62 protein-coding genes, 4 tRNA genes, 3 pseudogenes and 1 riboswitch (1 of these 70 only partly in view) are annotated in these 55,230 nt (G+C 51.5%); of the genes and pseudogenes, 28 read left to right on the forward strand and 41 right to left on the reverse strand.

All coding sequences use genetic code 11. From position 1 onward, the window contains the following. Positions 1–176 precede the first annotated feature (176 nt). Together NLX71_RS14475 and NLX71_RS14480 are read right to left on the reverse strand one after the other, a co-directional pair. On the reverse strand, positions 177–602 hold the full coding sequence (locus NLX71_RS14475) for a DUF2262 domain-containing protein (protein WP_254364398.1): 426 nt from the start codon (positions 600–602) through the stop codon (positions 177–179). Between the two features lie 211 nt (positions 603–813). Next, positions 814–1,173: an RDD family protein gene (locus NLX71_RS14480; protein ID WP_254364399.1), complete on the reverse strand. Its 360-nt coding sequence runs from the start codon at positions 1,171–1,173 to the stop codon at positions 814–816. A gap of 307 nt (positions 1,174–1,480) precedes the next feature. Here NLX71_RS14480 and NLX71_RS14485 point away from each other — a divergent pair, with 307 nt between their 5' ends. The 5 genes from NLX71_RS14485 (at position 1,481) to NLX71_RS14505 (ending at position 5,386) form a co-directional block, all read left to right on the forward strand. Then, positions 1,481–1,762 (forward strand): hypothetical protein, encoded by a 282-nt coding sequence (locus NLX71_RS14485; protein ID WP_254364400.1) that lies wholly within the window; start codon positions 1,481–1,483, stop codon positions 1,760–1,762. A 118-nt stretch (positions 1,763–1,880) separates the two neighbouring features. Further along, the gene (locus NLX71_RS14490; RefSeq protein WP_254364401.1) at positions 1,881–2,435 is read left to right on the forward strand and encodes an RNA polymerase sigma factor; all 555 of its coding nucleotides are present in this window, start codon (positions 1,881–1,883) and stop codon (positions 2,433–2,435) included. After that, the gene (locus NLX71_RS14495) at positions 2,428–3,186 is read left to right on the forward strand and encodes a hypothetical protein (RefSeq protein ID WP_254364403.1); all 759 of its coding nucleotides are present in this window, start codon (positions 2,428–2,430) and stop codon (positions 3,184–3,186) included. Before NLX71_RS14490 ends, NLX71_RS14495 begins: the two co-directional genes overlap by 8 nt. Position 3,187: 1 nt before the next feature. Beyond that, positions 3,188–4,063 (forward strand): ABC transporter ATP-binding protein, encoded by an 876-nt coding sequence (locus NLX71_RS14500; protein ID WP_254364404.1) that lies wholly within the window; start codon positions 3,188–3,190, stop codon positions 4,061–4,063. Between the two features lie 183 nt (positions 4,064–4,246). Beyond that, on the forward strand, positions 4,247–5,386 hold the full coding sequence (locus NLX71_RS14505; protein ID WP_254364405.1) for a hypothetical protein: 1,140 nt from the start codon (positions 4,247–4,249) through the stop codon (positions 5,384–5,386). Between the two features lie 350 nt (positions 5,387–5,736). Here the strand turns inward: NLX71_RS14505 and NLX71_RS14510 are convergent, their stop codons facing one another. From NLX71_RS14510 to NLX71_RS14525, 4 genes are all read right to left on the reverse strand, one after another. Then, positions 5,737–6,204, reverse strand: coding sequence for a hypothetical protein (locus NLX71_RS14510; protein WP_254364407.1), 468 nt, complete (start codon positions 6,202–6,204; stop codon positions 5,737–5,739). A 52-nt stretch (positions 6,205–6,256) separates the two neighbouring features. Next, positions 6,257–6,952 (reverse strand): peptidase E, encoded by a 696-nt coding sequence (locus NLX71_RS14515; protein WP_254364495.1) that lies wholly within the window; start codon positions 6,950–6,952, stop codon positions 6,257–6,259. A gap of 144 nt (positions 6,953–7,096) precedes the next feature. Beyond that, the gene (locus tag NLX71_RS14520; RefSeq protein ID WP_254364410.1) at positions 7,097–7,480 is read right to left on the reverse strand and encodes a VOC family protein; all 384 of its coding nucleotides are present in this window, start codon (positions 7,478–7,480) and stop codon (positions 7,097–7,099) included. 54 nt (positions 7,481–7,534) lie between these two features. Further along, positions 7,535–7,987 (reverse strand): macro domain-containing protein, encoded by a 453-nt coding sequence (locus tag NLX71_RS14525; protein ID WP_254364413.1) that lies wholly within the window; start codon positions 7,985–7,987, stop codon positions 7,535–7,537. 122 nt (positions 7,988–8,109) lie between these two features. Between NLX71_RS14525 and NLX71_RS14530 the strand changes: the two genes are divergently transcribed. Both NLX71_RS14530 and NLX71_RS14535 read left to right on the forward strand, forming a co-directional pair. Then, on the forward strand, positions 8,110–8,589 hold the full coding sequence (locus tag NLX71_RS14530; protein WP_254364415.1) for a hypothetical protein: 480 nt from the start codon (positions 8,110–8,112) through the stop codon (positions 8,587–8,589). A gap of 115 nt (positions 8,590–8,704) precedes the next feature. Then, positions 8,705–9,520: a GNAT family N-acetyltransferase gene (locus NLX71_RS14535; RefSeq protein ID WP_254364416.1), complete on the forward strand. Its 816-nt coding sequence runs from the start codon at positions 8,705–8,707 to the stop codon at positions 9,518–9,520. Positions 9,521–9,537: 17 nt separating this feature from the next. Here the strand turns inward: NLX71_RS14535 and NLX71_RS14540 are convergent, their stop codons facing one another. Next, entirely contained in the window at positions 9,538–10,056 is a 519-nt protein-coding gene (locus tag NLX71_RS14540; protein ID WP_309248954.1) for a LysR substrate-binding domain-containing protein, read from the reverse strand. Between NLX71_RS14540 and NLX71_RS14545 the strand changes: the two are divergent. Continuing rightward, positions 10,019–10,222 (forward strand): annotated as a pseudogene (locus NLX71_RS14545) (DMT family transporter); the annotation flags it as partial. The gene NLX71_RS14540 and the pseudogene NLX71_RS14545 sit on opposite strands and share 38 nt — an antisense overlap. Before the next feature lie 66 nt (positions 10,223–10,288). Here NLX71_RS14545 and NLX71_RS14550 read toward each other — a convergent pair. From NLX71_RS14550 to NLX71_RS14560, 3 genes are all read right to left on the reverse strand, one after another. Continuing rightward, positions 10,289–10,525 carry a DUF6953 family protein gene (locus NLX71_RS14550; protein WP_090674874.1) on the reverse strand — a complete coding sequence of 79 codons (237 nt, stop codon included), beginning with the start codon at positions 10,523–10,525 and terminating at the stop codon, positions 10,289–10,291. Then, a complete protein-coding gene (locus NLX71_RS14555) occupies positions 10,522–11,310 on the reverse strand; it encodes a HEAT repeat domain-containing protein (RefSeq protein ID WP_254364418.1) in 789 nt (262 codons plus the stop codon). The genes NLX71_RS14550 and NLX71_RS14555 overlap by 4 nt, the downstream gene beginning before the upstream one ends. A 194-nt stretch (positions 11,311–11,504) precedes the next feature. Further along, positions 11,505–11,933 carry a universal stress protein gene (locus NLX71_RS14560; RefSeq protein ID WP_254364419.1) on the reverse strand — a complete coding sequence of 143 codons (429 nt, stop codon included), beginning with the start codon at positions 11,931–11,933 and terminating at the stop codon, positions 11,505–11,507. 336 nt (positions 11,934–12,269) lie between these two features. Here NLX71_RS14560 and imm48 point away from each other — a divergent pair, with 336 nt between their 5' ends. From imm48 to NLX71_RS14590, 6 genes are all read left to right on the forward strand, one after another. Continuing rightward, positions 12,270–12,656 (forward strand): Imm48 family immunity protein, encoded by a 387-nt coding sequence (imm48, locus tag NLX71_RS14565; protein ID WP_254364421.1) that lies wholly within the window; start codon positions 12,270–12,272, stop codon positions 12,654–12,656. Between the two features lie 14 nt (positions 12,657–12,670). Beyond that, positions 12,671–13,312, forward strand: coding sequence for a metalloprotease family protein (locus NLX71_RS14570; RefSeq protein ID WP_254364422.1), 642 nt, complete (start codon positions 12,671–12,673; stop codon positions 13,310–13,312). 5 nt (positions 13,313–13,317) lie between these two features. Next, the gene (locus tag NLX71_RS14575) at positions 13,318–13,734 is read left to right on the forward strand and encodes an e9imm peptide (RefSeq protein WP_254364425.1); all 417 of its coding nucleotides are present in this window, start codon (positions 13,318–13,320) and stop codon (positions 13,732–13,734) included. A gap of 224 nt (positions 13,735–13,958) precedes the next feature. Then, positions 13,959–14,558, forward strand: coding sequence for a TetR/AcrR family transcriptional regulator (locus NLX71_RS14580; protein ID WP_254364426.1), 600 nt, complete (start codon positions 13,959–13,961; stop codon positions 14,556–14,558). Between the two features lie 65 nt (positions 14,559–14,623). After that, the gene (locus NLX71_RS14585; RefSeq protein ID WP_254364428.1) at positions 14,624–15,832 is read left to right on the forward strand and encodes an MFS transporter; all 1,209 of its coding nucleotides are present in this window, start codon (positions 14,624–14,626) and stop codon (positions 15,830–15,832) included. A 263-nt stretch (positions 15,833–16,095) separates the two neighbouring features. Then, the gene (locus tag NLX71_RS14590) at positions 16,096–16,701 is read left to right on the forward strand and encodes a DUF2087 domain-containing protein (RefSeq protein ID WP_254364430.1); all 606 of its coding nucleotides are present in this window, start codon (positions 16,096–16,098) and stop codon (positions 16,699–16,701) included. Positions 16,702–16,756: 55 nt separating this feature from the next. Here the strand turns inward: NLX71_RS14590 and NLX71_RS14595 are convergent, their stop codons facing one another. Then, on the reverse strand, positions 16,757–17,050 hold the full coding sequence (locus NLX71_RS14595; RefSeq protein ID WP_254364431.1) for a DUF3817 domain-containing protein: 294 nt from the start codon (positions 17,048–17,050) through the stop codon (positions 16,757–16,759). Between the two features lie 304 nt (positions 17,051–17,354). Here NLX71_RS14595 and NLX71_RS14600 point away from each other — a divergent pair, with 304 nt between their 5' ends. Next, entirely contained in the window at positions 17,355–17,981 is a 627-nt protein-coding gene (locus tag NLX71_RS14600) for an HAD family hydrolase (RefSeq protein ID WP_254364433.1), read from the forward strand. 417 nt (positions 17,982–18,398) lie between these two features. On the opposite strand, the gene NLX71_RS27080 is transcribed toward NLX71_RS14600, so the two are convergent. The 3 genes and pseudogenes from NLX71_RS27080 to NLX71_RS14610 all read right to left on the reverse strand — a co-directional run. Next, complete coding sequence (locus tag NLX71_RS27080) at positions 18,399–18,521, reverse strand: zinc ribbon domain-containing protein (RefSeq protein WP_375377928.1); 123 nt, start codon at positions 18,519–18,521, stop codon at positions 18,399–18,401. Between the two features lie 29 nt (positions 18,522–18,550). Continuing rightward, a pseudogene (locus NLX71_RS14605) lies at positions 18,551–18,847 on the reverse strand (helix-turn-helix domain-containing protein); the annotation flags it as partial. A gap of 117 nt (positions 18,848–18,964) precedes the next feature. Further along, positions 18,965–19,347 (reverse strand): annotated as a pseudogene (locus tag NLX71_RS14610) (NUDIX hydrolase); the annotation flags it as partial. Between the two features lie 221 nt (positions 19,348–19,568). Between NLX71_RS14610 and NLX71_RS14615 the strand changes: the two are divergent. From NLX71_RS14615 to NLX71_RS14625, 3 genes are all read left to right on the forward strand, one after another. Continuing rightward, complete coding sequence (locus NLX71_RS14615; protein ID WP_254364435.1) at positions 19,569–20,237, forward strand: helix-turn-helix transcriptional regulator; 669 nt, start codon at positions 19,569–19,571, stop codon at positions 20,235–20,237. Positions 20,238–20,500: 263 nt separating this feature from the next. Further along, positions 20,501–20,596, forward strand: a riboswitch (cyclic di-GMP riboswitch). A gap of 115 nt (positions 20,597–20,711) precedes the next feature. After that, on the forward strand, positions 20,712–22,427 hold the full coding sequence (gene ggt / locus NLX71_RS14620) for a gamma-glutamyltransferase (RefSeq protein WP_254364436.1): 1,716 nt from the start codon (positions 20,712–20,714) through the stop codon (positions 22,425–22,427). Between the two features lie 89 nt (positions 22,428–22,516). After that, positions 22,517–24,568, forward strand: coding sequence for a methyl-accepting chemotaxis protein (locus NLX71_RS14625; RefSeq protein ID WP_254364437.1), 2,052 nt, complete (start codon positions 22,517–22,519; stop codon positions 24,566–24,568). A gap of 59 nt (positions 24,569–24,627) precedes the next feature. Here NLX71_RS14625 and NLX71_RS14630 read toward each other — a convergent pair whose 3' ends face one another. After that, on the reverse strand, positions 24,628–25,593 hold the full coding sequence (locus NLX71_RS14630) for a DMT family transporter (RefSeq protein ID WP_254364439.1): 966 nt from the start codon (positions 25,591–25,593) through the stop codon (positions 24,628–24,630). Positions 25,594–25,757: 164 nt separating this feature from the next. On the opposite strand from NLX71_RS14630, the gene NLX71_RS14635 reads away from it, so the two are divergent. The 4 genes from NLX71_RS14635 (at position 25,758) to NLX71_RS14650 (ending at position 30,068) form a co-directional block, all read left to right on the forward strand. Next, positions 25,758–26,957 carry a DUF418 domain-containing protein gene (locus tag NLX71_RS14635; RefSeq protein WP_254364440.1) on the forward strand — a complete coding sequence of 400 codons (1,200 nt, stop codon included), beginning with the start codon at positions 25,758–25,760 and terminating at the stop codon, positions 26,955–26,957. Positions 26,958–27,108: 151 nt separating this feature from the next. Next, on the forward strand, positions 27,109–28,410 hold the full coding sequence (gene rpoN / locus NLX71_RS14640) for an RNA polymerase factor sigma-54 (protein ID WP_254364441.1): 1,302 nt from the start codon (positions 27,109–27,111) through the stop codon (positions 28,408–28,410). A gap of 92 nt (positions 28,411–28,502) precedes the next feature. Beyond that, positions 28,503–29,474 (forward strand): peptide-methionine (S)-S-oxide reductase MsrA, encoded by a 972-nt coding sequence (msrA, locus tag NLX71_RS14645; protein ID WP_254364442.1) that lies wholly within the window; start codon positions 28,503–28,505, stop codon positions 29,472–29,474. 33 nt (positions 29,475–29,507) lie between these two features. Then, positions 29,508–30,068, forward strand: coding sequence for a GNAT family N-acetyltransferase (locus tag NLX71_RS14650; RefSeq protein ID WP_254364443.1), 561 nt, complete (start codon positions 29,508–29,510; stop codon positions 30,066–30,068). 308 nt (positions 30,069–30,376) lie between these two features. Here NLX71_RS14650 and NLX71_RS14655 read toward each other — a convergent pair whose 3' ends face one another. From NLX71_RS14655 to NLX71_RS14680, 6 genes are all read right to left on the reverse strand, one after another. Next, on the reverse strand, positions 30,377–30,661 hold the full coding sequence (locus tag NLX71_RS14655) for a hypothetical protein (RefSeq protein ID WP_254364444.1): 285 nt from the start codon (positions 30,659–30,661) through the stop codon (positions 30,377–30,379). A gap of 163 nt (positions 30,662–30,824) precedes the next feature. Further along, the gene (locus tag NLX71_RS14660; protein WP_025849503.1) at positions 30,825–31,049 is read right to left on the reverse strand and encodes a DUF1128 domain-containing protein; all 225 of its coding nucleotides are present in this window, start codon (positions 31,047–31,049) and stop codon (positions 30,825–30,827) included. Positions 31,050–31,161: 112 nt separating this feature from the next. Then, positions 31,162–31,362, reverse strand: a complete 201-nt coding sequence (locus NLX71_RS14665; protein ID WP_375377927.1) for a zinc ribbon domain-containing protein — start codon at positions 31,360–31,362, stop codon at positions 31,162–31,164. A gap of 32 nt (positions 31,363–31,394) precedes the next feature. Then, positions 31,395–32,000: a TetR/AcrR family transcriptional regulator gene (locus tag NLX71_RS14670; protein ID WP_254364445.1), complete on the reverse strand. Its 606-nt coding sequence runs from the start codon at positions 31,998–32,000 to the stop codon at positions 31,395–31,397. Positions 32,001–32,053: 53 nt separating this feature from the next. Then, positions 32,054–32,692, reverse strand: coding sequence for a YigZ family protein (locus NLX71_RS14675; RefSeq protein ID WP_254364498.1), 639 nt, complete (start codon positions 32,690–32,692; stop codon positions 32,054–32,056). A gap of 117 nt (positions 32,693–32,809) precedes the next feature. Further along, positions 32,810–34,165, reverse strand: coding sequence for a glucose-6-phosphate isomerase (locus NLX71_RS14680; RefSeq protein WP_254364446.1), 1,356 nt, complete (start codon positions 34,163–34,165; stop codon positions 32,810–32,812). Between the two features lie 203 nt (positions 34,166–34,368). Between NLX71_RS14680 and NLX71_RS14685 the strand changes: the two genes are divergently transcribed. Beyond that, positions 34,369–35,640 carry an NAD(P)-binding domain-containing protein gene (locus tag NLX71_RS14685; RefSeq protein WP_254364447.1) on the forward strand — a complete coding sequence of 424 codons (1,272 nt, stop codon included), beginning with the start codon at positions 34,369–34,371 and terminating at the stop codon, positions 35,638–35,640. A gap of 76 nt (positions 35,641–35,716) precedes the next feature. Here the strand turns inward: NLX71_RS14685 and ppnP are convergent, their stop codons facing one another. The 3 genes from ppnP to NLX71_RS14700 form a co-directional block, all read right to left on the reverse strand. Continuing rightward, positions 35,717–36,034 carry a pyrimidine/purine nucleoside phosphorylase gene (gene ppnP / locus NLX71_RS14690; RefSeq protein ID WP_025849509.1) on the reverse strand — a complete coding sequence of 106 codons (318 nt, stop codon included), beginning with the start codon at positions 36,032–36,034 and terminating at the stop codon, positions 35,717–35,719. Between the two features lie 99 nt (positions 36,035–36,133). Further along, on the reverse strand, positions 36,134–38,137 hold the full coding sequence (tkt, locus tag NLX71_RS14695) for a transketolase (protein ID WP_254364448.1): 2,004 nt from the start codon (positions 38,135–38,137) through the stop codon (positions 36,134–36,136). Positions 38,138–38,413: 276 nt separating this feature from the next. Further along, positions 38,414–39,040: a TetR/AcrR family transcriptional regulator gene (locus tag NLX71_RS14700; protein WP_254364449.1), complete on the reverse strand. Its 627-nt coding sequence runs from the start codon at positions 39,038–39,040 to the stop codon at positions 38,414–38,416. Between the two features lie 189 nt (positions 39,041–39,229). Here NLX71_RS14700 and NLX71_RS14705 point away from each other — a divergent pair, with 189 nt between their 5' ends. Continuing rightward, positions 39,230–39,892 carry a nitroreductase family protein gene (locus NLX71_RS14705; RefSeq protein ID WP_254364451.1) on the forward strand — a complete coding sequence of 221 codons (663 nt, stop codon included), beginning with the start codon at positions 39,230–39,232 and terminating at the stop codon, positions 39,890–39,892. Between the two features lie 262 nt (positions 39,893–40,154). Here the strand turns inward: NLX71_RS14705 and purU are convergent, their stop codons facing one another. Both purU and NLX71_RS14715 read right to left on the reverse strand, forming a co-directional pair. After that, positions 40,155–41,048 carry a formyltetrahydrofolate deformylase gene (purU, locus tag NLX71_RS14710; RefSeq protein WP_254364452.1) on the reverse strand — a complete coding sequence of 298 codons (894 nt, stop codon included), beginning with the start codon at positions 41,046–41,048 and terminating at the stop codon, positions 40,155–40,157. A 43-nt stretch (positions 41,049–41,091) separates the two neighbouring features. Then, positions 41,092–42,219, reverse strand: a complete 1,128-nt coding sequence (locus NLX71_RS14715; RefSeq protein WP_254364453.1) for a deoxyribonuclease IV — start codon at positions 42,217–42,219, stop codon at positions 41,092–41,094. Positions 42,220–42,364: 145 nt separating this feature from the next. On the opposite strand from NLX71_RS14715, the gene NLX71_RS14720 reads away from it, so the two are divergent. After that, positions 42,365–42,814, forward strand: coding sequence for a DUF2621 domain-containing protein (locus NLX71_RS14720; RefSeq protein WP_254364454.1), 450 nt, complete (start codon positions 42,365–42,367; stop codon positions 42,812–42,814). A gap of 93 nt (positions 42,815–42,907) precedes the next feature. Here NLX71_RS14720 and NLX71_RS14725 read toward each other — a convergent pair whose 3' ends face one another. The 5 genes from NLX71_RS14725 to NLX71_RS14745 all read right to left on the reverse strand — a co-directional run bounded on the left by NLX71_RS14725 (position 42,908) and on the right by NLX71_RS14745 (position 45,868). Further along, the gene (locus NLX71_RS14725; RefSeq protein WP_254364456.1) at positions 42,908–43,084 is read right to left on the reverse strand and encodes a hypothetical protein; all 177 of its coding nucleotides are present in this window, start codon (positions 43,082–43,084) and stop codon (positions 42,908–42,910) included. Positions 43,085–43,180: 96 nt separating this feature from the next. Further along, entirely contained in the window at positions 43,181–44,602 is a 1,422-nt protein-coding gene (locus NLX71_RS14730) for an S-layer homology domain-containing protein (RefSeq protein ID WP_254364457.1), read from the reverse strand. Between the two features lie 300 nt (positions 44,603–44,902). Then, on the reverse strand, positions 44,903–45,082 hold the full coding sequence (locus NLX71_RS14735; protein ID WP_090674814.1) for a YjfB family protein: 180 nt from the start codon (positions 45,080–45,082) through the stop codon (positions 44,903–44,905). A gap of 585 nt (positions 45,083–45,667) precedes the next feature. Further along, positions 45,668–45,750 (reverse strand) — tRNA-Leu (locus tag NLX71_RS14740). Between the two features lie 46 nt (positions 45,751–45,796). Further along, a tRNA-Glu gene (locus tag NLX71_RS14745) sits at positions 45,797–45,868 on the reverse strand. 170 nt (positions 45,869–46,038) lie between these two features. On the opposite strand from NLX71_RS14745, the gene corA reads away from it, so the two are divergent. Continuing rightward, positions 46,039–46,971 carry a magnesium/cobalt transporter CorA gene (corA, locus tag NLX71_RS14750; RefSeq protein WP_254364458.1) on the forward strand — a complete coding sequence of 311 codons (933 nt, stop codon included), beginning with the start codon at positions 46,039–46,041 and terminating at the stop codon, positions 46,969–46,971. A gap of 45 nt (positions 46,972–47,016) precedes the next feature. On the opposite strand, the gene NLX71_RS14755 is transcribed toward corA, so the two are convergent. From NLX71_RS14755 to NLX71_RS14765, 3 genes are all read right to left on the reverse strand, one after another. Beyond that, positions 47,017–47,104, reverse strand: a tRNA-Ser gene (locus tag NLX71_RS14755). A 9-nt stretch (positions 47,105–47,113) separates the two neighbouring features. Then, positions 47,114–47,189 (reverse strand) — tRNA-Asn (locus NLX71_RS14760). Between the two features lie 18 nt (positions 47,190–47,207). Then, positions 47,208–47,684, reverse strand: a complete 477-nt coding sequence (locus NLX71_RS14765) for a SprT family protein (RefSeq protein WP_254364459.1) — start codon at positions 47,682–47,684, stop codon at positions 47,208–47,210. Between the two features lie 140 nt (positions 47,685–47,824). On the opposite strand from NLX71_RS14765, the gene NLX71_RS14770 reads away from it, so the two are divergent. Both NLX71_RS14770 and cmpA read left to right on the forward strand, forming a co-directional pair. Beyond that, positions 47,825–48,187, forward strand: a complete 363-nt coding sequence (locus NLX71_RS14770) for a hydrolase/acyltransferase (RefSeq protein WP_254364460.1) — start codon at positions 47,825–47,827, stop codon at positions 48,185–48,187. Positions 48,188–48,259: 72 nt separating this feature from the next. Further along, a complete protein-coding gene (cmpA, locus tag NLX71_RS14775; RefSeq protein ID WP_010494556.1) occupies positions 48,260–48,406 on the forward strand; it encodes a cortex morphogenetic protein CmpA in 147 nt (48 codons plus the stop codon). 98 nt (positions 48,407–48,504) lie between these two features. Here the strand turns inward: cmpA and NLX71_RS14780 are convergent, their stop codons facing one another. From NLX71_RS14780 to NLX71_RS14810, 7 genes are all read right to left on the reverse strand, one after another. Continuing rightward, on the reverse strand, positions 48,505–50,730 hold the full coding sequence (locus tag NLX71_RS14780; protein ID WP_302058248.1) for a Tex family protein: 2,226 nt from the start codon (positions 50,728–50,730) through the stop codon (positions 48,505–48,507). A gap of 63 nt (positions 50,731–50,793) precedes the next feature. Then, positions 50,794–51,144, reverse strand: coding sequence for a type II toxin-antitoxin system PemK/MazF family toxin (locus tag NLX71_RS14785; protein WP_010494553.1), 351 nt, complete (start codon positions 51,142–51,144; stop codon positions 50,794–50,796). A gap of 3 nt (positions 51,145–51,147) precedes the next feature. Next, the gene (locus NLX71_RS14790) at positions 51,148–51,429 is read right to left on the reverse strand and encodes a CopG family ribbon-helix-helix protein (RefSeq protein ID WP_090674804.1); all 282 of its coding nucleotides are present in this window, start codon (positions 51,427–51,429) and stop codon (positions 51,148–51,150) included. A 290-nt stretch (positions 51,430–51,719) separates the two neighbouring features. Further along, positions 51,720–52,907, reverse strand: coding sequence for an alanine racemase (gene alr, locus NLX71_RS14795; protein WP_254364504.1), 1,188 nt, complete (start codon positions 52,905–52,907; stop codon positions 51,720–51,722). Positions 52,908–53,127: 220 nt separating this feature from the next. Continuing rightward, the gene (locus NLX71_RS14800; protein ID WP_254364461.1) at positions 53,128–54,471 is read right to left on the reverse strand and encodes a LolA family protein; all 1,344 of its coding nucleotides are present in this window, start codon (positions 54,469–54,471) and stop codon (positions 53,128–53,130) included. A 174-nt stretch (positions 54,472–54,645) separates the two neighbouring features. After that, positions 54,646–54,981, reverse strand: a complete 336-nt coding sequence (locus NLX71_RS14805; protein WP_309248955.1) for an EamA family transporter — start codon at positions 54,979–54,981, stop codon at positions 54,646–54,648. Then, a protein-coding gene (locus tag NLX71_RS14810; protein WP_254364463.1) for a DUF2304 domain-containing protein crosses the window boundary here: on the reverse strand, positions 54,974–55,230 show its 3' portion. 85 nt of this gene lie beyond the right edge of the window; only the last 257 of its 342 coding nucleotides appear in the window; the start codon falls outside the window, past its right edge — the gene reads right to left on this strand; its stop codon occupies positions 54,974–54,976. Before NLX71_RS14810 ends, NLX71_RS14805 begins: the two co-directional genes overlap by 8 nt.

Genomic DNA, 55,230 nt, shown 5'->3' on the forward strand with positions numbered 1-55,230 from the left:
TTAAGCTGTCTAAAGACAGCCCTTGTCCTAAGCCGATTCATCCCATGCCTAAAGGCAAGGGCTTTCTCGGCTAAGATGTAATCGGGTATTTCCATTGATTGAGCCCCTTTCCTTGAGAAAAGGGGCTATCTTTCGGGCTCACTATGGATCATCTCTCGTCATTCGTCATTCGTGGTTTATCCCGCTATATTTACACCGCAAGGTTCCCCATGCTCATCTACAAATACCATAATGATATGATCGCCGCAAATGCCATCGTCTTCATAGCTCAAGGTGAAGCCTTCTGAATCGACAACCAAAGACTCGATCTGCATTCGATTCACTATCTCTTCTTTCGTAATAGCTGCCCCTTTTACTATGTATTCACGATAATTACTTAGCACTTCGCCGGCGGCATACTCTCTAAACATCATATCGTTCTCTTCTATTCGAGAAAAAAATTCTTTTGCATGATCTATGATTTCGTGCAGATCGTCTTCAACCGGATCGAACGCAATTTCGATTTCTTTCCCCTTCAAAAGCTTCCAGCATGAATAAAAATCTATATCCCGGTCTTTAATAATATTTCCCCAGAACTCATCATGGATCTCCACATTAGTCATATTATCTCTTCTCCTGTTCTATTATTTTAAAGGAAATAACCATATACACTAAAAGCAAACGTCGATACAATAGCGGTTACGACAAACAGGCCTCTCCACCAGCTAACTTTGCCGTGGACGATCGTATTGCCCATATCCCGATCCCACGTTGTCATTCCTTCTCTTACTAGTCGAGAATGGCCAAGAATATATGCTATTAATTGGGCTATTCCTATACCGAGCCCGTCCCTCTCCACCAAACCAGTCTACTGCGTTGAAACGCTTGGGCCGGTGATAATTTCTGTCCTTGATGATTCAAAATAGTAATCTTCAACAGCCATTTCCCCAACGTCGTCCCAAAGATGGCTAAGCAGGCTCCTTCTACAAACAACCAACTAAAGGTTAACAGGATCGATAGCAATGTATTGTTTACATTATCCAGACTTTCAATATCAATAAGAGCCCATAGGATACCGACAGTGATGCTAAATGTATAAAAATCGAAGCTTCTTGCCCAGAACCGGACCCATGGTCTTGGAGCCGGAGGCGATCCGTTGGAAGCATTCTCCGCTAACGAATCTATGTTGATCAACAATCTTCCTCCTCATCAAACACCCGTAATTAACTATCCCTTCCAGTCGACCAATACAATCTCCTGTTTTTCCGAACAGCACCAATCGATTTTTTCCCTACCAACAATGGTGTGGCGGAAAAATCGTCCCAATAATTTTTCTTCTATTCTTTTTGCTTATGCCCACATTTCAACTCCCCCCTTCAGAATCTCGGCCTCCATTTTCACCTACAGACTCCTTTATTACAGATCTGACACATAGTAAAATTATACCACATCCTAGTGTTTCGGGACTTCAATAATCAACATACAACGGGGGGCCAATGCCGTGCAGGACCTAACTTACCTCAAGAAAAATAACTGCTTTTACATTCTGATGACTTCCGCTGAGGAGGAAGGAAAGAGCGAAGTGCTGGTTATCCCATGCGAAACATTCCCGTCTATGGATCGCGCCTGGGAAAAGTGCATGGTTTATGAGATCGGGAATAAAGAGAGCTTCGAATCTTTCAATCATTTGTACTCTCCAACGGAGGGTGTCTTGCTGAGCGAGCTGGGATATTTCTTGACGGAAAACTTCTACAATAGCGTCGTTAAGCTTGTCATGGAATAAGGTAATACTGCGAGAGGAGGCGGCGGCCCCTCTTTTTTCTTTGCTTGCAAACTATTTGCAGACTTATTACGAATATACCTATAAGCCGCAATGAACGTGGGGGAACATGAGGTGAACTATGGACAGCGAGCAGCACTGGATTACAAAGCTAAAAAGAAACGGCAAGGACCCGGCGGCGAATCGACTCGTTTCGAAATACTACAAAGAAATGTACGCCTTTATTTATAAGCAGACGCTCGATGCGGAGCTGTCGCTTGATCTCGCACAGGAAATTTTTATTAGCATGCTCAAGTCGATTAAAAGCTACGACAGCGGCAAAGCGTCGTTCCGGACTTGGATCTATAAGCTGGCCTCCCATCGGCTGGTCGATTATTACAGGTCGAAAAGTTACCGTTACATGCAAATCGTCGAATCCCTTGAGGATTATGAGCTTGAAGATGGGCATGATCCGGCCGTGTCGCTTGAATATAAAGAAGAGTTCGAACAAATCGTTTCGCTTGTCAATCGGTTGGATGCCGCTTCTCAACAAATCTTACGGCTGAAGCTATTCGGCGAGTATACATTGCAAGAAATCGCAGAAAGCGAACAGGTTCCGCTGTCTACGGTGAAAACGAGATATTATGCGGCATTGAAATGGATAAGAAAACAAATGGAGGGGGACCGTCATGGATAAACAGAAATTTTTCATCCCTATGCCCGACGATCGGACGATTGAATCCGAAATTAAGCAGATCGTTTCTGCCGCCGCTGAGCACAAGGATTCGTTCCTGTCCCACTTGAAAGCCATGTACCGGCAAGTTGGCCTCGGACCGTTATTCTCCGACCGCGCGGAACTGACCTTCCTTCTATTAGCGGGCATTGCCCTGATTAGCCTCGTGTTTTGGGGACCCCAGCCAGGCCAGTCGCAAGCGCACGAGATGTACTCCTTGGTCTTTACAACTTCACCGGTTTTATTTCTCGTTCTATCGGTGTACACGTATGTCAATAAAATTAGAAACGCTACCTACGAAGTTGAGATGGCCTGCAAATATAATGTATACCAAGTGATCGCTTTTCGGATGCTGGCGTTCAGCGTCGTCTCGATTCTGGTTAATGCCGTCATGATCTTCCTCATCGTCATGACCTACGAAGACATTCAATTTATCCGGGCGTTCATGATTTCCGTCACAGCTCTGTTCGCTTACTCTATCCTCTTCCTGTACGCCATGATCAAACGGCGCTCCGCCGTTGTCGCCGCGCTGCTGGTTGCGGGATGGATGGCGGGAAATCTGGCATTACGGTATACAGGCAGCCGCCTGTACATCGACATGCTCCTCCATCTGCCGACTTATGTATATGGCGTCGTCCTGCTGGGCACCTTGTATGGTTACCTTAAGCATCTGAATAAGCTGATCTATTATAAACCTGCGGAAAGGAGCTTTTAACATGATCGTCGTCAAAAATGTGAGCAAATACTATGGGGATTTCGCTGCTTTAACCGATATCAATTTGGAATTTTCAAATGGGATCTATGGGCTGCTTGCTCCGAACGGAGCCGGAAAAACGACATTGATCAAAATGATGGTCACCTTGATCGCGCCAAGCCAAGGGGAAATTTTATGCGACGGCAAAAATATTTCCGATATGGGGGAAGCTTACCGCGAGCGGCTTGGCTATTTGCCGCAGCAATTCGGCTTTTACAAAAACTACTCGCCTAAGCAATATTTATCGTACTTGGCGGCGTTGAAAGGCATCGGCAAAAAAGAAGCCGCCGAAATCATCACGGAGCTATTGGACAAAGTCGCGTTAAGCGAGGTGGCCGGGAAAAAAATGAAGAAATTTTCCGCCGGCATGATTCAGCGTGTCGGCATTGCCCAGTCGCTTTTGAACGATCCGCAAATTCTTATTCTCGATGAGCCGACGGCCGGTCTGGACCCGAAGGAACGCGCCCGATTCCGGCAGTTGCTCACAGAGCTTGCCCGGAACCGGCTCATCATTATTTCCACGCATATCGTTTCGGATATCGAATCGATCGCTAATGAAATTATCATGATCAAAAACCAGCGCGTTTTGTATAAAGATACGGTTAACAGCATCTGCCATACTCTCGACGGACAGATATACGAGGCGTCTATCCCTTACGAGCAAATGGAATCATTCCGCAGCCATGTTGTCGTCCTGTCCGAAAAACAGGATAAAGGCATCATGTACGTGCGCTTTGTCCATCCCGGTGAAGCGGAGAATTCGTGGCAGCCGGTTACGCCTCATCTGGAAGACGTCTTCCTGTATGAATATCGCGACGAAATCGAAGCGGAAGGATGAGGATGCGGCGGTGCGAATCTGTATCCATGAGTACAAAAAAGCCTTCAGCATAAAACGTGGTTTTTTGCCGGGAAAAAGCTACGAATGGTTCACGGTCGGCAGCTGGACGATAATAACAGGCGCCTTGTGTGTTTTTACGTTAAAACGGTTTAAAAAACAAGACATTTACTAAGGAGCAGCGTGATGCGGATATTATGGAATGAAATCAAGAAAATATGGAGCTGGAAAATCCTCCTTCTGCTTTTCGTTGTGAATATCGTTCTATTCTTTCTTGTGATTAAGTTTCATATCACTTATTTTCCGAACGGAAGGCCGGGCCTTGATTCGTATCGTATTAGTGTGGACATGGTTATGAAGTACGGAGCGGACATGGACGAAGCGGAATTGGCCGACTTTAAAAAGACGTACCAAGCACAGGTGCAGGAAGCAGACCGTTATTTGCAGTCGAGAAAAGAGTTTGCGGAGGCGGGCATTCGGTCTTACGAGGATTTCCTTAACATAGACAGGAATAACGAGAAGCAGGCAGCGCTTCGTAGCAAAGTGATGATCGAGGAAAAAGTAGATACGTTTTGGGAACTTCAGGAGCGAAAAAGGCTCATTGGTTTCCACGATCGTAAGGAAGCGGTGTTCGATGCCTATAAAAACCACACGGACGCGAAGCAACAGGCGCACTTGGAACAGTCCATAAAGGGCGGACATTATCAGGTGTATTCGGAAGTGGTGATGGCGAACTTCAAAGACTTTATCATCCCGGTTGCGATTGCGATTCTGATAAGCGTCGTGCTGGTTGTATCTCCGGTTTTTATCAAGGATCGCGCAGGAAAAATACTTGAATTGCAATATGCGGCGAAAAAGGGCCGGGAGCTGTACAAGACGAAAGCGGCGGCGGGACTGATCTCGACCTTCGTCGTGATAACCGTCCTGCTGACCGTCTATTTCGTACTCTACGCGCGAAATCATACCTCGATGTTTTTCAAGGTGCCGGTCCATGCGATGATTGGCGAATTCGCTTGGTACGATCCTACGTTTTTGCAATACATTGCGCTGACCGTTATAGCGATCTATCTTTTGGGCTTTGTTTTCGCCCTGCTTGCAATGGCATTCTCAAGCATCATGCCGAATTATATTTCCTTAATCGGCATTCAAATGTTCGTTTTCGGAATGATGATGTACGGGTTATCTTACTTGCTGACTAACATCATCAGCCTGTGGATGCCGCAATGGGTCGTACCGACCTCATACAGCGTGATGGCTGTTGTCGCTGTAATATTCATAATGCTGATGTGGAAGAGGGAGAAGAAGCGGGATATCCTTATGTCCTAACAACTTAGACAAAAGGGTTCGGTCGTTTGTACATCTGCACGATTTGCTCAGCAGTGACCTGCATTAGATCTGTGGCGACTCGGACCTATCATTGTTGATGAGCAGCCGTGCACCAATATTGTAACAAGTCGTATACCGTAAACTTACGGGCTTTGTCTTCATAACCTATCATTTGCACAATTGATTTGACTTCTTAGGACTCAGAAAGGATTGAAGAATGGATGGAATCGTAATACAATTTTTCATGAGATCGCCTCTTTCTCGAATCGGTTGGTGGTACAAACGATTCTACAGAAAAGGCGATCTTTTTTCTACCATTTAGCGGCTAATCAACAGGCCTGATAAAATAATTAAGTATCAATCTCTTTTACTTCACCTGTTCCAAGTTTTACAAATAAAACCTCCAATGCTTCCCATGGAAAAGGATGCTCATACACCAATATACTGATTTTTAAAGATTTATTTCCTATTAACTCTATATTCCATAAAAACCAAGTCCTATTCTCTGGTTCGAACCAATAGAGCCAATCACTAAGTGTCCAGTCGTCACTATCAGTGGAGTCAGCAAAAGATTTTACAAATTCTTTCGGTAAAATGGAACTCCATTCATCTAAGCTAGGCCATATTGTAAGGCTATTCTCAATAATTAATCGTAATATATTTTTTGATGTTTCTAAAACACTCTCTGCACTATTTTCATCACAGTCAGCAATAAAATCAACAATAAATCCTTCATCTTGTTTAGTAACAGAAAAAGATGATAATATTCTATCCTTTTCATCCTCTAATTTCCTTTTTATTGTTTCTGATACTGTCATAAGTATTTTCCCCGAACTCTCTATGTAATTCATCCCGGATTTCGAAAGTAGCCTATAACTTAGACAATGCGACAGTAAGGTTTCGCTTTAATAATGTTCCGTCTATACTTTCAAATTCCCAAGCCTTGGAAGGCTCTCCGATCACTTCACAAGCTTCTCCGGTTAAGTATAATGCACAATCGTCTTCTAAACCAATACCTATCTCGTTATCACTTCTATTTTGAATGAGTGAGTGAAAAGCCTCTGCCCTTTTTGGTTGGTTGTAATGGGGGCAAAAAATATGCTTCACCCTCCCCCACCCAGAGCTCTCTAAATAACCTTCTCCTCCATAGTTCGTACGGAGCCCGCTCTTAAACCAACATATAGCTCCTGCACTAATACCCGCAATTAATGTTTCGTTTTTTAGAGCTTCCAACAAAAGAGTGTCTATTTTGTATTTCATCCACTGTTCTATCATCTTGATATAATTTCCTCCGCCAAGGTAAATAAGATCAGCAGAGTTAATTCTATATTTAATTTCATCATCACTTGGATTATGATTTATGCAACGTAGGACTTCAACCCGACATCCCAGTCGACTTTCATAAGTTTCCACAAATTCGATTATATAGTTCTCATCGTCATTCATCGCTGTGGGTATGAATAACACCTTTGGAGAGGTTTTGCCGTCTATTTCAACAATTCTTTTATTGATTTGAAAATTATTAGAGTTGTTTACGAATCCCCCGCCAATTAAAACTAACCGCACCATAAACACCATCCTCTTCCGCATCTTCAAAACAGTATTCTTTAATTTCAATCGATGTAACAAACTCTTTCGGATTATCCGGGGGAGTTTGTTGCGTGGAAGGAGCGGTCGAAAAAAAGCCCGACTGAAGTGGCCGGGCATCAGCTACGAATTATACGAAGCGGCAAATTCTATGACATTATTATCTCTGTCCAATATATAAATCTGTGAAAAACCTGCCGCGCTGTCGGGCTCGGCCTCGTACTCGATGCCTGCCTCCTCCAGCCATTGCAGCGTTTTGCTGTAGCTCTTCACCCAAATCGAAAAGTGACCTTCTAACGAATTTATTCCGTTTGCCCGAAGCGTTTCGCTATGGGGATTCTCTACGACATGAAGCTGCTGTTCCCCCAAATCGTACCATACCCCTGTTGACTTAAATGGAGGGCGAGCGAGCTCCTTGAATTGAAGAACCTCAGAATAAAAACACTTCGCTTCCTCCAAGTTTCTTGTAGCAACGGTTACATGATGCAGTCGTTCTAATTCAATCATACCGATTTATTCACCACCCTAATTTTCCGAGGTTTCTCTTCTCCCCTCGAATGCTTATTGAATTTGATAAAGCGTCACTTCATAATCGTCGAACGTTTCTTCCAACGTGTTCCCCACAATCTCCCAAGATCCGTTGGCTAACCCGCAGCCGATCCCATAGGGAAGCGCCACCGTTAAACCGTTCTCTTTCGCATAATTTTTTAACGAGAGCAGGGCCTCTTTTAGCGCGGCATAATCCGTATACACTTTCGTTGATCGGCCATAGGTCAATTGACTGAATAGGTTCGCGACGAACTTCCTTTGCACAGCTACAAGCTGAAGGGTTCCGAGAAGCTCCTCCGGCGTCTTGTCTTTACAATAATCCAGGTAGGACGTATACAGGTTCGGATATTTCGTTTTTAACAATTTGGCTACTCCCGAGCCCATCACGGCTTGGCAATTGACTTGGTGACCAATGATGTCTTCCTTAGCCTCCAGCAAATCTCCTGCAATGATTGTTACTGCCACGCCAACCCTCTCCTTCGGTTAGAATACTTTGCAGCCTCATCGACTACATTCCAACGTTAACAATAATCTCCATCTGGACGATATAATACTAACACAACTTTTTTTGAAGTGGAGGAACTACCGTGGGATTTTTCGATTTGTTTAAAAAGAACCAGCAGTCGCAGGCGCAAGAGAACGACCTTATCCAATCCATCCGACACGCGATCGAGATCATGGAACATGCCGATTCGGAAAGCCACGAGGAAATCATCGAAAAAATCGCTCAATACACCAAGGACGAGCATTTGGCTTGGGAGCTGTACTGCTTAATCCCCTCGGCCTATTGCCGGATGATCGTCAAAGAGGTTCAATATACGAACGACATGATCATGGTTTTCCCTGACGACACGCAGCAGCAAACCTTACTCTCCAACAACCTGGTCTATAAGGTCATTCAAAGCGTAGTAGCGGACAAGCTCAGCGGGGAAATCGACAACAAGAAAATTCAAACCATCCTATTCCAAAGCTCGGAATTTAATGCCATTAACAATGCATTAAACGACGGCAGCGCCCTGGGAGATTTGATGACCGGACCGCTGGTCATGTTCGCACCCGAAAAGTAGCCAAACCATCTGCTTATGGCAACAAACCGAGTACCGTGAACCTGTATGCAAAAAATGGTACAATCATGATGGCTCTCACGGCCCCCGACAAATGCTTAACAAGGGAGGAATTCCAATGACAACAGATCTTAAACGGATGGCCCATCTCGTTCGGGCGAATTTTATAACCAAATCCACCTGCTTGGCGAAGGATTCCGGTGAGATGAATGTCCGCGAAACGGCGGATTTTATTCGCGTGGATAGCGGGCTGCCGTCCGATACGTTCAACAACTCGGTGTGGCTTAAGGAGCAGGTGAAACCGTCGGACACCGGTCTGATCGAAGAAACCGTTGAATATTTCAACAAGAAGCAATACCCTATCGCGCTGTGGTCATGGGAGGATCACAATAGCTGTACGTTTGAAACGTTAAGAAGCCTGGGGCTGAACGAAGCGGAGACGAATGTCGCCATGTATGCCGACTTGGATGCTTTGCGGCCGGATACGTCTTGCCCGGCGGAGCTGAGGCTGAAGGAAGTAACGTCTGCTCGGGAAATCGAACAATACGGGGACATGCTGGCTTCTTTATTCGGCGAATCGGCGGAAGCCGCTAACGTTCGGTTATATTATAAGAGGATGCCCGCCTCCCTTCTACTGAACCATTCCGCCATGAAGCTGTATATCGGGTCGGTTCAGGATGACGTCGTTTCTACGGGCTGTCTGATTTTCGCTCCCGATAGCGTCGGCATCTACGACATTGCCACGAGGCAGGAATGCCGCGGAAGAGGCTTCGGGTCCGCCATGTTTAACTTCCTGCTTGTGGAAGCCCGGAAGCACCGCACCGGATGGTGCGTACTCCAAGCTTCGCCGGACGGCATTAATATTTATAAGCGATCGGGCTTTGAGCCGGTCTGCGAAGTAACGGTTTATGAAAACCGGCACATGTTTGAATAAAAGCAGAGGAATGGCTGTTACAGCCCGCTAACCTTCACCATCTCCACAAAAGCGGCACAAGCTTTGCTCGAAAATCCATCGTTACGGCGGACAAAGCTTGTAGTCGTGTAGCGGAACGCTTCCGGAACCGGGTAGCTGCCCAACTCGAACTCCCCGGATAGTACGGATTGGGGCAGCAGCGTAGCGGCGAGTCCGGAACGTACGCAGCTCAGAAGCGTTTTCAGAGAGCTCACTTCCAGCATGTTGGCCAAAGGAATTCCTTCGCTGCGAAGCCACGCTTCCAGAACCGCCCGGAACGGACAACCCTTCGGCGAAACGGCCCATTTCGTATGGGCCAGATCCGGGTACGTCTCCCCGGTCGTGATCGAGAGAGAGACGCCGGGATACCGGGCTTGAAAATCCGCCAGAACATTCATTAAATTACGGCAATTTACGGTTTCCACCACCCCGATCGCCAGCGGGCCGCTCGGATACTCCGTCTCCCGCACCGCTCTCACCACGTTCGGAACAAGCTTCACGTTATTGTCGCTGGCCATGAATCACATCTCGATGGGCACCGCCTACGCCGTATGGACCGGCATCGGCACCGTAGGAAGCTCGCTGCTCGGGATGTTCGCCTTCGGCGAGCCGAAGGAATGGAGGCAGATCTTGTTCATCGGCCTGATCCTCGCGTCAGCCATCGGACTTAAACTGATTTCATAGAAAAAAGAGGGCTGCTTCCCTTAGCGAAAGCTGCCCTCCTTTCGGGGTTTCCGGCATGTGCTCCTCCTACGTCCAGCCCCAAAAGAAAGCGTCCCGGTCCCAAGCTACCCTTCCCTTGTGCAGCTTCTTGAACGCCTTCTTCACTTCCTTATCGATGGACGCGTTCCCGTTCTCGTTGACATAAATAAACGCTTCGCCAAAATGAGCGGAGATATGCCGCACGGCATCGCTTTGATACAGAATGCCCGCGGACTTCACTTCATTCAGCATCCACTCGGCAACCTCATCGGCGGTAAAGCTCATTCGTAGTCCCCCCTTCCTTTGATTCGAAGCCACTCCTCTGCGCTCGATGCTTGCACTTGAGGGTTAGGATGCTCCATCAGCTTCTGCAAAATCTCATCAATTTCGGGGCCTCGGAACCTGGAGATCACCGCAACGAACTCGATCAGGATGTCCGGATTGGACGAATCCTTCAGGAACAGCAGCGGCCGAAAGTCCTTGATCCGGCGGTCGTGATCGATCTTCAGCACCCAGATCGATCTCAGAATCGACGGGATTCCTTTTTCCTCAGCTTGTCTTAGTGCGGACAGCAGTTCCTCGTACCTTTTCAAAATGAACTTGTTGTCGTTCATTTCACCGCCGCGCAGGCACCCGGGACAGAGGCACCTCTTGGTTCCTTTCGCCTTCGGGTAAAAGCGCCAGCCGATCGTCTGGGACAGCTTTTTGGTTCCTAATATTTCGTTCTTAAGGATTTTTCTCGGCACGATCACCTGAAATCCCATCCGGTCTTTCCGATCCCAAAAAGCCTTGACGGCCTGCCCGGCGCTTCCCCGCCGGTGCTTCTGGTAATACTCGCCGAACAAGACAGTCTCGTCGTCGCGCAGCTTGAAATAAACGGCGGTCAACTTCTTTTTGTTAAACCGCCTCAGCTCCCTGAGCCATTGATGCGACGCATAAAAATCGTGAATTAACGGCATGCAGAAGACGCCGTCTCCAACATCGGCCACATGGACCTCGCTCGGCTTGATGCCGTTTCGAACAATATTCGCGATCGATTGCTCCGGCGTCAAATGTACAAATACGGGCATAGGTTTCCTTTCACTTTATTTATTTCCGAGCACGGCGGACAGCAAGGACAGCACTTCATCCTGTGTCACATTCATGTTCATTCTCCTCCGCACGGTCCGATTCCCAAATTATATCATATTGCGCCTCTCAAATAACACGACCCGCCGCCAGCAATAGAAAAAGCACCCGTTAAGGTGCTTCTTCCCCGCTGCCGTTACTTAATCACGAGCACCGGGACTTTCGAATGCTGAACGACATTGTGGCTGACGCTGCCAAGGACAAACTCGCGAAGACCGCTTAGTCCCCGGCTTCCCATCACAATAAGATCGACGCCGTTTTCTTCCGCATACTCCAGAATCGTAACGGCCGGCGGGCCTTGCAGCACCACGTGTTTCGCCTGGGATACGCCGGTAGTCAAGCCTTCCGCTTCTTTCAGTACGGAGCGGGCCAGCTCCTCGTACTCCGGATCAAGATTGGCCGGAACGGAGACGAAGGCACCGCCATAAGGGAAGACCGGGGTCTGATATACATGAATGACGATTAATTCCGCCGAATCTTCCTGAATAATAGCGACCGCTTTCTGAAGAGCCTTAACGGACAGCTCGGAACCGTCAAAAGCAACCAGCACTTTTTGGAATGGCATGATTGGAAACCTCCCCTTGGATCGTTTACACTTTTATGGTAACGTCTATACGGGGCCAAGGATATGATCTAAATCACAATCTGCCGGAAATGGCCCCTACGAACAAAAATACGGGCTAGTCTGGCATAAGCCTCGCCAATTTCGTAAACTGGAATAATGCGAGGTGGCCGGAATGGAAGCCGCCCGATTCGACCATCGCGAAGAAGATACAAGGTCCGGCACGAATCTTCATGCCGTCTTTGCTTCCTTTTCTCGTCTTATCACGTATATACCCGAAGATGGAACGTTATCGCCGACCCACCCTGAAAATTTGCCGGCAGGAAAGGATGTCACTCCATGAAACAACTCAATGAAATTACGGAATTCGCGGACAGACTGTTTGATCTGATCGAGATTCCTTTTACCGAAACGACCGAGCTCGAACGGCAGTTGATCGCTGCTTTCAGCTTCGGCGCCGTGATGGCGGTTGCGATCCGGGACGATCTGGATCAGCCGCAGACTCATGCGTTGACCATCGCGATGCTGATGCGCGCATTTCAATACAGCGAGCATCAAGCCGCCGCTTTCGCCCAGGATCTGATTCAAGCGACGGACCGGGACCATCATCCGACGATGAACGCCATCATTCATCGGGGCATCAACGGGCACTACGAGTACGTGAATGAAGAAATGGAAGATTTGCGTCAAAATCTGCTTGATATTTTAACTTCGTTTAGCGAGTGAAATGAGTGAAATCCATGAAGATACGGAACCGATTTTCGGAAACCGACAAACAAATGCACGCGGAGTTCATCCGCAACGGCTGGGCCTTGCTGAAGGAGCCCAAATCTCCTATACGCGCTCTAATCCTGTCCGTTCCTTTCATGATCATCAATCTCATCGTGACCGCCGGTATCGTAAGTATGTTTTCGGCTGGCCCTCTCCGAAACTATTTGCCTGAATCGATATCGATCACGATCGACTTGAAGAGCATATTGGGAATTGTATCGCTGCTCTTGGTCCACGAGCTGCTGCACTTCATCTTGATCCCGAACTTTATCGCGTCGAAGAGCACATATGTCGGCATTACCTTGTTCGGGGGATATGTATATACGGAAGAACAAGTATCCAAAACGAGATATATCGTCATTACGCTTTTGCCCTTTATTGTCATATCGATCATACTTCCGGCCCTGCTGGGCCTATTGGGGGCACTCTCCCCTTTCATCCTTTTGTTGATCGTCTTAAACTCGTTGTCGTCTTCTTTGGATATTTTGAATTGGATTCTGATCTGGATTCAAGTCCCTTCCAAAGCTGTTATTGTATGCAACGGAACGAAGACATATTGGAAATCGACTGCAAGGCAAACATCTTCTCAATCTAAATCGCTTAGGACGTGAACGAAATGGAACAAACCTTGTCTTACGAGAAAATCTTCGAGTGGGTGAGGGAAATACAGGATGCCCGCGATTCCGGGAAGCCTTACAAAGAAAAGCTGAAGCTGCTCAAGGCCAATGTCACCTATCCGGATGTCGAAGGGCTGCTGAGGCATACCGACCAAAGCGCCGAATTTGTCGCCAAAAGACTGTTCCATCATCGGCCCGTCCTGCCCGGCGACTTGAGCAGAGAAGAGCTGATCGGGCTCGTGGAACAAGTGATGCAGTGCTCGGGAGAAGAGTGGGAAATGGACATTTGGCTGGATATGATTACAAGTTCGGTCGCGGACCCGAGCATTAGCGATTATATTTTTTGGAGCGACGAAGATTTGTCGGCCGAGGAGATTGTAGACAAGGCGCTGGCCTATAAACCGATCCTCCTGTAGTGTCCTCTCCGGTTTGGCCATTATTGTTTGAGTGCGGTCTGCAAAATAGTTCATACACGGCCTTCCCAAGCGGTTTTGCGGCAAACTTACTTATAATCAAAGCCGACGGAGAACCGCTGTACGAGCCCCCGAGTGGTTTGACGAGACCTCTTTCACCCTCTATAATACTGAATAAAAGTTCAGTGTTAAAAAAATCTGGCATCCAGAAAAGGGGTGAAGTAGACGTGAATAAAAAGAAACAGCAAACCAAGCAAACGAAGAAGAAGATCGCCGATGCCGCCAGAGCTTTATTTGCCCAAAAAGGCTATAAAGCAACATCCATAGAAGATATCGTGAAAGCGGCCGGATGCAGCGCCGGTAACGTTTATTATCATTTCAAGAACAAGGAAGGGCTTTTTTTATATTTACTTGAAGAGTTGAACGCGGAATGGGATAAGACATGGCTAGCCAAAGAAATGCTATACCCCACCACGATCGATAAATTATATGGCATGGCCGAACATCTGGCGCTCGATCAACTAAATCATCCGCTAACCAAAGCCTCGGATGAATTTTTCAACAACTCAGAGAAAGCTCCAGATGTGGAGAAGCAAATTAATGAATTGGTCAAAGGTTATCTTGACTTTAATCGGCAGTTGCTGCAGAGAGGGATCGATAACAATGAATTCGAAATCACCAATGTTACCGGACTCGCCATTATTCTGGAAAGTCTGTTGCTTGGATTGAATCAACATAGCCGGAGAATGGAAAGAGAGGAAGCCCTGACGGCTTATCGATTGGCTATGGATGTGTTTCTTTATGGCATTGCCAAGCCAGCCCGCTAGCCCTTTTTTTGGCCATGATCCTGAATAAATATTAAGTATTTTTCAACATGTATGGAGGAATAAGAATGAAATTATTGTTAAAAAATCGAGGAGCCTTACTGATTCTCATGTTCAATCTACTTCTGGTCTTCTCGGGAATCGGCCTTATCATCCCCATTATGCCTAAGTTCATGGAGAGTTTGGGCATAACCGGGGGGATTGTCGGCCTGTTGGTTGCAGCTTTTTCACTGACGCAGCTTCTTTGTTCGCCGTTTGCCGGCCGGTTGGCCGATTCCTTCGGTAGAAAAAGGATGATTGTCCTCGGCTTGATCGTGTTCGCCTTCTCTGAAATACTGTATGGGATAGCAAGTTCAACTGTCCTGCTGTTTGTTTCCAGGATGCTCGGCGGCATTAGTGCTGCTATGATTATGCCGGCCGTTATGGCTTACGCGGCAGATATCACGACAAAAGAAGAACGAGCGGCGGGGATGGGTTACATTAACGCAGCCATTACAACAGGCTTTATTATCGGACCAGGCATTGGCGGTTATATTGCTGAATTCGGTATCCGCATGCCCTTTTACGTCGCGGGGGTTGCAGCGATCATCGCTGCATGCATTACATTATTTATTCTTCCGGAATCGCTCCCTTCAAAAGAAAATATAGCAGATACTCCATCCAGCACGATAAAACGAAGCGGTCTTCTCTCGCAATTGAGGTACACCTATAGAGAGCCCTATTTTTTAAGCTTGATCGTCGTTTTTGTCATGTCGTTTGGGCTTGCTAATTTTGAAACGGTCTTTGGGCTGTTTGTGGATCATAAATTTGGGTTTGGACCTAAAGATATCGCCTTTATCATTACGTTCGGGTCGATAGCTGGCGCTGTGGTTCAGGCTACAGCCTTCAGTTGGATATTGAAGCGTTTCGGGGACCAACGTGTCATAACGCTCTGCCTCTTCTTTGCTAGTTTGTTTATCCTACTGATACTTTTTGTTCACACATTCTGGATGATTTTTGCCATTACCTTCATTATATTTCTGGCAATCGATATTTTACGACCGGCCATCAGCACGCAAATGTCAATGGTGGCTAAGGATCAGCAAGGCTATGTTGCCGGCTTAAACTCTGCCTTTACCAGTCTCGGCAATGTTGTAGGTCCTATAGCAGCTGGTTTTTTATTCGATTTGGATGTTAACTATCCGTATATACTGGCGTGCATAATATTGTTTATTTGTTTCGTTTTAGCGGTAAAAGGTAAAAAGAACAACTTGCAGGATACCAATGTTGCCTCCTGATGAGAAGAACGGTTAATAGCGACAGTCCAGGACTTATTTTCTTGTCCATGGCTGTCGCTGTTTCCATTTCCGGGCTTCCCCTCCTGAATTCCTCCTTGGGAAGACGGCCATACCCTCAAATGAACTGGTTGCGGTTCGCTTCCACCAGATACACCTTAGCTCCCCCGCTGGATTTCATTGACAGCAGAAACTAATTCGAATATTATTTAATTAGACAATTCTTAAATTAGATGAATATTAAAATGGATGGTGATCATCAACCCATGCAGCTGGATAAGATCGTCAACTATCATAAAGCGCTCGCCGACCCGACAAGAATCCGCATCCTTATCCTGCTGGCGGACGGGGAACTGAATGGACAGGTACTTGCCGACAAATTAGGCGTAACCCCTGCCACCATTACCCACCATGCCGCCAAGTTGCGAGAAGCCGGCTTGCTTTATGAGCGCCGGGTGAAGAATACCATCTACTTTTCGCTGAATCACCATTTCATCAAGGCGAACGCCGCCGCTTCGGTAGAGCTGATCTACTCCCATTCCAACGAGACAGGAGGGCCTTCCATGCCCGATGACAAAGCCGAACGTCTTCAACAATCCGTTCTGAAAAACTTCTTCACCTCCGAAGGGAGATTAAAGCACGCGCCTGCCCAGTTGAAGAAGAAGCTGATCGTCCTGGAGCATATTGTCTCCAGGCTCGAGCAAGGAAGAAAGTACACGGAACAAGAAATCAACGACTTCATCAGACAGTATCACGAAGACTTCGCGACGATCCGCAGGGAGTTTATTATGCATCAATTCATGTTCCGGGACAACGAAGGGTACGAGCTGAACCCGCACGAAATGTGGACCAAGTGGGACAAGCTAACCTAGCAGAGGAACTTGAAGAAGAAATTCCATCTCCATGCGGCTGCCTTTTCCGGGTCGCCTAGCGGTTGTTTTTCAGCAGGCGAGAATCCAGCACGAAATTGCCGAACGGAATGAAGGCGGCAAGCATGGCAAACAGCACTTTCAGCACGGACCAGCGGTGAGCGAAGGTGACGTGAATGACAGCCAGCACGTACAGCACGAACAACAGGCCGTGGATCGATCCGACAATTTTGACGGCTTGCGGCATGTCCAGGAAATATTTGAGCGGCATGGCGATGGCCAACAGAACGAGATAGGACATCCCTTCAATAAAAGCGATGATGCGCAAGCGGCCGATGGGATGATTCAACATGGCGTGACCTCCAAAATTAAGTAATATGTAACCGCTATCTTTCGGCCTGCTTTGGACGAGCCAAAAGATTCATCATATATTATAAACTGCCGGAATCCGCCAAGCGTCGGGCAATTGTGACTTTTTTCAAACACCTGCCTGTGGCCGGTTTATTGGAAACCGCATGCTTGTTGCAATATCCGCAAAATTCATTATTCAAATCATGCATAATCACTTATATTCATTGAAAATAACTTGTTAACTCAAGTTATTTTCAGTATAATTAAGTTATATTGCATTATTCATGAAGAAAGGATGGATTCCCATGTATCCTTGTCTATTATTCGATGTAGATGGCACGCTGCTCGATACGGAGCAGGCGATTCTTGGTTCGCTATCGGACCTGCTGCGGGAGAGAAACATCCCTTATGAGCCTGAGGACCTTGCTTTTGTGCTCGGGATACCGAGCGTCCGCTCGCTCCCCCGCTTCGGGATTCAAGATATTGAGGAAGCTTCGGAACGCTGGAACCAGCTGATGGAACGGCATGACTACCAAATTCGCGTATTCGAAGGCATCGAGCCGATGCTGCGACGGGTCAAAGAGCTCGGGCTGAAGACCGGCATCGTCACCTCCAAGACCCGCAGTGAATATATCAAAGATTTTGCCCGGTTCGATCTGCATCCTTACTTCGATGTCGTCGTCTGCGCCGACGATACGGCCCGGCATAAGCCGCATCCCGAGCCGATCCTGACCGCCTTGAAGCGGCTTGAGGCAGAGCCGAAGGACACGATATACATCGGAGACAGCATCTACGATATGCAGTGCGCGGCCGGAGCGGGCGTCGCCTCCGGACTGGCGCTGTGGGGAGCGTACGATGCCAGAATTGAGGCCAATTACCGTCTGCAGCATCCGAAGGATCTTCTGACGATCCTGGAAGCCGCGCTTCCGTGATCCCTTCCGCCGCCGCCGAGAAATCCGCGGCTTCCGGGTCTGGCTGGGCGGGTTGTCCTAACGTTCTACGAGAAGCTGCTTCCCGCCCTCGGGTGCTTGAACTAGAAAAGAGAGGCTCCCGCCCCTCTTCAATCCAAAATGACCTTTTTGTCCGGATCTCGCTGAAACTCGAACATCGTCCGCAGCTGCGCCTCGGTGTTGCGCGCTACCGATAAGACAGGCAGCTCGTCTTCGCCGAAAAAACCAACGGCTGACGTTTCAATCCCGCTCTGGGCGCTTCCTCCGGTAATGTCGCATTGGATAAACAGCTTTTGAACACTCCCACCACCTGAGCTAATGGCGCTGAGGTTGGGGATTCTTGCGAACAGAGAAGCATCCTTCTCTTCTTGAGCAAGCGATCCCTGCGGTTCCCGCAGTTCAGCCCATCTTCGCCAACAAACGCAGTCCTTCTTGCAAGATGTTCATGCTGGCATTGTGGTCACGGTCATGGTGCGTCCCGCATCCTGAACACGTCCACGCTCGCAAGTTTAGATTTTTCACTTCGGGGCGAGACAAACGTCGCTGCCAAAAGGCGGATTGTTTTGCTTTCGAAAGAAGCGATCAAACGCATCTGCCAGGCTGCGAACGGCGGATTGCAAAGCAATGCTGTCCACATCCTTGAGCCAAGGCCATACCTTTTTCAACGCTGGCAGCCCGTTTGCACAGGTCTGGTAAGACAAGCCTCTGCCTGTTTCTTGGAAGGTGTAGTTCCATCTCGCAAGGAAGTGGTTAAAGACAAAGCGAGCGCATCCAAACATCTGATGGATCAGCGTCGTTTGCTCCTCTGTAGGGTAGATGCGAAAGCGAAAAGCTTTATGATGCAACATGCGAGACTTATCTCCTTTGGTGATTTCATGACAATTATAGCACATATGTTCGCATGTATATACAAGAGATGCTGATTCATCTCCCCCTTATCGAAGAGGGAGTCTTCCCCAGCCTTAACGATAAATATGATACGGCTCCGGCGGATGCCCTTGAAATTTCTTGTCCAGCACCGCAAGCAGCCGGACGGGCGCTACGTCGAAGCCAGATTCCTCCTTGATTTCCTTGACCGCAACCTCCGACGGCGACAAGCCAATATCCGCCCATCCTCCCGGAACACGACGCCGCGAATGTCCACCTTCGGCGTGGCATAGCCAGTATCGCTGGCGAACGTCAGCTTGATTTTCTCGGAGCCCGTCTCCGTGTAATGAGCCAGGATGTCGACGCTCATCTGCCGCAAGTCCTCGAACCGCTCCCGGTCGTAGACATCCTTCGTGTACGCCAATCCGGTCTGCGCGATTGCTTGCATCTGCTTGGCCCATTCCAGCCATCGGTGATTCATAAGACCGCCTCCTTCGTACGCTGTGAAAGGATCGTTCCCCCTCATTATACCTTTCCGAAGTCCTGCCTACAATTATTTCCAGACATTCGCCGACCGCCCGAATTCGGTTGACAAGATTTCCGATTGCGAAGATACTAAAGAGACAGAAAACTTTTTTGGTGCTCAAACTATTTTTTTGAAATTCATGGAGTTTGCACACTGAAGGAAAGAAGTGAGACGGATTGGAATCGGTTAAAGAGGAGATCAGCTTCCTTCTTCCCCTGCTTCGCTGCATTGCTGCGCAGTTCGGGGATAAATGCGAGGTCGTGCTGCACGATTTGACACAGGGGTACGAAAGCACGATCGTCGCCATCGAGAACGGCCACATTACCGGAAGAAAGGTCGGCGATTGCGGCAGCAACCTCGGACTCGAAGTGCTGCGCGGCACGGTTACCGACGGAGACCGGTACAACTATATCACGCAGACGAAGGACGGCAAAATTTTGCGCTCGTCGACCACGTACATTAAGAACGGCAAGGGCGAGACGATCGGCGCTTTGTGTATCAACTTCGATATTTCGGATTTGCTCGTGGCGGAAAATACGATCCGGTCGCTCACCATGCACAGCCTCGATCAGGAGGTCAAGGAAGTGTTCGTGAACGACGTAAACGATCTTGTCGATTATTTGCTGCAGGAATGCCAGAAGTCGATCGGTAAGCCCGTGTCCCATATGGGCAAAGAGGATAAGATGAAGGCGGTGCAGTTTTTGGATGCCCGGGGCGCGTTTCTGGTGAAAAAAGCCGGCGACAAGGTGTGTCAATTTTTGGATATTTCCAAATTTACCCTTTACAACTATCTGGATGAAATCCGGGTAAATCAGGAACGCAGCGCGGCGCAAAAGTTTTTGTAAGTCCATAGACATAGAAGCGTTCTGTTCCTGTGGGCGCAGCGCCCTACGATAGAGTGAAGCTCTAGTGGGCGGTTTGGATCACCGCGTGCTTCGCTTGTTGTCGTTTTCGGGATTTGTTCGACTATTTTCGACAATTATGTCGATTTTCCAAACTATATGTCTGATCGTGAAGGATTTTACAAAAAAAACAATTGCCTGACTAGGAAAAATGGTGTATATTTCCTACAAGGCCATAGGCTGAATTTTCCACGCAAATCCTTTTAACATGAAAAAGGCAAACTATTTCGAAAGAATAGGACGCAAAACTAGAGGGGCTAAGGCTGCTATTCCTATAGCGGCTATGCCAGCCAGCTACCTGTCATCAAGGATAAGAACGAAGGTGACGGTGCCAAACTGTCTCCTTTTTTTTGTTTTTCCGTTCTTTTTTTTGACAGGCCAACAAAATCTGCTAGACAACGAAGAGGAGGAAAACGAATGCGAGCAAGCAAGAAAAAGATGGCTATTTTAGGAACCGTAGCGGCATTATGCCTCTCTACCGTTTCGAGCGCCGGCGCTGCCAACCGTCCGACGACCATGGCGCCTAGCGGAATGGTCACGACTCAACATTATCTGGCCTCGGCAGCAGCCTTGAAGGTGCTGGAAGAAGGCGGCAACGCCGTAGACGCAGCCATCACCGCAGCGGCTACGCTGGCTGTTGTTTATCCGCATTACACGAGCATCGGCGGAGACAGCTTCTGGCTGATCTACAACGCCAAAAAGAAAGAGTTAAAAGCGTTAAATGCAAGCGGTCCTTCCGGCGAAAAAGCGACCATTGATTACTATAAAAACCTGGGCTACAGCAAAATTCCTTCCAGAGGCTACCTGTCGGCTAACACGATACCGGGAACGGTTTCCGGCTGGTGGGAAGCGTACAATTACGCCGACGAAGAGATTGGCACCAGCAAGTCATGGCGTTCTTTGCTCAAACCGGCGATCAAATATGCGGAAGAAGGATACCCCGTTTCGCCGAACCAGGCGCTTTGGACCAACATCAATCTGGATACGAAAGATAACGAGCTGAAGCATTTGCAGCGCTTCGAAGGCTGGGCCAAAACCTACTTGAAGCCCGACGGACAGCCGTACAAAGCAGGCGAGCTGATGAAGCAGCCGGATTTGGCCAAAACGTTAAAGGCCATTGCCAGAAAAGGCGCGGACGGCTTCTATAAAGGCGATGTCGCCGATAAAATCGTCAAGGACGTGCAAGCAAACGGCGGACTGCTGACACTGAACGACTTTTCAAGCTACAAAGCCGAGTGGCAAAAACCGATTTCGACGGACTACCGCGGGTACAAGGCATATAACGTTCCGCCGAACTCGCAAGGCATGGCTTCCCTTTCGATCCTGAATATTTTGAACAACTTCGATGTGAAAAGCTTGGGCGAAGGGACGCCGGACTACTACCACCTGATCGTAGAAGCGACGAAGCAAGCGTTCGCGGACCGCAACAAGTGGCTGACCGATCCGAAATTTGTCAACATTCCGGTGGATGACCTGCTCTCCCCTAAGCACGGCAAAGATATGGCCAAGCGGATCGATATGACCAAGGCCGCAGCCGATGTCGTGCCGATGGACCCGAAGGGCGATACGACCTGGATGGGCTTCATCGATAAAGAAGGCAACGCCGTATCGTTGATTCAAAGCCATTACTTCGATTACGGTGCGGGAATCGTCGCGAAGGACACCGGCGTTCTGCTTCAGAACCGGGGCAGCTACTTCTCCTTGGACCCGAAGGAAGTTAACCACCTGGAGCCGAAAAAACGCTCGTTCCATACGATCAACCCGGCGATGCTGTTCAAAAACGACAAGCCATACTTGATTTACGGTACCCAAGGCGGAGAAGGACAGCCGCAGACGCAAGCCGCTCTTGTCACCCGCATTGTCGATTTCGGTATGCCCGTACAAGATGCGATCGAAGCGCCTCGCTGGCTGCACGGACGCAACTGGGGATCTTCCTCCAACGACTTGAAGCTGGAAGGACGCATTTCAAAAAGCGTTCAGGATGAGCTGATCCGTCGCGGTCATCCTGTCAAAAAGATAGACGATTATACTGATGCGGTCGGGCAATCGGGAGCCATTCTGATTGATCCGGAAACAAACGTGAAATTTGGCGGAGCCGACCCGCGCGGTGAAGGGGCGGCACTCGGATACTAACCCCCTAACGGACTGCCGACTCTACGCTCAGCAGTCCGTTTTTTCTTTGCAGCGAGCCTACCTAAAATTAACGAGATAGTGAGGATGAGATGATGGAGGAACGTTCCAAATCGCAGATAAAAGCCGGATCATTCGGCTGGCTGTTCGGATGGTTGCACAAAAAGCTGAAAAATAAAATGATCGCCTGGTTTTTGATCGTATCGCTTGTGCCCGTCCTATCGATTTCCTATTATATTTCCAAGACGAGTTCCGCGGAATTGATCAAGAAGCAATCCGAATCGTACGAAAAGCTGGTGGTCAGCACCGCGACGCTGATCGACCAATACATATCCCAGCGTATGACCGAAATGAAAATATTGGCTTCCACCACCGATATCCGGTCGAACGATGCGGCGGCGAAGAACAAGTTTCTTAAAAATTTTACGGAAAGCACCAAAGTCTTCGACGGCAACACATTTATTTCGGCTAACGGCATCGTGACGGCCGATACGAACGAGGCCAGCGTCGGGGTCAATTTGGGGGAAAGACCGTTTTTCAAAAACGGACTGCAAGGAAATTCGACCTACACCGAGGTACTGTTGGCCAAAACGACCGGCAAACGCTCCATCATCGTCGCAACGCCGGTAAAGGACGCAAACAATAGTGCGGTCATTGGGGTGCTTACCGGACTTGTCAACTTCGAAGGGTTTATGGACAAATACGTGAAGCCGCTGATGATTAATGACGGCGAAGGCTATCCGATCGTCGTGGACTCCACCGGGATTATTCAGTTGCACCCGGTGAAGGAGCTCATCGGAAAAAGCACGGCCGAGTCCGGCATCTCGCCACTGCTGGCCGATATCCTGAAAGTCGGAAACAAGCAAACCGGCTCGACCACTTACACCGACGGCGGAAAAACCTATATGGTCACCTATTCCCCGATCGCTCAGACGGGGTACGGCTTGTATCTTCATTTGCCGGTGAAGACCATCACGGCGGAAGCCACGAGGATCGAGCAGAACGTCTTTATCATCCTGCTGATTGTGGTCGCACTGGTCATTGTTGTAGCTTATGTCTTGGCCAAACAAATTGCGAGACCAATTACAGAGATGGCGGCTGTTACCGAGCAGGTCGCCAGCGGGAATTTAAAGGTCGAGCCTTTGCCCATCCGCACGCAGGATGAAGTTGGGCAGTTGGCCCAGTCCGTCAACACTATGGTACAAAGTCTGCACACCTTTGTTTCCCAGGTTACGCTGACAGCCGAAGAGGTCGCCGCTTCGGCGGAGCAACTGTCGGTGAATGCCGGAGAAACAAGCAAGGCTACGCAGCTGATTGCCTTAACCATTGAGCAGATGGCCGATGGAACGGAACGGCAGATGCAGGGCGTCGAAGCCAGCGTCAACGCCATCACGGAAGTGGCGAACGGCGTTCAGCAGGTAGCGGCGAATGCCCAGCAGGTCACGGATTCTTCCCAGCACACGCTTCAGGCGGCCACGGAAGGAAATCAGGCCATTCAAACCGTCACCAAGCAGATGCAATCGATCAATACGACGGTCAACGAAATTGCGGCCAATATTTCAAGCTTGGGCGCCAGATCGACCGAAATCGAAAATATCGCCAAAGTCATCTCCGGAATCGCTGCACAGACCAATTTGCTGGCGTTGAACGCCGCTATTGAGGCGGCGCGCGCCGGAGAGCACGGACGCGGCTTTGCAGTGGTGGCGAACGAAATCCGGCAGTTAGCCGAGCAATCCTCCCAATCGGCAGCGCAGATCGGGGAGCTGATCTCGACGATCCAAAACGAGACTCAGAACGCCGTTGCCTCCATGGGGCAAGGAACGAAAGAAGTGAGCCTTGGCATCGAAGTGGTCAACGAAGCAGGAAAATCGTTCGGCCTGATCCGCCAGTCCATCAACCAAGTGACCCTGCAAATTCAAAACGTAACGGAATATGCGAAGCAAATGCAGGAAAGCACCGGAGAAGCGGTTGAAATGGTAAGCCAAATTTCCGAGGTGGCCCGACAGTCGGCAGACGGAACCCAGAATATCTCAGCTTCCACGCAGGAGCAATTGGCTTCCATTGAAGAAGTTACCTCCTCTTCCGAATCCCTGGCCAAAATGGCCGAGGATTTGCAGGGCATCGTCAAAGAATTCAAGCTATAACATCATAGCGGCCCTCGTTTCTCTTGTAGAGACGAGGGCCGCTGCCGTTAACCCGTTCTTCATGCCCGGGACGAATCTTCCCCGCTTTTATCGGCGGCCGCAGGCCGGCCCGGAGCTGGACGCTTCGTGCCAAAACGGTTCGCCCCAACCACCCCGGCAATGATCATTACCGAGCCGACGAGATGATACACCGTTACCGTTTCGCCGAGCACCAGCGCTCCCGCCGCAATGGAGACGATCGTGCCGAGATTGGAGAAGACGCTCATTTTGGACGCCTCCATCTTGGACAGCACGTAGTTGGACAAGAGCGAAGTCACCAGCGAGGACAGCACGCCCAAATATACAATCGCGACGAGAAAACGTCCGCTGCCGAGCGGCTCGAACAGCTTGCCGAGCGTGCCGTCCATCCCGTGCTTGCCGAGCGAAATGAGCAGGAACGCGCCGAAGCCGAGCCATGTCGTAACGAAGCTCAGCTCCCAAGGGCTGAACCGTTTTGACAGCGAGCGGGCCAGAACGCTGTATACCGCGAAGGCGACGCAGGACAGGAACAGCAGGAGCAAGCCGTTCATGTTGCTTACATTGATCGAGCTGCCGTTCATGACGAAGATGAAAACCACTCCGAACACGGACAGGAAAATCGATAGCTTCTGCTTCGCGTTGGTCCGCTCCTTCAAAAACCAAGAGGCGATCAGCATCGTAATGACTGGCGTGAAGGCATACAGAATACCGCCTTCGGCAGAACCGGCGTGCACCAGCCCGAACGCTTGAAAAGTGAAGAACGCGACAGGGTAAAATACAGCCAGCAGCAGGACATCCTTGATCCGTTTGTTGCTGTAGTCGAGCTTGATCCAGCCGACGGCTGCCGGAACGGACATGACGACCGCCGATAGCAGAAAGCGGAACATGAGCGTATCCAGCGGATCTGCCGATTCCAACGCCTGCTTCGTGAACAAAAACGAAAATCCGATAATAACGGCATTCAATACGGCGCACATGTAAGCAAGCCGCAAGCCTGTAGTTTTCATAGCTTTCTCCTCCTCTTCGGATCAAGCGTCGTCTCTCTCCATCCTTATTGTACCAGAGATACCTTAATTCCGGATAAACTTCCGCGCAGCCGTTAAGCAAACGTTTAGGCTGGCTTTCTTGGAAATTTATCCAGCTGTGCTATACTTGATTTGAGGTGATATCGTTGCTTGAAGGAAAAAACAGACTAAGCGTCATTGACGGTCTGCGGGGGTTCAGCTTGCTTGGCATCTTGATGGCCAATATGATTGCCTTCCAGTATGGAACCTCGGGGAGGAACGAGCTGCAATTCTTCGCGTTGTCCTCGGCGGATTCTGTCGTGCAGAATCTCGTCAAAATCATCGTTGAGGGCAGCTTCATGCCGATCTTTACGTTTCTGTTCGGGTTCGGCATGATCAAGATGAAAGAGAGCATGGAAGCGAAGGGGCTGAAAGCCGGGAGGCATCTGGTCCGCCGGTTTCTGATGCTGCTCGGTCTCGGCTTGCTGCACTCTACGTATTTGTGGGAAGGCGACATTTTGGCTTATTACGGAATCACGGGCTTTTTTCTGCTGATGTTTATGAATCGGAAAGCGAAGACGCTGCTGATCTGGGGGACGATTTTCCTGTGCCTGTTCGGTCTGCTGGGGCTTGCGCCCAAGGCTCCCGACGATCCGGCCTCGAAGCAGGATCAGGCGCGCATGGAACAATACGTGAAGGATACGAACCATATCTACGGAACCGGCACGTATGAGCAAATCAAGCATCACCGGCAGACGAAGGACCCGTTCGGAATGAATGGCCTCATGAACTTTTTAATGCTGCTGTTTGCCCCGGTGTTCACAGGGCCAATGTTTCTATTCGGGATGTACGCCGCGAAGAAGCAGTGGTTTGCGGACCCGGACGGAAAGCGAGGCGCTTATTTGAAGGGGATGCTGATTTTTCTGCCGGCGGGACTGCTGCTGAAATCGCTGAAGCCCCTGTTTCCGGAGCTCGGCTGGGCCGGAATTGGCGAGCTGCTTGGCGGCAGCATCCTGGCGCTGGGCTATATTTTCGGCTTTGCCCTGCTCTGCTTGGCTGTGAAGAACTCGCCTTGGCTGCGGCGGTTTGAAGCGGTCGGCAAGCTCTCGATGACCAACTATTTGATGCAGACGGTGATCTGCACGTCGATTTTTTACGGATACGGTCTCGGACTGTTCGGCAAGCTCGGCGTCGCGGTCGGCTGCGGATTGGCGGTTGCCATTTATTTGATGCAGCTCTTCGCAAGCGCTTGGTACGTGAAACAGTTTTCCTTCGGGCCGATAGAGCGGCTGCTGCGCATGTGGACGTATTTCTCCTTCGCCGGGAAGCCGAAGACGCGCATACAGCACCCGAACGTCTCCTCCTAGAAGACGCTCTGATTCGGAACACGGAAAAGATGGGTCCCCCCGCTGCAATAGGGCCGGCCCATCTTTTTACCAAAAATTTGATAAAACTTTCACCCGAAGGTGCTGTATAATAGAACACACATACGAATTATTTACGAAGCGGGTGATCCGAATGTCATTGCGTCCCTCTTTGATCCAAACGCAGACGTTGAGGGTTCATTTGACACCGCAGCTTAGACAATCCATTCAACTGTTGCAGCTGTCTGCCACGGAATTATCGGAATATTTGCAGGAGCAAGCGGTGGAAAATCCCGTCCTCGACATCGAGTGGTTCCCCCCGTCGCGAAGCCGGACCGCCGGGTCCGGCACGGCGCGGCAGGACCATGCGCTGAACAACATCGGCGGGCAGGCTCCGACGCTGGAGCAAACGCTGCTCGGCGAGCTTCGTCTGCTCGGACTGCCCGAGCCGATACTCCGGATTGCATGTTATTGGGCAGGCAATTTGAATGAAAACGGTCATGTCACGATCTCGCCAGAAGAAGTAGGCGAAGTATTCGACGTTTCCGCCGCCGAGGTTATGGAAGCGCTTTATAGACTGCAGGACGTAGCCCCGGCAGGCGTCGGCGCGCGAAATTTGCAGGAGTGCCTGCTGCTGCAAATTCGCAGAGACCCCGGCGCGCATCCTTGGGCGGAGCCGCTCGTCAGCCGTCATCTGGCCGATCTCGGCGCCGGACGGCACAAGACCATTGCGGATAAGCTCGGCATTCCGCTGGACGACGTCATGCAAGCGCTCGCTTATATCCGCAGCCTGCACCCCCGTCCGGGTCTGCTGTACGGCAGTACGCAGGCCGCCTATGTCGAACCGGACGCTTACATCGAATGCGTGCGGGGGCAGCTCGTCATTCGGATGAGCGAAGCCCATTTGCCGCGTCTCTCGCTGAACACGTCCTACCGGCAGATGCTTGCCGACAGCCTATGTAAAGATACGAAAACCTACTTGCGCCAGCACGAACAGGCCGCGCAGTGGCTGATCCGCAGCGTGGAACAGCGGAAACGGACGCTCTACCGTGTCATTGAGTGCATCGTCTCGGAGCAGGCGGCGTTCTTCACGGAAGGCATCGACCGGCTGAAGCCGATGAATCTGAAGGCGGTAGCGGAAAAGCTGGAGCTTCACGAATCGACGGTGAGCCGCGCCGTGCAGCACAAGGTTGTGCAGACGTCGCAGGGATTGTTTGAGCTGAGCTATTTTTTCTCGGCGAGGCTGCGGACGGAGGAAGGCGACGCGGCATCAGCCGCTAGCGTCAAAGCGAAGATCAAGCTGCTGATCGAGCAGGAGGATAAACGCAATCCGCTGTCCGACCAGAAGATTACGGACCTGCTCGTGCAGGAAGGAATTCGGATTTCGCGGCGGACAGTGATGAAATACCGTGAGGAGCTGCATCTTCTGTCCTCCCGGCTGCGGACGCAGGCATGAAGCGATTTGGTCCCTTTGACCGCGTGCAGTATAATGGTATATACGACTGGACATGAGCATAGCTCCCCAACTTTATCGAAGAGGTGAATCCGATGAGTCAACAACCGACCGAACTGGCCACGTTTGCCGGCGGCTGCTTCTGGTGCATGGTCAAGCCGTTCGACGAGCTGCCCGGCATCGTTAAGATCGTATCCGGGTATACGGGCGGTCATAAGGAAAACCCGACGTATCAGGAAGTATGCTCCGAAACGACCGGACATTTGGAAGCTGTGCAAATTACGTTCGAACCGGCCGTTTTCCCTTACGAAGATTTGCTTCAGCTGTTCTGGCAGCAGATCGACCCGACCGATGCGGGCGGACAGTTCTGCGACCGGGGGGAGTCGTACCAAACGGCCATTTTCTACCATACGGAAGAGCAGAAGCAGAAAGCGGAAGCGTCCAAGCGGGAGCTCGACGCCAGCGGCCGCTTCGACCGTCCGGTCGCGACGCCGATCCTTCCCGCCTCCGTCTTCTACTCTGCGGAGGACTATCATCAGGGTTTCTATAAAACCAATCCGCTGCGCTACAACTCGTACCGCAAGGCGTCGGGACGCGACGATTTCATCAAGCGCCATTGGAATACGCCAGCCGACAAAGCGAAGCTGAAGGACAAGCTGACGCCGATGCAGTGGGAAGTGACGCAAATGAACGGCACCGAGCCTCCGTTCCGCAACGAATTTTGGGATCATAAGGAAGAAGGGCTCTATGTCGATATCGTCTCGGGCGAACCGCTGTTCAGCTCCCGGGACAAGTTCGACTCCGGCTGCGGCTGGCCGAGCTTCACGAAGCCCGTCGTACCGGCCCTCGTGCAGGATAAGCCCGACTACAGCCACGGCATGATCCGTACGGAGGTCCGCAGCCGCAAAGCCGACTCGCATCTGGGCCATGTTTTTCCGGATGGCCCCCAAGATAAAGGCGGATTGCGCTACTGCATCAACTCTGCGGCGCTCCGCTTTATTCCGAAGGCCGATCTGGAGAAGGAAGGCTACGAAGCATACCTATATTTGTTTGAGGAGGAAAAATAACCTCGCCGAACGCAGTAGAAAGGAGCCGGAATCTTGTTTAAATACCGCATTGATTCGCAATTGGAACTGAAGCTGCTCGGGCCCGGGGATGCCGGGGATCTGTTCCGGCTGATAGATGACAACCGGGCCTATCTGCGGGAATGGATGCCTTGGATCGACACGACGCAGACAGAGGAGGACAGCCGCGGATTCATCGAATCGACCCGGCACAAGTGGGCCAAGGGCGAAGGAATGACCGCAGGCATTCTTGCGGAGGGAAAGCTTTGCGGGGTGATCGACCATCATTCGCTCGACTGGATGAACCGCAAGGTAGCCATTGGTTATTGGCTGGCCGCCTCCGCTCAAGGCCGGGGGATCATGACCCGTGCCTGCCGCGCGATGATCGATTACGCGTTCGGGGAGCTGAAGCTGCACCGGGTCGAGATTATGGCGGGTACCGAGAATACCAGAAGCCGCGCCATTCCCGAGCGGATCGGCTTCACACAGGAAGGCGTGACCCGCAGCGCTCAGAAGCTGTATGACCGCTACATCGATCTGACCGTATACAGCCTGCTTGCGGACGAATGGAACGTACAGAGCCCAGACGGCAACTGATGACGAACGGAGCGCCTCCACGATTCGAACCGTGGAGGCGCTCTGTCTTCTAATCGGCCACGATCGTCCTGTTCCTCCCCGCTTCCTTGGCTTGAAGCATGGTCGGCTCGTTGAAACAATAGTTCGGCGGATTCTCTTCGTGCAATTTTTTTTCGCTTTCTTCGGGTATGGAGCGGCGAAACTGGAGCGGCAAAGCTCAAGACGAAGGATTTAAGCAGCTCCCGGACCAAGTCAAAAATCCCGTCCTGCAGCGAATAACCTCACAGAACGGGATTTTTCACATGGACCGCGCATCTTCTGCGGACGTCTTAAAAGAAACCTCCACCAAACCCAAACGGACCAAATCCGCCGAACCCAAACGGGCTGAATCCGCCGAAGGCGAATGGAGAAGTTCCAATAGCGAGCAAATCGAACAAAACGAGCGGAAGGATCGCTGACGTTTTCACCTGCTTGCCATTGCGGGTGGAAACCATCAATTTGTTACCGTTAATACGCACCAGCTTGCCCTCTACAATCGTTCCGTCTTTCTTGACCGCATAAATCTGCTTGCCTACCAGCTTGGCGACATCCTGCTTGCTGACCGCTTTTGGCATATGCGCACACCTCCGAATAGTAGCGTCGGGCCGTAGCCCTAATAGATTGGATAGAACGCTATATAGTACGGGATGGACAGCGGGGCTGCTTGTATAAATGCCCCGCCGTCCAAGCAAGATGTGCCTTCGTCCTGTCCTGCATTTGCAAGTGCCGCCACTACGGTCAGCCTCGGCGCAGACGGCCAAGCTCCGTTGTAATCGCTTCGATTTCGCTGATGCTGAATTGATTCTTCCCGGCAACCATCTCATAAATGTCGCGCAGCTCTTCGTACTGTTCGTCATTGAGCTGGGAAGCCTTCAGCGCTGCGCCGGAAGCCATCCGCAGCTTTTTCTTGATTTCTTCAATCATAAATTCCGTGTTTTCAAACGTGTTCGTCGTTAAATTCACCGGGGTCACCCTTTCGTGCGGCTTTCGTTCTCCCTTTCATTGTACCATGTTTTGTAGGGGGATGCCCGGTTTAAGCCTCCGACACGGCTAAGGCCGTGGGATTCTTAGCTAGTTAACGCACGCAGGCCATTTCTGTTTTGTGCAGACTGCTACCATCTATCACAGGTTGGCGCATGATGTTGATGGCTCCAACTCTGTCGCGGTGTGTGCGATACCCGCATGAACATTGATACGTTCGGTCCATTGCCTTGACCGCGAGCGTTCTTGCCTTGTAAAATTCACCCGAGGATAAAGCGAGGAAGCGATAACGCATTAGTGTAATGAAGCATCAGGTCGAAAAAAAATTTACCGATCCGGTAACGTCTTATCATGAAGTCCTTCGCACAAATATTTGATGTGCTGCTCTGCCAGCTTTCGAACATCCTGGTACGCTTGGTTGTAATGAATATTATACGAGATGAAGCCGTGCATGGACATAAACAAACTCCAGGGCAAGCTGTGCATTTTCTTCTCATTCCCCGGCTGACGGGAGACGACGGCCCGGACGACCGCGGCGAACAGATCGAGGCATTGCGATTGCTCTTCCCGGGAGTACCGCAGCAGCTCCGGGTCTTTGATCATGAACATAATCTCGTAATGATGCGGATTGTCCAGCCCGAAGCGGATGAACTCCAGCATCAGCTTCTCCAGCTGTCCGATATCCCCGAGACGGGACCGGTTCAGCATGTCTTTTTGGCGCTCCAGCAGCATTTTGAAATCCTCGTTGACCAGCGCATAGAACAGCTCCGCTTTTTCGCTGAAGTGGTAATACAATGCTCCGTGGCTATAACCCATCGCCTTTGCGATGCTTCGCATGGTTAAAGCATGATAACCGTGTTCGATAAAAAGCTGCCGTGCTTCTTCCAAAATACGCGTCCGACTTAGTTCTTGTGCAACTGCTTTTCTTGCCAAGTGCCTCCCTCATTTCTATGCGTGATTTATACTAAAAGCCGCCGGCTTCCGCATCACGGAAGCTCGGCATGCTCTACGTAACGTTCTTCTCCATGGATGATCGTCCCTTGACCCTGAGTCAAGTCCGTCATCCACGCGGCAAATGTATCCGCTTCCTCAACGAGAGGCAGACAGCTCAACGTCACCTTATCGGTGAAAACGGTCTCGCCCATCATCATACCGCGGTTCCGCAGCTCGTTCTCAACCTTGCCGAGCCACGTATAATCGACCTCCACCAGCACTTCCCGGTGAAGCACCTTATACACCTGCTCCGCCGCGGCAAGCCCGACGACCGCCCCGTCGGTATAGGCGCGAATCAAGCCGCCCGCCCCTAACATAATGCCCCCAAAATAACGGGTAACGACGACGACGACGTTTTTCAGGCCTTGATTTTTAATCACTTCGAGGATCGGCTTCCCCGCCGTCCCGCTCGGCTCCCCGTCGTCGGACGCTTTCTGAATTTCGTCGCGTTCTCCGATCATGTAAGCCGAGCAGTTATGCGTGGCGGACCAATGCTCCTTCTTGATGCTTTCGATGAAAGCAACGGCTTCTTCCTCGGTCTCGGCCGGCTTCGCAAACCCGATAAACCGGGATTTCTTAATGACGATCTCCGCCGAGCCGAATCGCTTAACCGTTCTGTACCGCGTTAACATGGACGTGTCCTGACGCCTCCTTATCAGGCCGTAGCCTCTGGAACATCCGGCGGCCGGGATGCCTGCAAAAAAAGCAGCCATCCCGGGGGATGAACCGCTTTTTCCGCGCGCTGCGAGTTACTTCGACAATCTGGCCTCGAGCGCAGCCTTTTCTTTCTCGTAGCCCGGTTTGCCGAGCAGTGCGAACATGTTTTTCTTATATGCCTCCACGCCCGGTTGATCGAACGGGTTGACGCCCAGCAGGTAACCGCTGATGCCGCAGGCTTTTTCAAAGAAATAAACCATGTAACCGAATGTATAAGGCGACAGATCGGGCAGCGTGACGATCAGGTTCGGCACTCCACCGTCCGTATGCGCAAGCATCGTGCCCTCGAACGCCTTTTTATTGACGAAATCCATCGTTTGTCCACTCAGGAAGTTCAAGCCGTCCAGATCCTGCGGATCGGTGCCGATGGCGATTTGCTCCGACACCTTCTCGACTTGGATGACGGTCTCGAACAAGTTGCGCGAGCCCTCCTGGATGAATTGACCCATGGAATGTAAATCTGTGGAAAAATCGACCGAAGACGGGTAAATGCCTTTGTTGTCTTTGCCTTCGCTCTCGCCGTACAGCTGCTTCCACCATTCGGAGACGTAGTGCAGCGACGGCTCGTAGTTGACGAGAATTTCCGTCGTTTTGCCCTTACGGTACAGCGCATTGCGAACCGCAGCGTATTGGTACGCTTCGTTCTCCTTCAGGTTCGGATTGGAATAAGTCTCACGCGCGTCCGCGGCGCCCCGCATCATCGCTTCGATATCCACGCCGGCAGTGGCGATCGGCAGCAGGCCGACGGCGGTCAGCACGGAATAGCGGCCGCCCACATCGTCCGGGATGACGAACGTTTCGTAAAGTTCCTCGGTCGCCAGCTTTTTCAGCGCGCCCTTCGCCTGGTCTGTCGTCGCATAGATGCGTTCGCGCGCCCCGTCTTTGCCGTACTTCCGCTCAAGCAGCTCGCGGAAAATCCGGAAAGCGATGGCAGGCTCCGTCGTCGTGCCGGATTTGGAGATGACGTTGACGGAAATGTCCTTGCCCTCAAGCAGCTGCAACAGATGCGTCACGTAAGTGGAGCTGATGTTCTGGCCGACGAAGTAAATTTCCGGCGTCTTGCGCTTATCCTTCGGCAGCAGATTGTAGAAGCTGTGGGACAGCATCTCGATCGCCGCTCTGGCCCCAAGATAGGAGCCCCCGATGCCGATGACGACAAGCGCGTCGGAATTCGATTGAATGCGCTTGGCCGCCTGCTGGATGCGGGCGAATTCTTCTTTATCATAATTGACCGGGAGATCAATCCAACCGAGATAATCGTTCCCGGCGCCGGTTTTGTCGTGCAATTGATTGTGCGCGGCGGCTACGGCACCCGCCAAGTAATCCACCTCGTGCTGCTGTATGAAGCCAAGAGCCTTGCTGTAATCAAAACGAAGTTTAGCTCCCATTCCAAATACATCCTCCCGTCCGATTCGTTTTTTTCTCTGTGACATGCGGGTAAGACTTGTCCTTGCTTCGAATCGAAGCTTTGGTCGTACGGTAACACATTAAATTCCTATAGTGTATAGAATACTTTACTTTCTAGCCGAAACGCAAGAGAACAATTCACAGCTTCCTGGCAAAATGTTAAAATACAGGCGAGAGGTGATGGATGAACATGAAAACGGTCGGGTTTATCGGACTGGGCACCATGGGCAAACCTATGGCTGCCAATTTGATCCAAAAAGGTTTTCGCGTGAACGTTTACAACCGGACGGCGGACAAAGCGCAGGAGCTTGTCGCCCTCGGCGCCGCACAGGCGGCAAGCCCCGCCGAAGCCGCGAAAGAAGCGGACGTCATCGTCACCATGCTGAGCAACGATCAGGTCGTTCTGGACAGCTTGTTCGGCGAGAACGGACTGGCTCACAGCCTGCGTCCCGGACAAGCCGTAATCGATTGCAGCACGGTCTCCCCCGCGACGAGCCGCAAAATTTACGACGAGTTGGCCTCGCATCTGGTCGATTTCCTGGATGCGCCGGTAACGGGCAGCAAGCCTGCGGCCGAAAACGGCACGCTCGTCTTCATGGTCGGCGGGCAGGAAGAAACGCTGGACACGCAGCGCGACGTCTTCGAAGCGATGGGCAGCAAAATCGTCTACATGGGGCCAAGCGGCTCCGGGTCCTACGCGAAGCTTGCGCATAATACGATGGTCGGCATCAATGCGCTCGGGCTAATGGAGGGCTTGTCCATGGTGACCAAAGCCGGTCTCGATCCGGAAAGCTTCCTGAGCATCGTCCTTGCCGGCGGCGCGAACAGCAGACAAGCCGAGCTGAAAGGCTCTAAAATCGTAAGCCGCGATTTCAGCAACCAGTTCTCGACCAAGCTCATGCTGAAAGACTTGTTGCTCGCCGGAGACGTGGCCGACGGGTTCCAGATGCCTTCGCCGATGCTCCGCGCCGCTACGGGCCTGTTCCAGATGGGCCTTGCCAAAGGCCTCGGAGAAGACGATTTGTGCTCGGTCATCCAATGCTATGAGGATTGGATGCACATGCAGGTCAGAAGCCGGGACAAGTCTCCCGGAGTCACGACCGAACGCCGCCGCAACGCGCGCATTCGGCTCGACATTAAGCTGCATTTATCCGTCTACCAATGGGAGCAGGAAGGCTCCTTCTCCGGGCAGCTGATCGAAGGCTCGCTGGTCGACCTGTCGGAGAGCGGCATCCGCATCGTCTCGTCGTTCCCGCTCGCCCGCGATATGTTCATCGTGCTTCACTTTCCGAAGGAAGCGGACCTGCCGCCGATCACGGCGCGCATCATCCGCATTGATCCGGACAACGGGCTGTTCCGCTACGGCTGCATGCTGTCGGGACTGTCGCCGTACGTGCGGCTCAAGCTGGAGGAATACATCCGCGTCCGCTCGGAAGAGCAAGCTTCGCAAGCCTGATTCCGTTTTTGAAAAAACCCCGCATCGGCCTATCTGGTACGTTTTACCAGGTCGGGTGTGCGGGGTTTGCTTTTCGTTATTCGCTAATGTAGGAGCAGCAGTAGTCCGTCACCGTGCGGACATCCAGCTTGAACTTGGCGCCTGCCGGCACCGTAAATTCGCCTGTTCCGTTAATTTCCAGCCATTCGCTGGCGCCGGGCAGCAGTACCTTCAGCTCCCCCGCTTGAATCTCCATAATTTCCTTCGTATCCGTACCGAACTCATACTCGCCGGGCAGCATAATGCCAAGCGTTTTTTTCGTTCCGTCCGCAAAAATCACCGTGCGGCTGGTCACTTTGCCGTCGAAATAGATGTTGGCTTTCTTCACTGCGGTAACATTCTCAAATTGCGACATGGACCGATTTCCCTCTTTCTCATCTGAACCAACCGCGGACGGTGCGCTCATCCGCCACCGCCCGCTGCCGTTCGTCGTCTATTGTTCAACGCCCAATTCTTATTTCAGCAAAGCTTTCACACGAGCTGCCACATTGTCCACCGTGAAGCCGTATTCGCGGATGACAACCGGACCTGGAGCGGATGCGCCGAATTTGTCGATGCCGAGCACATCGCCTTGCTCGCCGACGTAGCGCTCCCAGCCGAACGAATGACCCATTTCAACCGCCAGACGCGCTTTCACCTCCGGCAAAATGACGGAATCCTTGTACTCCTGCGGCTGCTTGTCGAACAGCTCCCAGCTCGGCATGCTGATCACGCGAACCGCGATGCCTTCTTCCGCCAACTGCTTTTGCGCGCCCAGCGCAAGCTGCACTTCCGTCCCCGTTGCGATAATTTGCGCCTGCGGCTTGCCACCAGCTGCGTCGGACAAGACGTACGCGCCGCGGTCGACAGCGCCGTTCGTCGTGCCTTCCAGCGTCGGAGCCGCCTGCCGGGAGAAGATCAAGGCGACAGGGCCTTTTTTGTTCTCAACAGCGTAGCGCCAAGCCGCTGCCGTTTCCGGACCGTCCGCCGGACGAAGAACCGTCACGCCCGGAATAACACGCAGCGCGGCAAGCTGCTCGATCGGCTCGTGGGTCGGGCCGTCTTCCCCGACGCCGATGCTGTCATGCGTGAATACGTAGATCGCCGGCACGCTCATGATCGACGCCAGACGAATCGCCGGACGCAAGTAGTCGGAGAAGACGAAGAACGTTCCGCAGAACACTCTCACGCCGCCGTGCAGCAGCATGCCGTTTGTAGCCGCGCCCATCCCGAATTCGCGCACGCCGAAGTAGATGTTGCGGCCGCTGTAATCTTTAGCCGTCAGTACGCCGAGATCCTTCATGTGCGTCATGGTCGAAGACTCCAGGTCGGCGGAGCCGCCGACGAGCCACGGCACGTTTTTGGCAATCGCATTCAGCACCGTACCGGAAGCCGTACGGGTACCCTTGTCCGCCGAAACGTCGGACGGGATGTCCTTGTCCCAGCCCGCCGGCAGCTCGCCGCTTTCGGCCGCTTGGAACTGCTTCGCCAGCTCCGGATGCGCCTTGGCATATTCGGCAACCAATTGCTTCCAAGCGTCGTGCGCTTGAACTCCCTTGCTTTTCACGTCGGCGAAATGCTGGCGCACTTCGTCCGGCACATGGAAGTGCTGCGCTTCGTCCCAGCCGTACGCTTGCTTGGTCAGCACGACTTCGTCCACGCCGAGCGGGGAACCGTGCGGGCCCACATGGCCGCCTTTGCCCGCTTTGTTCGGGCTGCCGTAGCCGATGACCGTCTTCACTTCGATCAGCGCCGGGCGGTAATCCGCCTGCGCCTCCAGCACCGCTTTGTGGATCGCCTCCAGATCGTTGCCGTCCTCGACGCGCAGCACCTGCCAGCCGTAGCCTTCAAAGCGCTGGGCGACATTCTCGGAGAACGACAGATTCAGCTCGCCGTCCAGCGAAATATCGTTCGAATCGTACAGTACGATCAGCTTGCCGAGCTTCAAATGGCCGGCAAGCGAAGCGGACTCCGACGAGATGCCTTCCATCAGGTCGCCGTCGCCGCAAATGGCATATGTATAATGATCGATGACACGGTATTGTTCACGATTGTAAACGGCTGCAAGATGCGCTTCCGCCATCGCCATCCCCACCGCCATGCCGAGGCCTTGACCGAGCGGTCCCGTCGTCGCGTCGACGCCCGGTGTGTGGCCCACTTCCGGATGTCCCGGTGTCAGGCTGCCCCATTGGCGAAACTGCTTCAGCTCTTCCATCGGCAGGTCGTAGCCGGAGAGGTGGAGCAGGCTGTACAGCAGCATCGAACCGTGGCCCGCAGACAGCACGAAACGGTCGCGGTTGATCCACGTCGGCTGATCCGGGTTGTGATTCATCAGCTTCGCAAAGAGCTCATAGCCCATCGGCGCGGCTCCCATCGGCATCCCGGGATGTCCGGATTTGGCTTTTTCAATCGCGTCGATGGAAAGCGTGCGGATCGTGTCCACGGAGAGTTGTTCGATCGTCTTGTTAGATACCGTCATTGTGATCCTCCTAATTATCGATCTTCTTTTGATTAGTAGTGTGGTAAAGCTCTGTTCCGCCTTCGCGCGAAAGCGCCAGGCTTCGCGTGACCCAGTAAACAAAAGGGTTGTTAACGTTTGCATTACTACCTGCTCGCTTTGGAGTGCTTGCTTTATTGTACCACCCTCCGTTTCAGTTTGCCATATCCAACCCGTGAACATGCTTTGAAAACTCATTTCGCACATTTTTTGGAGCGTTTCACTCTTGCTGGATGAACAGGCGGCCAGGGTACCTTTTTATCCGCCGGAAGTTCTATTGTCAATCAGTACCGGGCGGGGACCCAGCAGTTCTTTGGCTCCGTTCATCACTAAGGGCATAGTCTGTTTAACGAATGATTCCGCACTTATCAGACGCCCCTCATTGTTCCAAGCATAGGCTGCCCCATACATCCCCCAACTTAAGATGAGGGAAGCTGTATTTAAGAATTGCGCGTTTGGACTCGAAAGCATCTTGTCTTTGTCTACAAAGGAAAGAATTATCGTTTGAATTTTTTCCTTTATTTGGACTTCGAATACAGGTCCAAGCGGTTTATAGCTTCTTTTGCACATCGTGCTTAGATCCTTGTGAAAATCGCATATACCCAGAAAAATACTCTCAATTGTTTCTTCATTTAATATTTCGTGACCGCTTATTCTACGATTTATGATTGTCATAAAAGATTCCGTTAATCTGGACTCAAGAATTTCGAATTTATCTGCAAAGTGCGCATAAAAAGTCGCTCTGTTAACAGTAGCCCGATCTGCAATATCCCTAACGGTTATCGATTCAAAGTCTTTTTCTTGAATTAATGAAGCAAAAGCGTCTTGAAGAAGTCGCCGTGTACGTATCACACGAGGATCAGCTTCATTCTTTTTAAATGTCATGGTGAAGACCTCCCCAATAAAACGACATTATGGAAACGGTGTTGTCTATACAACAATTTATGGATATTGATGATTGCGCACCATTCGGTTGTTATTATAACATATCAATACAACAAGTGTTGTTCAAACAACTAATGTTGTATTGACACAAAATGCTGAATGCCGCTTTTCCAAAAGGAGGAGAGAACCATGTCGGTTTCACAACCGTCGCAAACGCTGGAGCAACAACTTTTTTTTGATGTCATTCGAGAACGGCGGTCGGTTCGGAGCTATGATCCCGAGGTCAAGATTTCGCAGGAGGAATTGACAGAACTATTGCGGCAAGCCACGCTGGCTCCTTCAGCCGCTAACCTGCAGCCGTGGCGGTTTCTCGTTATCGACTCGCCGGAGCTGAAGCAGAAGCTGCTTCCGATCACATTCAATCAACAGCAAGTGGTCGAGGCTTCGGCTGTCATCGCCGTTCTTGGAGACCTCGAGAACATCCGGATGGCCGAGAAGATTTACGGCCAGGCTGTCGATGCGGGCTTCATGCCTGCGGATACGGCAAAATCGATGGTTGAACGCTATACCGGCATGTATTCGAGCATGCCGCCCGAGGCTATCCGCCAAATCATTTATACCGATGGCGGGCTAGTATCGATGCAACTTATGCTTATTGCCCGCGCCAAAGGCTACGATACGGTGCCGATGGCCGGCTACGACAAACAACAGTTCATGGAAGCTTTCCGCATATCAGACCAGTACGTTCCGGTTATGCTGATCGCCATCGGCAAGGCGGCGAAGCCCGGTCATCCGACAGTGAGGCTGGCGGTTGATGATGTAGCTTTTTTTAACGAAATGCCTAAGGAATAACAAAATGTAAAAGACCTTTGCATCCGCATAAACAACGGCGAGCTAAGGTCTTTTACAGGTTCTGCGTATCAGATACCAAATGATCCAACCGTTCGACGTTCATTCTCAGCGCTCCCCTCCCTTATCCTCTCCGTCTATCCTACCGTTTTCCGGCGGGGAAATCGACTTTTCGCCGTACTCTCCATCAGACTATAAAAAAGCGAAAGCCACCGCAATCCCTCCCGGAAAGCGTGGCTCCTCACTCTTTATTTTCAATATGCGATTAACTGAACACTACCGTTTTATTCTGATGCACGATGACCCGGTCCTCGATGTGCCAGTTGACGGCGCGCGCCAGTACCGTGCGCTCGATATGGCGGCCGATCCGCTTCAAATCCTCCACATTGTCACGGTGGCTTACACGCTGGACGTCCTGCTCGATAATCGGTCCGCCGTCCAGCTCCTCCGTGACGTAATGCGCGGTAGCGCCGATAATTTTCACGCCGCGGTTGTACGCCTGCGCATACGGCTTGCCGCCCACGAAGGCCGGAAGGAACGAGTGATGAATATTGATGATTTTGTTCGGAAAGCTCTCGATAAATTTCGGCGAAATAATCTGCATATAACGGGCCAAAATGACGACGTCCACTTGACCGCTAACCAGTTCAAGCTGCCGCTTCTCCGCCTCCGCTTTCGTATCGGACGTGACCGGAATATGATGGTACGGAATGCCGAGCGGCTCCACCAGCCCGCGCATATTGTCGTGGTTGCTGATGACCATCGCGATATCGGCATCCAGGTCGCCCGACTGCCAGTGCCACAGCAGCTCCAGCAGGCAGTGATCTTCCTTCGAGACGAAAATCGCGAGCCGCTTCTTACGGCTTGCCCGGGTGATACTCCACTTCATGTTGAATTCGGCGGCGACCACGGCAAAGTCGGCCTTCAACTGCTCACGGCGCTCATCCAGATTAGCCAGATCGAACTCGATCCGAATGAAGAACAGCCCTCCCTCCGGGTCCATCGTGTATTGATCGGACTGCACGATGTTAGCGCCGTGCTCGTACAGGAAGCGGGATACCGCAGCCACGATACCGGGGCGGTCCGGGCAGGACACGAGCATCCGCGCCCGATTCGTCAAATTCGTGCTTTTCGATTTGGAAGTAACGTTCGAAACCATGCGTTGTTGATCTCCTTCGTAGTCAAAGCATAGAATGTCTATTTCATACCGTAGCGAACAAATGCTCGCCCGCGAACCACGCGGTCAGGCGGTGGTTGATTTGTTCCTCGTTCAGCTCAGGGAACACGTTATCTGCGACGATCAGATCGTACAGGCGCTCCATCGGCTCGCGGCCGTCCGCCTTTTTCGCTTTGGCGTCCGTCTTGAGCACTTCCCAGGTTTGCAGCACGTACGCTCTCCGATCGATATCCTGCTTCGTGAAGAAATGGGCCAGACGCTCGACATCCGACAGGAACCCGTCGCCGAAACGCGTTTTGACCATACCGCCGAGCAGCGCGATTTCCGCTTCGTACATCGGCCGCTGCGATCTGTCCTCCTTGCCAATCCACGGCGTCTCCAGAATGAACGGCAGATGCTTCAGCTTCTCATGGTGAACGACGTTATGCATCGCTTGGAAGCCGATCCAACCGGCGCCGAGGGGAGCATGACGGTCTTTGCCCGCGCCTTTCGGGTTTTTGCTGTCGTTCAGATGCACGACGGCCAGACGATCCAATCCGACCGTGCGGTCGAACTGCTCCAGCACGCCGTCCAGATCGTTTACGATGTCGTAGCCCGCATCGTTCACGTGGCATGTATCGAGGCAGACAGTCAGCTTGCCGTTGTCTTCCACTTTTTCGATGATGGTGGCCAGTTCCTCGAAGCTGCGGCCCATCTCCGTGCCTTTGCCTGCCATCGTCTCCAGCGCGATGTTCACGTTCGTATCCTTCACGCCGCTCAGCACTTCGTTCAATCCTTGCGCGATGCGCGCCAGCCCGTACTCGGCATCCTTGTCCGTATAAGCCCCGGGATGAAGCACGATCTGTTTCACGCCGAGATAATCCGTACGTCGGATTTCTTCCTGCAGGAAGCGGACCGCCAGCTCGTACGTGTCTTCCTTGTAAGAACCCAGATTGATAATATACGGAGCATGGACGATAATCTCCCCGATGCCATGCTGCTCCATCACGGCTTTGCCTTCTTCAATATATTGATTTTCGATCGGCTTGCGGCGCGTATTCTGCGGCGCTCCCGTATAAATCATAAACGTTCCGGAGCCGTAAGAAACGGCTTCGTTGGCCGCATTCAGCAGCCCTTTATCCGAAAACGAAACGTGCGATCCGATTCTGACCATGACCGGGAATCACTCCTTTGTTCATCTCACTTTCATCTATTTTACTAGGATCGGGACAAGAAATCTAGAATAGGAAATATTCTCTTGCAGGTTCCGTTTTCCTCCAGCGGAAAGTGAGGTATAATGTTAGGGAGGTGAACGTTTCATGTGGTATGCGATGAACGATGCCCCGCCCGAGGGGTTTATGTGGTTTATTATTTTCTGGGTATTCGTGCTGCTGTTCATGATGTCGGTGGGCGGCTACTTTATGTTCCGCAAGTTTTTCAAGGTGCTCCCCCGAGAGGACGGCAAATCGAAGCTGGACTGGCAAAATCATTACGTCGAATCGTCCCGCCACCTGTGGACGGAAGACTCCAAAGCGTTCCTCGACATGCTGGTCGAGCCCGTGCCTACTCCGTTCCGCGACATCGCGAAGCATTCCATCGCCGCCCGGATCGGTCAAGTAGCGCTGGAAGCGAAGGCCGACGCAGTCACACGGGAGCATTGCATCGAGGGGTACATCTTGGCAACACCCAAGCGCGATTACCGCAGTCTGACCTCATATTTGGACAAAAAGCAGATCGACTACAGTCCGTTCAAGCATCTGCTTCAATAAATTGCCTTTTCATAGCTTGCTTCCTCTGCTTTAGGGGAGCAAACGCAACGAAGCCCGGACCTGTTCGTCCGGGCTTCGTTGCGTACATCAGAATCAAGGCTCGTCAAGAACCTTTTCCTGCTCGTTCTGATCTTGGCGCGCAGCTTCGAGCACGTCTTGATCCGTCTCGCTCTGCCCTTGGATGGCGGCTGCCGCGTCCGCTTGGTTAGCGAGCTGCTCCTCCGCTTGTCCTACGCCGTGCGCGCCTTGATGTCCTCTGCTGGATGCCATGGAAAACCTCCGGTTGTCCGTTTTGTCGGGAAGACACCGTTTAGTATGATCCTTGTGGCGATCCTTTATCCCAGCTTAGGAAACATCCGGCTTAACCTAAGATTTCGGATAAGTCGATGTGGTCTTCCCCTTCTTCTTGCTCGGCTCCACGTCCGACAATTGCACCGACAGCGTCGTCAGATCGTTGGTCCGCTTGTTCTTATCCGGATTGCGCAGCTGCGAGCGGAGACCGACCGTCGTCACGCCGCTGACGTCAAGCGTTAGCGGAAATTCCTCCTGCTTGACGAAGCCTACGCGGCCGTCAATGATCACGTACATATCGACCTTCTCGTTGGAGTTCAACGCAATGGTCAAATATTTGGACCCTTTTGGCTGCACGGCAGCTTCGATTTCGCCCTTCTGCTGCAGATCTTTCACAATAACGCCCTTGTCGTCAAAATAGTCGCTGACTCGAACGATCGATTTATCCGACCAATTAACCGGGCCGTCCTGTGAATAGCCGCCGTTCGGAGGCGTGATCGTATTGCTGTTCGGGTTGTTATTGAAGCTGCTGCCGGAAGACCCGTTCGAACCGCCGGTGCCGCCCGAATTCGTCCCTGTCCCGACTGGATTAAAAGGAAGCGTTAAATCCACCGTCGTATAATCCCAGAGCCAGCCGTTCCTTTTCAGATACGTGTACGCACGGTCCAGAATCGTTACCGCTTCGGCGCGGGTCACGTAGTCTTTCGGACGAAAATATCCCATATCGTTCGGCGTCATAATGCCGCTTGCCTTGAGGCTTGCCAGCGCTTTGGCCTGAACGTTGGACAGTTCGTCCCCGCCCAGCTTGCAATCCGCGGTGTTGTTGCCGAGAATGAGCGTGACAAACACATTGTTGCCTTCCACGTCCATCAAGCCGTCTTCGACATACCGTCCGTCCGCTTGGGCGACTTGGTATTCCGCTTCCGTTTTGAACATTTTGACCGGAACGTCTTTCAATTCCGATACGACCGAGCATACGTCATTGTCGCTAAAACGCTTTTCCATTAAACGATTGTCGAAATACGCATACAACAACTGGGCAAGCTGCAGACGGGTCAGCTGCATATCGGGGCGAAAAGCCAAATTTCCTTCCCGGCTCAGCCCATACCCCCCGATTTTGAACGAGGCGTTGTAAATCTCCGTTATGGGCTTATGCGCCCAATGCAATTCGGGTACGTCGGTAAAATAAGTAATTTTTTGTTTCCCGGTGGCCAGCGCGTTCGGACGATACTTATCGAACAGCCGATACACCATAGCCGACCATTCCGCCTTGCTGATCGTCTTGTTCGGACGGAAGTTGCCGTCGGGATACCCAGTCAGCACTTGCTTTTTCGCCATAAGTCGGATCGACTCAACGGCCCAGGCATACTGCTTCGCATCGACATCCGGAAACACATTAATTTCCGCCGCTGCGGGTCTGGGCCACAACGACAACAGCACGGACAACGACAGCAGAACTGCAAGCTTGCGGTACCATGAAGAATATATCTTGTTCATTGCGAAACCTCCCATCTCTTTCCTTATTATCGGACGAACGGGCGCAAAATGTTACGGTTTGGAATCTTTACCTGCAAAAAAGCACACAAGCCGCTGCCGAATTCTTATTGTCCGGCGTGTGCCTATCCATAGATTCTCCCGCTTGCCTATGATTTCCTTATGTCGTTCCCTTTGGTATTCTTCGATCTGCAAAACCTATCCTGGTCGGCAACGCAAAAAAACTGCCCACGCTTAGATTTACCTAAAGCGCAAGCAGGTTCCTGCATGCTTCATTCTTTTGAATTGAAAGGCTGGGAGAGATCAGACGCGAATATCCAAGTTTTTGCCCAGGTTGGGATGCTGCGCCGCCGCAAAATCCTGAAGCATCGTTGCCGCTTGGGCTGCCTGAGAATCCTTCATTTGACTTAGCAGAGCAATGCCGACCGCCTGCTTTAACGGGTTTCCGCCGCTAATGGCGTTCAATGCTGCGTTAATTTGCACAAGCTCGCCTCATTTCTTCGAAAGATGGAGCAAACGCCGGAAGTCCGTTCGCTAAGGCCAGTATAATCGAAACAATCAAGCCCTTCAATACAAATAAAGGAAATTTGTGTTTTCTGCCGAACCTATTCGTATCAACTCAATCCTGTATTAACGCGAGGTGTTTCCCCTGCCTATGCAGCCCTACGTCATCGCAATCGCCGTTATCCTGTTTTTGATCTGTCTGGCTGTCTTTCTCCCGAAGTTTTTCAGACGAAACCGATTCGGCCGACCCGGCTCCAAGTCCCGACCTACCGGTAAAAGCCAGCCCAAACAAAGCTGCTCCTTTTGTCGACGAAAGGTTCCTCCGAAGGAGTTGGCCTTTTACGCCACAGCCGGCAAAGTCGTCGGCGTCTGCCGAGCCTGCCGGCCGAAAGCGGAACGTCAAGACTTCATGCGGTTGTGACTGCTCATTCGTTATGGCGCCAAGCAAGGTCGTCCATAGGGGCATGTGGCTTGCGATGACATCGTTCCCGCGGGCATTCCATGTTCCAGCTCCGCAGCAAAAAGCCCTGAAATCTCAGGGCTTTTCACGAACAGCTATTAGGATGCGGTTGAGAGGACTCGAACCTCCACGGGCGTACGCCCACTACCCCCTCAAGATAGCGTGTCTGCCATTCCACCACAACCGCAGGTTATCGTAGGGTGAACCCGATGGGTTCTCACCCCTACTATCTATGACCCGTAGGGGATTCGAACCCCTGTTACCTCCGTGAAAGGGAGGTGTCTTAACCCCTTGACCAACGGGCCATACTGTTTATTGTCGCCGCCTTTTTGAGCGACAAGTGTTATTATAGCGGAATGGGATGAGCTTGACAAGCCCCTTTTGAGAAAAAAATTTTCATCTTTTTTGGAGGTAGTCCTTCCCTATGTTACAATCAACTGCAAAAGGACCCCATTCCCCTACAGAGGTGTATTCGATGCTGGTATTCAACCACGCTACCGGTCAGGTTACGGAACAGGAGGCCCGAATTCCGGGCGACAATGAGAACATCTGGCTCCATATGACAGCTCCCGAGGCAAAGCAGGTCGAACACGTGCTTAAACACATGTTTCACTGCCACCCGCTTGTGGTTGAAGATTGCATCAAGCTGAATCAGCGTCCCAAAATGGACCGATACAAAGACCATGTCTTCATCACGTTCTTTGCCGTCGTGGACAAGCAGCTTACTACGGTCGAAATCGCTATTGTGGTCGGTGCGAATTTTGTCATTACCATTTGTAAAGAGCCCCTTCCTTTTATCGACGAGCTCCAAAAGCACTTCTTGCAAGTCGAAGACAGCATGAAACACAGCGGGCGCATCTTATATTTAATATTAGACCGCTGTGTCGACGACTATACCGATATCATCAATCAGATTGAGGACCGCGTCGACCGCTTGGAGCAAATGATCTACCGTAATCCTTACGTCCATGTATCCCGGGAAATATTTAAATCGAAGCGAAAGATGCACCGTCTCCGCCGTATTATCACTGAAGAGAAGACGTTGCTGGGCACAATAACGCACCAGAGCTTCCCGTATATTCGCCAGGAAGCGGATGTCTATTTTATCGACATCTACGATCATATTTCCCGCGTTGTCGATTCCTTGGACGTATTTCGGGAATCGCTCACCGGCCTCCTTGAGCTGCAAATGAGCATTAAATCCGACCGTATGAACGAGATTATGAAGACGTTGACCATTATCAGCTCGATTTTTCTTCCGCTGACCTTTATCGTTGGTTTGTACGGTATGAATTTCAAAGATATTCCCGAGCTCAACTGGAACTTCGGGTACGCATACGTTTGGATCGTCATGATCGTTGTCACGATCTCCATGTGGGCTATTTTTAAGTGGAAAAAATGGATTTAAAGATAAATAAAAAAACCGCCTTTCGGCGGTTTCATTTATTATCTACGGAGAGAGAGGGATTCGAACCCTCGCACCACTTACGCAGTCTAACCCCTTAGCAGAGGGTCCCCTTGAGCCACTTGGGTATCTCTCCAAGAAAGAATGGCTCCCCGAACAGGACTCGAACCTGTGACAACTCGATTAACAGTCGAGTGCTCTACCAACTGAGCTATCAGGGAATGGCAATTTTTAATTTATCATGAATGCGGCTGCAAGTCAAGGGCAAGCAGCTTTAATTTGCCTTTGCAGAAACCGCAGACGTACTTCTTCGGGTCGGTCTTGCGTTTACGCATATACTCCGCGCTGCAGCTTGTACAAACGAGCTTGTACCGGTAAGGCTCGGTACGCTTTAGCTCCTGCGGAAGCGACCGGCAATAGCGCGTCCCTCCGACCTTGGCCAGCAAACGCTTGAAATCGTCATCCCGGTGCCGGTACCCTCCGCCCAGCAAATGCAGGTGGTAATGGCACAGTTCATGCTTAATAATTTTCTCCACGTCGGCGGCTCCGAATTGCTCATACTGAAGCCAGCTGATCTCGATATCGTGTGTCCGGGTGAAATAGCGCCCTCCCGTCGACCTTAATCTCCGGTTGAACCTCGCCCGATGCAAAAAAGGACACCCAAACGACGACAGCGATATTTGCTCTACCCACTGCTGCAGCTGTCGGTCATCCATCGTTTTCCCACCCTTACTCTCTGGTTTCTCTTCGTTTCTCTCTTGAATTGTAACCGCAGGTTAGGCTAAACTGTCAAGTAGGAATCTGGCATTGCTTCGGACAAATTGTCCCTTTGACCCATAGAGAGGAGTTTAACCCGATGTTCAAAAAGAAATGCGCCCTGCTTAAGCTGGAGGACCGGATCGAATTCGTGGAAATGCCCGCTACTCATATGTACCAACTGGCTGCGCTTAATCAACGGCTGCATAAGGAGCTGGACAAGCTAACCACGCCTAACGTCCCCGGACTGCCGGTATTTATCGCGGAATTCGACGGGCTTGAGCTTGTGCATCCAGGCTATACGCTCCAGCATGGCCTGGAATACATCAACCGCCTGGAACAGACGTTCAGCGCGATCCAAGCGCAGGAAAAAGAATATCCGCTCATCTCCCTCTTAACCGAGATTCGCGCGCTTCAGGCACAGCTCGAGCAGTGGTACGAAGAGGAAGAGGATTTCGCGTAAAAAGGACCTGCACCCGAAACGGCTCCCGCCCATATGCTGTATAGTGTACGGCAGCTAGACGGGAAGGGACTGATGGTGTTGCCACAATGGCTTTGCAACCAGCTGATGCGGGCATTTTACAACAAAAACCGCCGGCAAATCCGTTTGCTGAACGATTGCTGGTTTTTTTACCGCACCCGCAAAAGCGAGACGGACCCCACGACATCCCAGCTTCAATAAAGATGAGCTCAACGCTCAAAACAAATAGAGCATACGCCAGAGTGAAGGACGCGGCTTCCGCTAAATCCCTTTTCTCCGGCTTATGCTCTATTTTATGCTTAAGAAGGCTTTTTCATCGTCAGCCCGACACGGCCCTTTTTCAGGTCGACGTTAAGCACCCATACCGTCACGACATCCCCTACGGACACGACGTCCATCGGATGCTTCACGTAGGAATTGCTTAACTGCGAAATATGAACGAGTCCGTCGTTTTTGATGCCAATATCGACAAAAGCGCCGAAGTCGATCACGTTGCGCACGGTTCCCTGCAGCTCCATGCCCGGCTTCAAATCTTCGATCTGCAGCACGTCCGTGCGGAAAATCGGCGCCGGTAGTTCCTCCCGCGGGTCGCGTCCGGGCCGCTGCAGCGAATCGAGAATATCGCGCAGCGTCGGCACCCCGACGCCAAGCTTCGGAGCGAGCTCTTCCGGCTCCAAGCTTTGCAGCACCGCTTTGAGCTCGGCACTGCCTAGCTGCGACAGCTCCAGCTTCAGCTCGCGGAACAGCTTGTCCACCACGTCATACGATTCCGGATGAATCGGCGTGTTATCCAGCGGATTGCCGCCGCCTGCGATCCGCAAAAAGCCTACGCTCTGCTCGAACGCCTTCGCTCCGAGCCGCGGAACCTTTTGCAGTTGCGCCCGGCTCGTAAACTTCCCGTTGTCGTCGCGGTATTTTACAATATTTTTAGCAAGCGTGCTGTTGACGCCCGACACATAGGACAGCAGCGACGGAGACGCGGTGTTCACATCCACGCCCACGTGGTTCACCGCCGATTCGACGACGAACTTCAGGCTCTCTTCGAGCCTTTTTTGCGTGACGTCATGCTGGTATTGGCCGACGCCGATCGCTTTCGGCTCGATTTTAACCAGTTCTGCCAGCGGGTCCTGAAGCCGCCGCGCGATGGAGATCGCACTCCGCTCCGCCACGTCTAAGTCCGGGAACTCCGTCTGCGCCAGCTTGGAAGCCGAATAGACGCTCGCCCCCGCTTCGTTGACGATCAAATACTGAAGCTTCCGCGCCTTGATCTCAGCGATCAGTTCGGCTACGAACTGCTCTGTCTCGCGGGACGCCGTCCCGTTGCCGACGACGATCAATTCGACGCGATAAGCGTCGATCAGATGCTTGAACGTCGCTTTCGCTTCCGCTATTTTGTTGTTCGGCGGCGTCGGGTACGTGACAGCAATCTCCAGCATTTTGCCCGTATCGTCGACGACGGCAAGCTTACAGCCTGTCCGGTACGCGGGATCGACGCCAAGCACCACCTTGCCCTTGACCGGCGGCTGAAGCAGCAGATTACGCAGATTTTCGGCGAATACCTCGATCGCTTTTTCCTCGGCCTTCTCCGTCATTTCATTGCGAACTTCCCGCTCAATGGACGAGGCGATCAGCCGCTTGTACGCATCTTCAATGACAGCCGTCAGCGTGTCGCGAACGATGGAAGGCCCCTTGATCACTTGCTTCGCAATATACTCGTGAATCCGCTCGACGGGAACGTCCAGCGCGACCTTCAGCACGTCTTCCCGCTCCCCGCGGTTGATCGCAAGAATCCGGTGCGGCGGCAGTTTACGGACCGGCTCCTGGTAGCTGTAATACATCTCGTAGACGGATTCCTGCTCGGCGTCCTTGGCTTCGGTCCGCAGGATGCCCTGCTCGAACGTGTGACGGCGCACCCACGCCCGGATTTTCGCATCGTCAGCGATTTGCTCCGCGAGGATATCCATCGCGCCTTGTACGGCTTCCTCGGCCGTCTGGACGCCTTTCTCCTCGCTCACATACTTGCCCGCTTCGGCAAGCAGATCGCCTTGCTTGGGCTGCGTCTGAATCCAGAGCGCCAGAGGCTCAAGCCCTTTCTCCTTCGCCACGCTGGCGCGCGTCTTGCGCTTTTGTCGGTACGGACGGTACAAGTCATCGACTTCCTGCAGCTTAACCGACCGCTCGATTGCTGTACGCAGTTCGGCCGTCAGCTTGCCCTGCCCATCGATCAGACGGATGACCTCCAGCTTCCGGTCCTCCAGATTGCGCAGATACGTCAGCCGCTCTTCAATGTCCCGCAGCTGATTTTCATCGAGCTCTCCGGTCATTTCTTTCCGGTACCGGGCGATAAAAGGAATCGTGTTCCCCTCATCCAGCAGGCCGACCGTCGTCTTCACCCGCCCCGCCGCGATTTGCAGCTCGGATGCGATCTGTTTCAGAATGCGCTCCTGAATCGCCGCTTTCATCTCTTCCGTCAGTTCCACAACCGCCCGAACTTCCTCTGTCAGTCCCGTTTGTTCTTTTGCCATCCGACTTTTCTCCTCCCAGACATAAAAAAGCGAGGGTACCCGCACCCCCGCCTCGTCAGCATGTTAAAACTCAATCAGACCTACGCTTATTTGCAAAGCTTCATCGACCTTGCGCATGGTTTCCTCATCCAAGTGCGTGATTTTGTCCGTCAGGCGCTGCTTATCGATGGTCCGAATCTGCTCCAGCAGGATGACCGAATCCCTGTCAAAACCGTGCGCTTCCGCGTCAATCTCCACATGCGTCGGCAGCTTGGCTTTTTGAATCTGCGCCGTAATCGCCGCTACGATCACCGTAGGACTGAAGCGATTGCCGATATCATTCTGAATGATCAGTACGGGCCGAATGCCGCCCTGCTCCGAACCGACGACCGGTGAAAGATCCGCGAAAAAAACATCGCCACGTTTGACAATCAAGTGTCACACCCCGCTTACCAGGCGGTCCAGCGTGTTGTCCGCTTCTTCCTCCGCCTGAAACGCTTCCGAGGCCATGTTCAGGTTGATCTTAGCCATTTCCATATAGCCGCGCTGCATCGATTCGCGCAAATGCCGTTTCTTACGCTCCAACAAGTAAAGCTTCATCGCCTGACGGATAAACTCGCTGCGGTTGGAATTTTCCTTCTCGACCAGATGATCGACTTCCCGCAGCAAATAATCCGGCAAGCTGATCATGATTCGCTTCGTGTTATGCGCACCCGCCACCTATACATGCACCCCCAAAAACATACAAGAACCTATTTCCATTATGGCAAACTTCCAGATAAAATATACAAAATCAATATATGCCGAAGGTATAGCAAATATGTTATACCTTGACGCGCTCCGCAGCATTTTGCCTCTATACCTTATTCGGGGCAAACCAAGAAAATCCTCTCATGTTAGGACAAAAAATTCAATGGCAAATGCACCCAGTTCTTTTTTTGGACAAAAATATAGCTTCTCGCAACGCAAGACGATTTTACCTGCGGCTTGCTTTAACGCCGGAGCCTTGGTTACGCCTCCGGCTCCCATACGTGCCGCAGCAGCGGATTCACTGTCCTGGCTACGCAGCCGTCCTTCATATACACGCGAGGCACCCGATGCGAAATCATGCAGACGACCTCGTAATTGATCGTTCCGAGCCAAGCGGCGTGCTCTTCCGCCGTAATCCTGTCTTCGCCCTGGCTTCCCAGAATAACCACTTCTTCTCCCATTTGAACATCTGGCAGCTCGGATACATTCAGCATACATTGGTCCATGCAAATTCTACCCACCACAGGGACGCGCTGTCCTCGAATCAACACTTGCGCCTTGCCGGTCAGCATCCGGGAAAAGCCGTCCGCGTACCCGATCGGCAGCGTTGCAATCGTCTCTTTGCCCTGCGTCCGGTAGACGATGCCATAGCTGATCCCTGAACCCTCGGGCACTTGCTTCACCATGACGACGCTGGATTTGATGCTCAGCACCGGCTGCAAATCAACCTGCTGCTTATTCACCTCTTCGGACGGATACAGTCCGTACATCGCGATCCCGAGCCGTACCATATTAAAGGTTAAATTCGGCGCATCGATCCCCGCAGCGCTGTTCCCGGCGTGAACGTACGGAAATTGAATTCCTTTTTGCGTAAAATAATCGACGACCCGCACGAATCGGCCGTACTGCTCAAGCGTATAGCTCTTGTCGGTTTCGTCCGCGCAAGCGAAATGGGTAAATAACCCTTCCACTCGAATCCCCGGTGTCCGCATCGCCCGTTCGATCAGCGCGATCGCTTCTTCCGCATCCGTTAAGCCGAGCCGGTTCATTCCGGAATCGATCTTAATATGAATATTCAACGGGCGCTCTTTAGCCCCTAATCGTTCCCATGCATCCAGCAGCTCATGGGTATATATGTTGAGGGTAATCCCATGGGTCCATGCGGTTTCCAGCCCTTCCGGGGGCGTATATCCTAATACGAGGATTGGGGCTGTAATGCCTGCTTGCCGTAGCTCTAAACCCTCATCCAAAAAAGCGACCGCTATATATTCCACGTCGCACTGAAGCGCCTCCCGACATACCTCCACCGCTCCGTGCCCGTAAGCATCCGCCTTGACGACTGCCATCATGCTTACATGCTCCGGAAGCACCCGCCGAAACTCGCCCAAATTATGGCGCAGCGCATCCAATGAAATTTCCACCCGGGTCGGCCGGTAAAACGAATCCACCTGATCCACCTTCTTCGGTCTCATAAAATCAAGGGAAGCCGCTTACAAGGCCACAGCTTGCACCTGTGAAAGAAGCTTCCCGCTTAAAAATGCATATGATTATGGTAATGCGTACCGCAGGCCCTGTCAACGAACAAAATAGTAACATCGCGTCCGTCAGTTTTTGATTATGTAGCGGTCGGTGCGTGTATTTCGGAGCCGAAAGACAGCCATCGGACTACTATTTACCGATTTCCCCTTGCACCGCTTGCGCCACCTTAATCATCTCCGTCGGCGGCAAGTCCCCTGTAGATAAGCGGAATTCGATGCCGTCGTAGGTCCAGGTCAATGTTTTCTTCGCATCTCCGGTTACAACGCCGAGCGTAAAGCCCAGATCCAAAATATCCCCCGGTAAGATCGACACCGTCTGTACCTGCGGACGCGACTCCACCAACGTATAGTTATATTTTCCGGAGTAGCGGAGCATGACTGCTTGATCTTCACCCAGCTTAAGCTCCGTCACGTCTTGCTTCTTCACGCCGCTCGGCATGTAACGCGGCTCGAGGATACCGAACGATTGCTGCTTGGAGGTGTCTTTTTTAGCGCCTGTAGCTGCCGCTTGCGCCCCGTTGGGTGCTGCCCCCTTGTCGCTTCCGGCGCTGCTCGTTTTCGCGCCTTCGCCGCTTCCGGAAACGGAAGTGCCTTTACTTTCTCCGGTAGCTGCGCCTGCTGCATTGCCTTTGTTCGCGCCCGCTGCGTCGCCTTTTGCATCCGTTCCCGGTCCATGTCCCGCTGCTGTTCCTTTGCCGCCTGTTTCCTGAGCGGTTTCCTTCGTACCAGTCCCTTGATTGCCGCTAGCTGCCCCCGTGCCGGCCTTGGAGCCGGTCGCTCCCAATTTCTCGCCGACTTTCGAATCCCCCTGCATCATCGTCGGCAGTGTCTTCAGGTTCCAGCCCGTCATATTGCGCTGCATGTCAAACTGATCTTTCTCAAACTTCGTACCGAACTCAAATTGATCGAACTTTACAATGACCATCACATTGGAATTGGCATCCGACACTTCCACATGCTGTGGAGCGTAGTTTCTTTTGTCCAGCCACACCTTTTGCCGCGCCAAAGAGCCGTTCTGGTAATTCGCCACTACATCGAATACATACGCCTTCTCGTCCGACGTAAAATGCCGTTCATTGTCCATCAGAATACTTTGGACGAGCGACTGGTATAAGTAAACTTGGCCTTGATTTTCGGGCCAATCGCTTTGGAAGCGGAAGCTTTTGTTCAAATGCGGTGTCAGCACGAATACCCCGTCATCGTTGCGCAGCACAATTTGCGTAATATCCTTCTTCGCATTCGTCAGCGAGATCCGGTAAAACGAAGGGGCCTGAAAGCTAACCTCCACGTCGTATTCCTGAGGATCCTGCCCTGTACGCAGCGTCATCTGCCCTTTTCCGTGATAGCTCTGCAGCTTGCTCATCACACCGTCCAATTCCTTTACTACCGATCCTGCATCCTTTTTGCCGCACCCAGATACCACCAGGCTTAAACAAACCATCACAAGGGCCACCACCCACGTGAACCGCCGCATCGTCTCATCCCCTCCACCACATAATCAATCCAGATTGATACCATGTCTATGTAGGGACTTGGCCAATTATGCAGACAAGGTTAGGGGAGGAAATAAAAACTCCTATAACCGGTTGGTTATAGGAGCAGAAAAAAACAATCTGAGGAGAAGATAAATCAACCGAGTAGCTGCTTATTACTTTGCAATCATATAAGCTCCGAATAAAATTGCAGCAACGCCTACCCATTTAGTCATGGTTATAACCTCTCCGAAAAAAAACCACGCGGCTATAATTCCAAGTACATAAGCTAAACTCTGTAAAGGGTAGGCCACGCTTAAATTCATTTTAGTTAGCACAATAAACCATAATACTGTTGCGACAGCATATAAAGCTAGTCCCGAAATAATGAAAGGAGAGAAAGCCACTTTCGCGAGGTCAAATCCCCCAATTTTCTGTAATCCAAATTTAAATAATATTTGACCGCTAACTAACAATAGAATATTACCAAAAAGCATTAGGTAATTAGTCATGTTCATTTCTTCTCTCTTGTTCCATAATGGCGATGGTTTGGCTTAGTTTCAATACACGATCCGTAAGTTTAGAAATGACAATTGTTAAATGGAGAATAAAAACAAAGCAAAACAGAAGTCCAAATAAGAACAGCATAGCTGGGGCATATTTAATATCAAGAATATTGGCAAATTTTTCAACAATACGAATATTTAAGGACAAACCAAATAATGCTATTCCAAACAATATCCATAACAGAGAATATTGTT

The sequence above is a fragment of the Paenibacillus sp. MZ04-78.2 genome, assembly GCF_024213375.1.
Taxonomy (GTDB): domain Bacteria; phylum Bacillota; class Bacilli; order Paenibacillales; family NBRC-103111; genus Paenibacillus_G.

Coding starts and splice junctions, on each gene's coding strand:
- NLX71_RS14765 (WP_254364459.1), bottom strand. CDS start 47,684: ATGGATGACCGACAGCTGCAGCAGTGGGTAGAGCAAATATCGCTGTCG.
- NLX71_RS14505 (WP_254364405.1), top strand. CDS start 4,247: ATGCGGATATTATGGAATGAAATCAAGAAAATATGGAGCTGGAAAATC.
- tkt (WP_254364448.1), bottom strand. CDS start 38,137: ATGACGGTATCTAACAAGACGATCGAACAACTCTCCGTGGACACGATC.
- NLX71_RS14570 (WP_254364422.1), top strand. CDS start 12,671: ATGAAGATACGGAACCGATTTTCGGAAACCGACAAACAAATGCACGCG.
- NLX71_RS14665 (WP_375377927.1), bottom strand. CDS start 31,362: ATGCGTTATCGCTTCCTCGCTTTATCCTCGGGTGAATTTTACAAGGCA.
- NLX71_RS14655 (WP_254364444.1), bottom strand. CDS start 30,661: ATGCCAAAAGCGGTCAGCAAGCAGGATGTCGCCAAGCTGGTAGGCAAG.
- NLX71_RS14575 (WP_254364425.1), top strand. CDS start 13,318: ATGGAACAAACCTTGTCTTACGAGAAAATCTTCGAGTGGGTGAGGGAA.
- NLX71_RS14705 (WP_254364451.1), top strand. CDS start 39,230: ATGTCGGTTTCACAACCGTCGCAAACGCTGGAGCAACAACTTTTTTTT.
- NLX71_RS14490 (WP_254364401.1), top strand. CDS start 1,881: ATGGACAGCGAGCAGCACTGGATTACAAAGCTAAAAAGAAACGGCAAG.
- rpoN (WP_254364441.1), top strand. CDS start 27,109: ATGTCATTGCGTCCCTCTTTGATCCAAACGCAGACGTTGAGGGTTCAT.
- NLX71_RS14625 (WP_254364437.1), top strand. CDS start 22,517: ATGATGGAGGAACGTTCCAAATCGCAGATAAAAGCCGGATCATTCGGC.
- NLX71_RS14595 (WP_254364431.1), bottom strand. CDS start 17,050: ATGTTGAATCATCCCATCGGCCGCTTGCGCATCATCGCTTTTATTGAA.
- NLX71_RS14540 (WP_309248954.1), bottom strand. CDS start 10,056: ATGGCCAGCGACAATAACGTGAAGCTTGTTCCGAACGTGGTGAGAGCG.
- msrA (WP_254364442.1), top strand. CDS start 28,503: ATGAGTCAACAACCGACCGAACTGGCCACGTTTGCCGGCGGCTGCTTC.
- NLX71_RS14680 (WP_254364446.1), bottom strand. CDS start 34,165: ATGGGAGCTAAACTTCGTTTTGATTACAGCAAGGCTCTTGGCTTCATA.
- NLX71_RS14675 (WP_254364498.1), bottom strand. CDS start 32,692: ATGTTAACGCGGTACAGAACGGTTAAGCGATTCGGCTCGGCGGAGATC.
- purU (WP_254364452.1), bottom strand. CDS start 41,048: ATGGTTTCGAACGTTACTTCCAAATCGAAAAGCACGAATTTGACGAAT.
- ppnP (WP_025849509.1), bottom strand. CDS start 36,034: ATGTCGCAATTTGAGAATGTTACCGCAGTGAAGAAAGCCAACATCTAT.
- NLX71_RS14800 (WP_254364461.1), bottom strand. CDS start 54,471: ATGCGGCGGTTCACGTGGGTGGTGGCCCTTGTGATGGTTTGTTTAAGC.
- NLX71_RS14555 (WP_254364418.1), bottom strand. CDS start 11,310: ATGCCCGTATTTGTACATTTGACGCCGGAGCAATCGATCGCGAATATT.
- NLX71_RS14725 (WP_254364456.1), bottom strand. CDS start 43,084: ATGGCATCCAGCAGAGGACATCAAGGCGCGCACGGCGTAGGACAAGCG.
- NLX71_RS14495 (WP_254364403.1), top strand. CDS start 2,428: ATGGATAAACAGAAATTTTTCATCCCTATGCCCGACGATCGGACGATT.
- NLX71_RS14535 (WP_254364416.1), top strand. CDS start 8,705: ATGACAACAGATCTTAAACGGATGGCCCATCTCGTTCGGGCGAATTTT.
- NLX71_RS14630 (WP_254364439.1), bottom strand. CDS start 25,593: ATGAAAACTACAGGCTTGCGGCTTGCTTACATGTGCGCCGTATTGAAT.
- cmpA (WP_010494556.1), top strand. CDS start 48,260: ATGGTGTTGCCACAATGGCTTTGCAACCAGCTGATGCGGGCATTTTAC.
- NLX71_RS14700 (WP_254364449.1), bottom strand. CDS start 39,040: ATGACATTTAAAAAGAATGAAGCTGATCCTCGTGTGATACGTACACGG.
- NLX71_RS14805 (WP_309248955.1), bottom strand. CDS start 54,981: ATGACTAATTACCTAATGCTTTTTGGTAATATTCTATTGTTAGTTAGC.
- NLX71_RS14475 (WP_254364398.1), bottom strand. CDS start 602: ATGACTAATGTGGAGATCCATGATGAGTTCTGGGGAAATATTATTAAA.
- NLX71_RS14770 (WP_254364460.1), top strand. CDS start 47,825: ATGTTCAAAAAGAAATGCGCCCTGCTTAAGCTGGAGGACCGGATCGAA.
- ggt (WP_254364436.1), top strand. CDS start 20,712: ATGCGAGCAAGCAAGAAAAAGATGGCTATTTTAGGAACCGTAGCGGCA.
- NLX71_RS14685 (WP_254364447.1), top strand. CDS start 34,369: ATGAACATGAAAACGGTCGGGTTTATCGGACTGGGCACCATGGGCAAA.
- NLX71_RS14590 (WP_254364430.1), top strand. CDS start 16,096: ATGCAGCTGGATAAGATCGTCAACTATCATAAAGCGCTCGCCGACCCG.
- NLX71_RS14510 (WP_254364407.1), bottom strand. CDS start 6,204: ATGACAGTATCAGAAACAATAAAAAGGAAATTAGAGGATGAAAAGGAT.
- imm48 (WP_254364421.1), top strand. CDS start 12,270: ATGAAACAACTCAATGAAATTACGGAATTCGCGGACAGACTGTTTGAT.
- NLX71_RS14720 (WP_254364454.1), top strand. CDS start 42,365: ATGTGGTATGCGATGAACGATGCCCCGCCCGAGGGGTTTATGTGGTTT.
- NLX71_RS14715 (WP_254364453.1), bottom strand. CDS start 42,219: ATGGTCAGAATCGGATCGCACGTTTCGTTTTCGGATAAAGGGCTGCTG.
- NLX71_RS14600 (WP_254364433.1), top strand. CDS start 17,355: ATGTATCCTTGTCTATTATTCGATGTAGATGGCACGCTGCTCGATACG.
- NLX71_RS14585 (WP_254364428.1), top strand. CDS start 14,624: ATGAAATTATTGTTAAAAAATCGAGGAGCCTTACTGATTCTCATGTTC.
- NLX71_RS14550 (WP_090674874.1), bottom strand. CDS start 10,525: ATGAGCTTTACCGCCGATGAGGTTGCCGAGTGGATGCTGAATGAAGTG.
- NLX71_RS14500 (WP_254364404.1), top strand. CDS start 3,188: ATGATCGTCGTCAAAAATGTGAGCAAATACTATGGGGATTTCGCTGCT.
- NLX71_RS14520 (WP_254364410.1), bottom strand. CDS start 7,480: ATGATTGAATTAGAACGACTGCATCATGTAACCGTTGCTACAAGAAAC.
- corA (WP_254364458.1), top strand. CDS start 46,039: ATGCTGGTATTCAACCACGCTACCGGTCAGGTTACGGAACAGGAGGCC.
- NLX71_RS14780 (WP_302058248.1), bottom strand. CDS start 50,730: ATGGCAAAAGAACAAACGGGACTGACAGAGGAAGTTCGGGCGGTTGTG.
- NLX71_RS14560 (WP_254364419.1), bottom strand. CDS start 11,933: ATGCCATTCCAAAAAGTGCTGGTTGCTTTTGACGGTTCCGAGCTGTCC.
- NLX71_RS14730 (WP_254364457.1), bottom strand. CDS start 44,602: ATGAACAAGATATATTCTTCATGGTACCGCAAGCTTGCAGTTCTGCTG.